Origin of the sequence: Chromobacterium phragmitis (genome assembly GCF_003325475.1) — a bacterium.
Taxonomy (GTDB): domain Bacteria; phylum Pseudomonadota; class Gammaproteobacteria; order Burkholderiales; family Chromobacteriaceae; genus Chromobacterium; species Chromobacterium phragmitis.
Map to the genome: position 1 here is coordinate 1,236,095 of NZ_CP029495.1, position 57,671 is coordinate 1,293,765.

Annotated in this window: 50 protein-coding genes, 1 tRNA gene and 1 pseudogene (2 of these 52 running past the window's edge); 23 read left to right on the plus strand and 29 right to left on the minus strand. The window is 63.4% G+C overall.

Translation table 11 applies throughout. From position 1 onward, the window contains the following. The 5 genes from DK842_RS05880 to DK842_RS05900 all read right to left on the minus strand — a co-directional run. Window positions 1-1,392: the beginning of a non-ribosomal peptide synthetase gene (locus DK842_RS05880; RefSeq protein ID WP_168194822.1), read on the minus strand. Its footprint begins 7,224 nt before the window's first position; the window shows 1,392 of its 8,616 coding nt (coding positions 1-1,392); its start codon is at window positions 1,390-1,392; the stop codon falls past the left edge of the window. 98 nt (window positions 1,393-1,490) lie between these two features. Continuing rightward, a complete protein-coding gene (locus tag DK842_RS05885; RefSeq protein WP_114060631.1) occupies window positions 1,491-5,321 on the minus strand; it encodes a beta-ketoacyl synthase N-terminal-like domain-containing protein in 3,831 nt (1,276 codons plus the stop codon). A 2-nt stretch (window positions 5,322-5,323) separates the two neighbouring features. Continuing rightward, a complete protein-coding gene (locus DK842_RS05890) occupies window positions 5,324-10,735 on the minus strand; it encodes an amino acid adenylation domain-containing protein (RefSeq protein WP_168194823.1) in 5,412 nt (1,803 codons plus the stop codon). Then, on the minus strand, window positions 10,725-12,623 hold the full coding sequence (gene fabD / locus DK842_RS05895; protein WP_114060633.1) for an ACP S-malonyltransferase: 1,899 nt from the start codon (window positions 12,621-12,623) through the stop codon (window positions 10,725-10,727). Before fabD ends, DK842_RS05890 begins: the two co-directional genes overlap by 11 nt. 106 nt (window positions 12,624-12,729) lie before the next feature. After that, window positions 12,730-12,927, minus strand: coding sequence for a hypothetical protein (locus DK842_RS05900; protein WP_145963978.1), 198 nt, complete (start codon window positions 12,925-12,927; stop codon window positions 12,730-12,732). Between the two features lie 178 nt (window positions 12,928-13,105). Between DK842_RS05900 and DK842_RS05905 the strand changes: the two are divergent. Continuing rightward, window positions 13,106-14,226 (plus strand): annotated as a pseudogene (locus DK842_RS05905) (IS3 family transposase). 231 nt (window positions 14,227-14,457) lie between these two features. Here the strand turns inward: DK842_RS05905 and DK842_RS05910 are convergent. Beyond that, window positions 14,458-15,990, minus strand: a complete 1,533-nt coding sequence (locus tag DK842_RS05910; protein WP_114060635.1) for an endonuclease NucS domain-containing protein — start codon at window positions 15,988-15,990, stop codon at window positions 14,458-14,460. A 990-nt stretch (window positions 15,991-16,980) separates the two neighbouring features. On the opposite strand from DK842_RS05910, the gene istA reads away from it, so the two are divergent. Then, window positions 16,981-18,474, plus strand: coding sequence for an IS21 family transposase (istA, locus tag DK842_RS05915; protein WP_114063596.1), 1,494 nt, complete (start codon window positions 16,981-16,983; stop codon window positions 18,472-18,474). Beyond that, window positions 18,467-19,267, plus strand: coding sequence for an IS21-like element helper ATPase IstB (gene istB / locus DK842_RS05920; protein WP_114060181.1), 801 nt, complete (start codon window positions 18,467-18,469; stop codon window positions 19,265-19,267). Before istA ends, istB begins: the two co-directional genes overlap by 8 nt. A gap of 205 nt (window positions 19,268-19,472) precedes the next feature. Here istB and glmS read toward each other — a convergent pair whose 3' ends face one another. Both glmS and DK842_RS05930 read right to left on the minus strand, forming a co-directional pair. Further along, window positions 19,473-21,302, minus strand: a complete 1,830-nt coding sequence (gene glmS / locus DK842_RS05925) for a glutamine--fructose-6-phosphate transaminase (isomerizing) (protein WP_114060636.1) — start codon at window positions 21,300-21,302, stop codon at window positions 19,473-19,475. Beyond that, entirely contained in the window at window positions 21,303-22,094 is a 792-nt protein-coding gene (locus DK842_RS05930; protein WP_114060637.1) for a DeoR/GlpR family DNA-binding transcription regulator, read from the minus strand. It abuts the gene before it with no gap. A gap of 222 nt (window positions 22,095-22,316) precedes the next feature. Here DK842_RS05930 and DK842_RS05935 point away from each other — a divergent pair, with 222 nt between their 5' ends. The 4 genes from DK842_RS05935 to DK842_RS05950 are packed head-to-tail and all read left to right on the plus strand — an operon-like array spanning window position 22,317 to window position 24,417. Next, window positions 22,317-22,658 (plus strand): hypothetical protein, encoded by a 342-nt coding sequence (locus DK842_RS05935; RefSeq protein ID WP_114060638.1) that lies wholly within the window; start codon window positions 22,317-22,319, stop codon window positions 22,656-22,658. After that, a complete protein-coding gene (locus DK842_RS05940) occupies window positions 22,642-22,977 on the plus strand; it encodes a hypothetical protein (protein WP_114060639.1) in 336 nt (111 codons plus the stop codon). The genes DK842_RS05935 and DK842_RS05940 overlap by 17 nt, the downstream gene beginning before the upstream one ends. Next, entirely contained in the window at window positions 22,974-23,633 is a 660-nt protein-coding gene (locus tag DK842_RS05945) for a CHAP domain-containing protein (RefSeq protein ID WP_114060640.1), read from the plus strand. The genes DK842_RS05940 and DK842_RS05945 overlap by 4 nt, the downstream gene beginning before the upstream one ends. After that, on the plus strand, window positions 23,626-24,417 hold the full coding sequence (locus DK842_RS05950; protein WP_114060641.1) for a hypothetical protein: 792 nt from the start codon (window positions 23,626-23,628) through the stop codon (window positions 24,415-24,417). Before DK842_RS05945 ends, DK842_RS05950 begins: the two co-directional genes overlap by 8 nt. Before the next feature lie 87 nt (window positions 24,418-24,504). Here DK842_RS05950 and glmU read toward each other — a convergent pair whose 3' ends face one another. The 14 genes from glmU to mnmG all read right to left on the minus strand — a co-directional run bounded on the left by glmU (window position 24,505) and on the right by mnmG (window position 37,164). Further along, complete coding sequence (glmU, locus tag DK842_RS05955) at window positions 24,505-25,869, minus strand: bifunctional UDP-N-acetylglucosamine diphosphorylase/glucosamine-1-phosphate N-acetyltransferase GlmU (RefSeq protein ID WP_114060642.1); 1,365 nt, start codon at window positions 25,867-25,869, stop codon at window positions 24,505-24,507. Between the two features lie 85 nt (window positions 25,870-25,954). Further along, window positions 25,955-26,377, minus strand: coding sequence for a F0F1 ATP synthase subunit epsilon (locus DK842_RS05960; RefSeq protein WP_114060643.1), 423 nt, complete (start codon window positions 26,375-26,377; stop codon window positions 25,955-25,957). Window positions 26,378-26,388: 11 nt separating this feature from the next. Next, on the minus strand, window positions 26,389-27,786 hold the full coding sequence (gene atpD / locus DK842_RS05965) for a F0F1 ATP synthase subunit beta (protein WP_046168429.1): 1,398 nt from the start codon (window positions 27,784-27,786) through the stop codon (window positions 26,389-26,391). Between the two features lie 42 nt (window positions 27,787-27,828). Beyond that, window positions 27,829-28,695: a F0F1 ATP synthase subunit gamma gene (gene atpG / locus DK842_RS05970; RefSeq protein ID WP_046158745.1), complete on the minus strand. Its 867-nt coding sequence runs from the start codon at window positions 28,693-28,695 to the stop codon at window positions 27,829-27,831. Window positions 28,696-28,734: 39 nt separating this feature from the next. After that, window positions 28,735-30,279 carry a F0F1 ATP synthase subunit alpha gene (gene atpA, locus DK842_RS05975; RefSeq protein WP_114060644.1) on the minus strand — a complete coding sequence of 515 codons (1,545 nt, stop codon included), beginning with the start codon at window positions 30,277-30,279 and terminating at the stop codon, window positions 28,735-28,737. A gap of 8 nt (window positions 30,280-30,287) precedes the next feature. Continuing rightward, on the minus strand, window positions 30,288-30,824 hold the full coding sequence (locus DK842_RS05980) for a F0F1 ATP synthase subunit delta (RefSeq protein WP_114060645.1): 537 nt from the start codon (window positions 30,822-30,824) through the stop codon (window positions 30,288-30,290). 7 nt (window positions 30,825-30,831) lie between these two features. Beyond that, window positions 30,832-31,302 (minus strand): F0F1 ATP synthase subunit B, encoded by a 471-nt coding sequence (locus DK842_RS05985; protein WP_114060646.1) that lies wholly within the window; start codon window positions 31,300-31,302, stop codon window positions 30,832-30,834. 58 nt (window positions 31,303-31,360) lie between these two features. After that, the gene (gene atpE, locus DK842_RS05990) at window positions 31,361-31,648 is read right to left on the minus strand and encodes a F0F1 ATP synthase subunit C (RefSeq protein ID WP_021474885.1); all 288 of its coding nucleotides are present in this window, start codon (window positions 31,646-31,648) and stop codon (window positions 31,361-31,363) included. A 64-nt stretch (window positions 31,649-31,712) separates the two neighbouring features. After that, entirely contained in the window at window positions 31,713-32,525 is an 813-nt protein-coding gene (atpB, locus tag DK842_RS05995) for a F0F1 ATP synthase subunit A (protein WP_046158748.1), read from the minus strand. 10 nt (window positions 32,526-32,535) lie between these two features. Next, window positions 32,536-32,898, minus strand: coding sequence for an ATP synthase subunit I (locus DK842_RS06000; RefSeq protein WP_114060647.1), 363 nt, complete (start codon window positions 32,896-32,898; stop codon window positions 32,536-32,538). Between the two features lie 91 nt (window positions 32,899-32,989). Next, a complete protein-coding gene (locus tag DK842_RS06005) occupies window positions 32,990-33,847 on the minus strand; it encodes a ParB/RepB/Spo0J family partition protein (RefSeq protein WP_114060648.1) in 858 nt (285 codons plus the stop codon). Between the two features lie 4 nt (window positions 33,848-33,851). Then, window positions 33,852-34,643, minus strand: a complete 792-nt coding sequence (locus DK842_RS06010) for a ParA family protein (protein WP_114060649.1) — start codon at window positions 34,641-34,643, stop codon at window positions 33,852-33,854. After that, a complete protein-coding gene (gene rsmG / locus DK842_RS06015) occupies window positions 34,640-35,269 on the minus strand; it encodes a 16S rRNA (guanine(527)-N(7))-methyltransferase RsmG (RefSeq protein ID WP_114060650.1) in 630 nt (209 codons plus the stop codon). The genes DK842_RS06010 and rsmG overlap by 4 nt, the downstream gene beginning before the upstream one ends. Continuing rightward, window positions 35,266-37,164, minus strand: coding sequence for a tRNA uridine-5-carboxymethylaminomethyl(34) synthesis enzyme MnmG (mnmG, locus tag DK842_RS06020; protein ID WP_114060651.1), 1,899 nt, complete (start codon window positions 37,162-37,164; stop codon window positions 35,266-35,268). The genes rsmG and mnmG overlap by 4 nt, the downstream gene beginning before the upstream one ends. Before the next feature lie 193 nt (window positions 37,165-37,357). On the opposite strand from mnmG, the gene DK842_RS06025 reads away from it, so the two are divergent. From DK842_RS06025 to DK842_RS06040, 4 genes are all read left to right on the plus strand, one after another. Continuing rightward, window positions 37,358-38,116 carry a GNAT family N-acetyltransferase gene (locus DK842_RS06025; RefSeq protein WP_114063638.1) on the plus strand — a complete coding sequence of 253 codons (759 nt, stop codon included), beginning with the start codon at window positions 37,358-37,360 and terminating at the stop codon, window positions 38,114-38,116. Between the two features lie 75 nt (window positions 38,117-38,191). Continuing rightward, on the plus strand, window positions 38,192-38,890 hold the full coding sequence (gene tsaA / locus DK842_RS06030) for a tRNA (N6-threonylcarbamoyladenosine(37)-N6)-methyltransferase TrmO (RefSeq protein WP_114060652.1): 699 nt from the start codon (window positions 38,192-38,194) through the stop codon (window positions 38,888-38,890). A 53-nt stretch (window positions 38,891-38,943) separates the two neighbouring features. Then, window positions 38,944-39,969, plus strand: coding sequence for a Tim44 domain-containing protein (locus DK842_RS06035; protein ID WP_114060653.1), 1,026 nt, complete (start codon window positions 38,944-38,946; stop codon window positions 39,967-39,969). A gap of 170 nt (window positions 39,970-40,139) precedes the next feature. Next, window positions 40,140-41,342, plus strand: coding sequence for a sensor domain-containing phosphodiesterase (locus DK842_RS06040; RefSeq protein ID WP_114060654.1), 1,203 nt, complete (start codon window positions 40,140-40,142; stop codon window positions 41,340-41,342). Window positions 41,343-41,406: 64 nt separating this feature from the next. On the opposite strand, the gene DK842_RS06045 is transcribed toward DK842_RS06040, so the two are convergent. The 4 genes from DK842_RS06045 to DK842_RS06060 are packed head-to-tail and all read right to left on the minus strand — an operon-like array spanning window position 41,407 to window position 44,093. Continuing rightward, complete coding sequence (locus tag DK842_RS06045) at window positions 41,407-41,994, minus strand: BON domain-containing protein (protein WP_114060655.1); 588 nt, start codon at window positions 41,992-41,994, stop codon at window positions 41,407-41,409. Between the two features lie 3 nt (window positions 41,995-41,997). Then, a complete protein-coding gene (locus DK842_RS06050) occupies window positions 41,998-42,588 on the minus strand; it encodes a phosphoheptose isomerase (RefSeq protein ID WP_114060656.1) in 591 nt (196 codons plus the stop codon). Between the two features lie 24 nt (window positions 42,589-42,612). Then, window positions 42,613-42,951, minus strand: coding sequence for a YraN family protein (locus DK842_RS06055; protein WP_114060657.1), 339 nt, complete (start codon window positions 42,949-42,951; stop codon window positions 42,613-42,615). Beyond that, window positions 42,948-44,093 (minus strand): penicillin-binding protein activator, encoded by a 1,146-nt coding sequence (locus DK842_RS06060; protein WP_114060658.1) that lies wholly within the window; start codon window positions 44,091-44,093, stop codon window positions 42,948-42,950. The genes DK842_RS06055 and DK842_RS06060 overlap by 4 nt, the downstream gene beginning before the upstream one ends. 60 nt (window positions 44,094-44,153) lie before the next feature. Here DK842_RS06060 and rsmI point away from each other — a divergent pair, with 60 nt between their 5' ends. The 4 genes from rsmI to DK842_RS22900 all read left to right on the plus strand — a co-directional run bounded on the left by rsmI (window position 44,154) and on the right by DK842_RS22900 (window position 46,932). Next, the gene (gene rsmI / locus DK842_RS06065) at window positions 44,154-44,984 is read left to right on the plus strand and encodes a 16S rRNA (cytidine(1402)-2'-O)-methyltransferase (RefSeq protein WP_114060659.1); all 831 of its coding nucleotides are present in this window, start codon (window positions 44,154-44,156) and stop codon (window positions 44,982-44,984) included. A 58-nt stretch (window positions 44,985-45,042) separates the two neighbouring features. Then, window positions 45,043-45,127 (plus strand) — tRNA-Leu (locus DK842_RS06070). Between the two features lie 103 nt (window positions 45,128-45,230). After that, window positions 45,231-45,353, plus strand: coding sequence for a hypothetical protein (locus tag DK842_RS24055; RefSeq protein WP_269779786.1), 123 nt, complete (start codon window positions 45,231-45,233; stop codon window positions 45,351-45,353). Between the two features lie 826 nt (window positions 45,354-46,179). Then, entirely contained in the window at window positions 46,180-46,932 is a 753-nt protein-coding gene (locus DK842_RS22900; protein ID WP_145963979.1) for a DUF6602 domain-containing protein, read from the plus strand. A gap of 315 nt (window positions 46,933-47,247) precedes the next feature. Here DK842_RS22900 and DK842_RS06080 read toward each other — a convergent pair. Then, window positions 47,248-48,050 (minus strand): IS5 family transposase gene (locus DK842_RS06080; RefSeq protein WP_114060661.1). Its coding sequence is split into 2 segments (ribosomal slippage): window positions 47,248-47,723 and window positions 47,723-48,050, totalling 804 coding nucleotides; the frame shifts between segments, so codons are not numbered across the junction. 158 nt (window positions 48,051-48,208) lie between these two features. On the opposite strand from DK842_RS06080, the gene DK842_RS24060 reads away from it, so the two are divergent. From DK842_RS24060 to DK842_RS06095, 3 genes are all read left to right on the plus strand, one after another. Beyond that, window positions 48,209-48,607, plus strand: coding sequence for a DUF1484 family protein (locus DK842_RS24060; protein ID WP_114063639.1), 399 nt, complete (start codon window positions 48,209-48,211; stop codon window positions 48,605-48,607). 330 nt (window positions 48,608-48,937) lie between these two features. Next, the gene (locus DK842_RS06090) at window positions 48,938-49,342 is read left to right on the plus strand and encodes a hypothetical protein (RefSeq protein ID WP_114060662.1); all 405 of its coding nucleotides are present in this window, start codon (window positions 48,938-48,940) and stop codon (window positions 49,340-49,342) included. Between the two features lie 786 nt (window positions 49,343-50,128). Further along, entirely contained in the window at window positions 50,129-50,488 is a 360-nt protein-coding gene (locus DK842_RS06095) for an NADH-quinone oxidoreductase subunit A (protein ID WP_114060663.1), read from the plus strand. Between the two features lie 27 nt (window positions 50,489-50,515). Here DK842_RS06095 and DK842_RS06100 read toward each other — a convergent pair whose 3' ends face one another. Both DK842_RS06100 and DK842_RS06105 read right to left on the minus strand, forming a co-directional pair. Continuing rightward, window positions 50,516-50,701 (minus strand): hypothetical protein, encoded by a 186-nt coding sequence (locus tag DK842_RS06100; RefSeq protein WP_114060664.1) that lies wholly within the window; start codon window positions 50,699-50,701, stop codon window positions 50,516-50,518. A 42-nt stretch (window positions 50,702-50,743) separates the two neighbouring features. Further along, complete coding sequence (locus DK842_RS06105) at window positions 50,744-51,388, minus strand: hypothetical protein (RefSeq protein WP_114060665.1); 645 nt, start codon at window positions 51,386-51,388, stop codon at window positions 50,744-50,746. Window positions 51,389-52,122: 734 nt separating this feature from the next. Here DK842_RS06105 and DK842_RS06110 point away from each other — a divergent pair. From DK842_RS06110 to DK842_RS06130, 5 genes are all read left to right on the plus strand, one after another. Beyond that, the gene (locus DK842_RS06110; RefSeq protein ID WP_114060666.1) at window positions 52,123-52,485 is read left to right on the plus strand and encodes an adenosine deaminase; all 363 of its coding nucleotides are present in this window, start codon (window positions 52,123-52,125) and stop codon (window positions 52,483-52,485) included. Next, window positions 52,485-54,323, plus strand: a complete 1,839-nt coding sequence (locus DK842_RS06115) for a lipoprotein N-acyltransferase Lnb domain-containing protein (RefSeq protein WP_114060667.1) — start codon at window positions 52,485-52,487, stop codon at window positions 54,321-54,323. The genes DK842_RS06110 and DK842_RS06115 overlap by 1 nt, the downstream gene beginning before the upstream one ends. A 95-nt stretch (window positions 54,324-54,418) precedes the next feature. Continuing rightward, window positions 54,419-55,336, plus strand: coding sequence for a bestrophin family protein (locus DK842_RS06120; RefSeq protein WP_114060668.1), 918 nt, complete (start codon window positions 54,419-54,421; stop codon window positions 55,334-55,336). A gap of 67 nt (window positions 55,337-55,403) precedes the next feature. Beyond that, entirely contained in the window at window positions 55,404-57,146 is a 1,743-nt protein-coding gene (locus tag DK842_RS06125) for an ABC transporter ATP-binding protein (RefSeq protein ID WP_114060669.1), read from the plus strand. Then, window positions 57,136-57,671 carry the start of an ABC transporter ATP-binding protein gene (locus DK842_RS06130; protein WP_114060670.1) on the plus strand. The gene runs 1,225 nt beyond the window's last position, so 536 of the gene's 1,761 nt are visible here — the first part of the coding sequence; it begins with the start codon at window positions 57,136-57,138; its stop codon lies beyond the right edge, outside the window. Before DK842_RS06125 ends, DK842_RS06130 begins: the two co-directional genes overlap by 11 nt.

Sequence of the window (57,671 nt, forward strand, 5' to 3'; positions counted from 1 at the left end):
CATCAGGCCGATGGAGCGCGGATCGATGCCGAAGCGGCTGAACACGCGTTGCTGAAGCTCGCGCTGCGAGGTCTGGCTGGGCGCGGTGATGCCGTTGGTCTTGCCATCCTGATTGGTGCCCCAGCCGATCACCTTGCCGTAAATGTGGTCGCCGTCGCGCAGCGCGTCGTCCAGGCGCTTGAGCGCGACCACGCCGACGCCCTCGCCCGGCACGAAGCCGTTCGCGCGCTGATCGAAGCTGTAACAGCGGCCATCCGGCGACAGCATGCCCGCCTGGCTCGCCATAATGTGGACCGACGGATCGACCAGAACGGACACGCCGCCCGCCAGCGCCAGATCGCTGTCGCCCAGCATCAAGCTGTCGCACGCCTGGGCGATCGCGACCAGCGACGCCGAGCACGCCGTGTCCAGCGTCACGCAGGGACCGCGCAGATCGAGCAGATAGGCGATGCGCGCCGCGAGGATTGACGGGCTGGCCCCAAGAAAGCCCGCCGCGCTCAGGTCCGACCCGTTCTGGCTCTGTCCGTACGCGCCGTGGCCGACGAACACGCCGCAGCGCGAGCCGGCCAGCAAGTCCGGGCGCAGGCCGGCGTCCTCCAGACAGCTCCACGCAGCCTGCAAGAACAGGCGCTGCTGCGGGTCCATCCGGCTCGCGTCAGCCGGAGAGATGCTGAAGAAGAGCGGATCGAACTGGTCGATGCCGTCCAGCTCGCCGAGCCAGTCGGAATAGGTGCGGCCCGCCTGCGGTTTGGGACTGAACACCGAGCCGATGTTCCAATACCGCCGCGACACCCGGCTCACGCAATCGCGGCCCTCGGCGATAGCCTGCCAGAACGCGGACTTGTCGCGCGCGCCCGGAAAACGGCCAGACATGCCGACGATGGCGATCGCGGCCTCTTTTCCGCCGAAACGGTCAGCGCCGGGCCGTCCGGCGGCAGCTGGATCCGCGGCCGCACCTGACGCCCCCCCCGCGCCACCGGTGATCAACAGTTTGCCGGCTGGAATCTCCCGCCGCCTGAGCTGCCCGCCGGCGGGCGATCCGTCTGCGGAAGCCTGCATGGCGGCCGCCCCGCCCTTTCTCCCGCCGCGCGCGCCGAACATGGCCGGTGCCTTGCCAGCCGCCGATCCGCCCTCCTCTTGGGCGGCCATCTCCTCGCGGATCCGTCCGGCCAGCTTTTCCAGCGTCGGATAGTTGTACGCGCGCACCGCCGGCATCGCGATGCCGAACGCCTCGTTGACGCGTCCCATCCAGATCACGCCGATACGCGAAGTGAGGCCGAGTTCGAAAAACGTCTTGCTGGCGCCGATCTCCGCCGCCGGCAAACCCAGCGCCTGGGCCAGCAAATCGCGGGTGACGCCCACTATCGATTGAACTTCCGGGAGTACTGGCATCGAAAGGAGTCCGTAAGAGTAAACAGGGAATCGGACCGTCCGCCGCGGCTCTTCCGCGGCGGACGGCATCAGTCAGAATGCTGCGAAGCCGCCGGCAACTAAGGCGTCGGCTTCACGGCGATCACGCTGGCGTGCTCAAGCCCGCCTCGGCCCGCGGCCTCGACGCCGTCGATCGCGAGCCCTTCATAGCCGGCCTCTTCAATCTCCAGCCCGGCCAGACGGCATTCGCGCGAGAGGATGTCCGGATCGACCAGATTGATCAGCCCCACCCCGCCCAGCGCGTGCGCGGCTCGCTCGCCGGAGTCCATCGCGGCGCCGGCGCCTTCATAGACCCGCTGGCGGAAATACGCCGACAGATCGGCGATATGGCCCGGCCACTCGTGCCCCTGTGCGGCGAGCCGCTCGTACTCGGCGACGCGCGCCGACCAGTGCGGGAAGTAAGGGCTATCGCAGGTCAGGAACAGCTTTCCGCCCGGCGCGAGCCAGCCCGCCATCTTGCGCAGCGATTCCCGGAACGCTTCCGGCGCCAGGAAATGCAGCACGCGCGACGCATGGATCGCGGCGAAGCGCCCTTTCGCGACGCTCATGCCGGGAAGCGCTCCGGCCTGCGTCTCCAGCCTTGCCTTCAAGGCCGGCGGCACGCGCGCGGACAGTATCTGCAGATGGCGCTCGTCGATGTCGACCGCCAACACCCGCGCACCGCGCTCAAGCGCGGCGATCGTCGCCACCCCGTAGGCGCAGCCCATGTCCATCACCTCGCCCCGCGCCGTCGCGGCGAACTCCACGAAGGCTTCCGAGCAAGCTGGCAGGCGCGTGGTCATCGCGCCCGTGCCGTTCAGCGTCGGGATCATGCCGTTGGTTTGCTCGGGCATCGCGCCCGCGCGCTCCGTCCCGCGCGCGCAGGCCACATCCCGCAGTTGCGCGAATACCCGGCCGCCGGCGTCGAACACGTCGATGTCCAGGCGCGGTTCGCCGCCGCTGGCCTGCGCCGAGGGGCGAACCCAGATCCGCGCGTCCGCGCCGGCCCGGCCGTAAACGCTGGCGGAACCGATGGTGGCGAACGCGACCGGCAGCGGCGCGCGGCCGGCAGATCCGGACACCCAGGCGGCGACCAAGGCGGCGGCGGCGATGAATTCGCTGTGGACATCGCCGTCGCGGACGCCGACCGACGCCAGCACGTCGGCGCGCTCCAATACGCCGTCAACGCCCTCCAACGCGTCGCCGTCCAACGACGGCGCCTGCTCCAGCAGCAGAAGCTCGGCATGGCCCGTCGCATGGACGCGCTCGCCCTCCCCGCTTCCGGACGTCAGCCGGTAGGACACGCCGCCGTCGGCGGCCGGGGCGAGCGTCGTGCGCACCGGCACTGGCTCGCCGTCCGCCAACAGCGGCGCCGGATGCGCGACACCGCGCACGCGAAGGAAAACAGACTCGTCGGCGGCGACTTCCGCCGCCTCGCGCAGGGCTTCGTCCACCATGTCCAGATGCGCGGGCTCGATGAAAACGCGGCCGCCGCCCGTTGCGGGGCGGAAGCAGCGCTCGCCGCCGTCAAACGCCGACGCGTAGCGTTGCGACGCGAAAGTCGACACGTTGCGGCCCAGCAGCGACGCCGAACCATGGCCGGCGGCAGCGGACGGCTCGGGCAGCCACAGCGGCTGCCGCGCGAACGGATAGGCGGGCAGCATGGTTTTTCTCGGCAACGAACGGCCGGCGTACAAGCGGGACCAGTCGACCGCCACGCCCGACGCCCAGACCCGGCCCAGGCTGCGCGCGTCGCGCCCGTCCAGCCAATGCCGCAGCGTGGACTGCATCTCCGGGCTGGCGAATAGCTGGCGGACGTCGCCGCCCGACTCCCCGTCGCGGCGCAGCCCCGTCCGCTCGTCGGCCGAACCATCCAGCAGTCGCGAGAGCTTCTCGGCGAGCGCGGGCAGAGAGTCGGCGAACACCACCATGCGGTGGGCGAAATGTTCGCGCCCGGTCTGCAGCGTGTAGGCGATGTCGTCTAGCGTGGCCTCGCCGGCCATGCCGTTCAGGAAATCGAGCAGCCGCCCGGCCGCCTGCTCCAGTTGCGGCGCCGTGCGCGCCGACAGCAACACGGCTTGCTCGCCGAAAACAGCAGCCCCGGACTGCGCCCGGCTCGCGCCGGCGCCGATGTGTTCGCCCAACACCAGATGGCCGGTCACGCCGCCGAAGCCGAAATTGTGGATGCCGATGTGGCGCGGCAAGGGCTGGCCGTCGCGCGTCGCCGGCTTCCAGACAGTGGTTTCAACGACCGGCTCGCAGGCGAATTCGCCTTCGTCGCCGGACCAATTCAGCTCATGCAGATTCGCGATCTTGGCCAGCGTGTCGGTCCGCAGCGACAGGATCGCCTTGATCAGCGAGATCACGCCCGAAGCGCCGGAGCAATGGCCAAGCTGGCCCTTGACCGTGCCCAGGCGGGGCTTGCCGGCGCGGCGCTTGCCGAACACTTCGTGGAAGGCGCTCAACTCGACATCGTCCGCGATCGGATTGGCCGTGCCCTGCGCCTCGATGTAGTCGATGTCGTCCGGCGACAGGCGCGCCTCCCGCAGCGCTTCGCTGATCGTCTCGCGATGGATTTCGGCATTGGGCGCGGTCAGGAACATGCTCCTGCCGCCATGGCGCACCGATATGCCCTTGATCACGCCGAGAATGGCGTCCTGGTCGCGCTCGGCGTCGGCCAGGCGTTTGAGCAGCACCACGCCGACGCCGTCGCTGAACACGTGGCCGTCGGCCCGCTTGTCGAATGGCCGCACCTCGCCGCTGCCGGTGAACAGGCCGAGCTTGCGGTTGTAGATGCTGATATCCGGATTCAGCAGCAGATTGACGCCACCCGCGACAGCGGCGTCGGCCCGGCCGTCGCGCAGCGCGGCCACCGCCTCGCCGATCGCCACGAAAGAGCTGGCGCATGCCGCGTCCACCGCCGACACCGGTCCGCGCCAGTCGAAATAGTGGGCGATCCGGTTGACCAGCATCGCGCTGGCGTTGCCGGTGTTCAGATGGCCGTCGATGTCGATGCCGCGCGCGCGGATCAGGTCCGCGTAGTCATGGCGCTCGACGCCGAAGAACACGCCGACCTTGCGCTGGCGCAACGACGCCGGCGCGTAGCCGGCCGCCTCCAGCGTTTCCCAGACCGCTTGCAGCGCCAGCCGGTGCTGAGGGTCGATCAGCGCCGCCTCGCTGGGCGCGATATTGAAATGCTGGGCGTCGAATCCGCGCACATCGTCGATGAACCCGCCGTGGCGGCAGTCGGTCTTGTTGGCGACGGTCGGATCGTCGAAATGCGTCCGCCAGTTCCAGCGGTCGGCGGGCACTTCGGAAATCAGCGATTCGCCCGCCACGATGCGCCGCCAGAAATCATGCAGGTCGTCGGACTTCGGCAGCCGCCCGCCCATACCGATGATGGCGATGTCGCCGTCCGCCGCCGGCCGGGCCGAAAAAGCCATGCGCGGCGCGCTGTCGTTCCGGGCCGGCTCCGCGACATGGAGGCTTGCATCCTTTTTTTCCGCGATGGCCGGACGCGCGCCCGTCATGCCAAGCGGCGCCTTCGCCGCCACCGCGCCCAGCCTGGCGGCGAGATAGCCGCTCAGGCGCACGAGCGACGGGTGTTCGAGAAATACCGCCGGACCAGGCTTCAGCGCATAGCGCGCGGTGATCCGCTTCGAGAACTCGGTCAGCGCGATCGAATTGAAGCCGTAATCGGCGAAGCTGCGCTCAGGATCGACATCGCCGGCCTCGCAGCCTATCGTTTCCCTCAGCATGCAGGACAGCGCGTCCATGACCTCCGCCGCGTTTCCAGCCTCCGGCTCTTCACTGGAATCTACCGCCCGATGCAGTTCCCGGATCCGCTTGAGCGCGGCCGATTCGGACAGCGCCTCGCCGCGCACCTGCTCGACAAAAACATTCAGATCCATGGTCACCCCACCCTCGACAGTTTTTTGAGTTCCCGCAGCAGGCCGTCGCCATCCAGCGTGCGGTCCTTGAGCCTGCGGATCAGCGTCCGGTATTCATCCTCGAGCGGATCCAGCCGCGTGCCCGTGCCGCCATCCGCTGGCGTCAGGAACTGGCTGTTCCAGTCGACGACGAGCGGATCGCCCAGATGCGCGAGCGCGCCCTCGCGCTCCGCCTCCGTGATCTCTCCCGTCTCCAGCAGGCGCCGCAAGGCATCGGCGCCCAGGCCTGCCAGCAAGCGGAATTTCAGCAGGCGGATTTCCGGGTCCTGCTCCTCGCCGTGCACGAAAGCGCGTTGGCGGCACATTTCGACGACGCCGGCCGCGTCGGCCCACGCATGCGCTCCGCGGAGCCGGTACTGCGCCGGGAAGCAGGGGCGGTTCAGCAACGCCCAGAACGCCTTGAACTCGACACTCGGATCGGGCGCGAACCCGAGCTTCATGCCTATCACCACATTGGCGAGCGGCCCCATGACGATCTGGCGCGTGTCCGCGTCGAGGGCCAGCTCCGCCTCGCTCAGCGCGTACTTTCCCGAAACGATCTGCGCGTACCAGCGCGACACCATCTCGAGGTGCGGGAAGGTGCCGATAACGCCGACTTCCTGCAGCCCGTACTGATTGACCAGCATCGGATTACGGCGGTGGAACAGGCCCATCGCGAAATCGCGCTTCGGTTCAATGCCGTCCAGGTAGTGCCACAGCGCGTCGGTCCGGTAGCCGCCGCACTCGACCACGATGTCGATGTCCTCGATGGCCTCTTCGCTGCCCTGGTGGTAGCAGGCGCCGTCCTCGAAACGGTCGACCTGGCCGAACACCGTCCGGATGCGGCCGGATGCCACCAAACCGACGACTTCGTCATTGATGTGGATGAAGGGGTGGCTCATGAACTCGTCAAGACTAGGCCGCATGCCGCTTCGCTCGAACGCGTCGTTGAATTCGGGCACGGCCAGCGCCAGCCGGTCCAAGTGCCGCTGCGCGCGCATGCGGTCGGACAACAGCAGGTTGACCGGCGACACAAAGTCGTTGGGCAGGAAGCCGACCATGCGCGGCAGGATGAATTTGCGCGAGCGGATGCTCCAATACACGGCGTCGGCTACCTTGCTCGCCTCCGTCGCGATGTCCATGCCGCTGACGCCGTTGCCGATGACCAGGACCCGCTTGCCGGCGAACGGCGCGTTGTCGTAGTACTGGCCGGCGTGCATCACTTTGCCTGGGAAGCGGTCGAGTCCGTCCACCGTCATCTTCCTGGGAATCTGGTAGCGGCCATGGCACAGCGCGACACCGTCGAAGGTCTCCGTCTTGCGGCCTTGCTCGGAAACGGTCTCCACCTGCCAGCATCCGCCGTCCTCCCGCACCGCGGTGACGGAGACGCCGCAATGAATGTGGCGCTTCAGGTCGAAACGGTCGGTGTAGGCCTCCAGATAAGCGCGCACGTCGCGGACGTTCGGGAACATGTCGTCCATGTCGCGCGGGTAGAAATCAGAGAAGAAGCTCGTGTCCTTGGAATTCTGGAATCGCGTCGTCGAATAAGTGCCGACGGTCTTGTCCCGTTCCAGATTCCAGACGCCGCCCAGCTTCCCTTGCGCCTCGTAGACGACGGGCGCGTGCCCTTCCTCCAGCAGCGACTTGGCCATGACCAAACCGCCGGGCCCGGCGCCGACCACGCAGATCCGCTTCGCGCGCGTCCTGCCTGCCGAAACGGCCTTGGGCGCGGCTTGCTCGGCCACCCGTCCCGCGCCGGCGCCGACGCGGTACTCCTCGAGCTGGAAGGGATAGCCGGGCAGCGGAAGCCGCGGCGGACCGTCGCTCAGGCTCGCCCAACGCACGTCGACGCCGGCAGCCCAGGCGCTTGCCAGCTCGGCTGGGTCCGACATCTCCGGCGACATCGCGTCTATCGCCTGCGAATGCGGCTCATCGCGCCGGGCCGCCGAATAGAACGTCCCGCCTATGGCGGCGAAATCCTCGCCTTGTACCGTTGCGCCGCGGGCCAGGACAGCTTCGGCCCGCTCGAGCCGATTGGCCAGCTCCGCGACATCTCCCGCGACGATCGCCAGACGTACGGCCAAGGCCTGCCTGCCGACCTGGAGCGTGTGCGTCACGCTCGCCAGATCGCTGCCTGGATGCGCGCTCAGGTAAGCGCGCAGCTCGCCGGCCACCGTCGCCAGTTGCCGCGGCGTGCGCGCCGACAATACCGCGACCCGCCGCGCGGCCAAGGCCTGGCCGGCAGATGCCGGCTTCTTGGCCGGCGGAAGCCGATGCGCCTCCACGATCACGTGCGCGTTGACGCCGAAGCCGTAGCTGTTGATCCCCGCGCGGCGCGGCGGCGGCTCGCCGCCGCTTTCCGGAAGCGTCCAGTCGCGGTTGCTTCCCTCTATCCGGAACATGCTGTCCGGCCAGCGCGCGCGCGCATCCTCGCCGCGCACGCCCGGCACGCCGGGCAGCACGCCGTGGCTCATCGCCTTCGCCACCTTGAACAAGGCCGCCATGCCGGACGCGATCTCGGTGTGCCCGATGCACGGCTTCAGGCCGCCAAGCGCGCAGGCGCCGCGCGCCGCGCCTTCGCCCGCCAGTTGCTCGAACGCCGATTGCAGCGCGGCGACCTCGACATCGTCGCCGGCCACCGAGCCGGTGCCGTGCGCCTCGATATAGCCTATCGTGCCCACGGCGACGCCGCTGTCGGCCACCGCGTCGCGCATCGCCGCGGCGATGCCTGCCGCGCTCGGCGTGGTCAGCGACGCCGTGTTGCCGCCGTGGTTGACGCTCGTACCCTTGACGACGGCATGGATGAAATCTCCGTCATCGAGAGCGCGCTCCAGCGGCTTCAGGATCGCGACGCCCAGCCCTTCGGAGCGGACATAGCCGTCGGCGTCCGGCTGGAAGGTCCGCGTGGCGCGGTCGGCGCTGAGCAGCCCCATCGCCTCGTAACTATCGAAATACTCGGGCGAAGTCAGCAGATTGACCCCGCCGACGATGGCCTGTTCGCACTCTCCCTGGCGGATCGCCCGCACCGCGCGATGCAGCGCGACCAGCGAGGACGAGCAGGTGGTTTCGACGCACTCGCTGGGTCCGAACAGATCGAGCGAGTGAGAAATCCGGTTCGGAATCATCGATGCCGCGTGCCCGGTGACGAGATAGCCTGCGTTGCCGGCCTGCCGCGCGGCCTCCAGCGCGTAATCATTTTGCGAAGCGGCGACGAAGACGCCGGTGCGGCGCTCCCGGAAGACCTGCGGCGCAATGCCGGCATCCTCCAGCGCCCGCCACGCGCAGATCAGCATCAGCCGCTGTTGCGGGTCCATCAACTCCGCTTCGCGCGGGGATATCCGGAAAAAAGCCGGGTCGAAATCGTACACGCCGGAAATCAGGCCGGCCCAAGCGGCCTGCCGCTCGCCGCGCAGCTCCTCCCGCGAGCCGCCGATCTCCGATACGCAGTTGCGGCCCGCCGCGACATTAGCCCAGAAGGCGTCGACCGTGTCCGCGCCCGGAAACCTGCCCGCCATGCCGACGATGGCGATGTCGTGCCGGACGCCGACCCGCGCCTTTTCAGGCTGCCCGTCCGCTTGCTCCGCCACGCCCGCCTGCCCGCCCATCCCGGCGACGACGCGCGCGATGTCCGCCGGGCTCTGGCAATCCTGCAATGCGGTCAGCGTCAGCTTGAGGCCGAACGCTTTGTTGATATTGGAAATGAAGAGATTCGCCGCGACCGAATTGCCGCCGATGTCGCGGAAGCGGGTGTCGGCGCCGATATCGGCCACGCCCAACAAGCCCTGCCAGTCGTCGATGATGAAGCGCAACACGGCATCGGCCTCAATGGCCGAAGCCGCGGCGCGAACAGCGGCGACCGGACGCTCGGCCAACGCCTTGCGGTCGGTCTTGCCGCTCGGCGTCAGCGGAATCTCGTCGATCTCGACGATGAACGCCGGCACCATGTAGCCGGGCAGGCGCTGGGCGAGATAATCGCGCAACGCGTCCGGAGACAGCTTGCTCCCGGCTTCCGCGACGCAGTAGGCCGCCAATTGCCCGCCGCCCGGGTGCTGCCTGGCGACGACCACGGACTGGACCATGCCAGGATGGCTGTCGAGGTGGGCCTCGATGGCGCCGATTTCGATCCGGTGGCCGCGAATCTTGACCTGGTTGTCGATGCGGCCCAGATGCATGATGGAACCGTCGGGCTGCCAGTGGGCGAGATCGCCGGTGCGGTAAAGCCTGCCGGACGATTCATATGGATTGGCGGCGAACTTGCCGGCCGTCAGCTCCGGCTTGTTCAGATAGCCCTGCGCCAGGCCGAGCCCGGCGATGCACAGCTCCCCGGCCTCCCCGACGTCGCAGAGCCGCCCATCCTCCCGCGCGATGTAGACACGCGTATTGGCGATCGGCCGGCCGATCGACACCGGCTTGCCGGCTTCAAGCCTCTCCACGGTGGACCAGATCGTCGTCTCGGTCGGCCCGTACATATTCCAGGCGTCGGCGCAGGTCCGGTCGAAGAAATGCTTCAAGGCGTCCGGCAGCGGCTCGCCCCCGCAGAGCACCTTCATCCGCCGCTCATTCGTCCAGCCGGCGTGCGACAGCATCGTCCAGGTGGCGGGCGTCGCCTGCATGATCGTCGGCTTGACGCGCTCCATCAGCGCGAGCAGCCGGTGGGCATCCGCCGCCGCGTCGGCCGGACACAGCCAGCACAGGCCGCCCGCGATCAACGGCAGCAGCAGCTCCAGCCCCGAGATGTCGAAACTGTGCGTGGTCACCGCCAGCATGACTTCGCCGGCCGCCATGCCGGGCGTCTCCGCCATCGACTGCAGGAAATTCGTCAGCGCCACATGGCCTACCATCACGCCCTTGGGCTGGCCGGTGCTGCCCGACGTGTAGATCACGTAGGCCAGTTGCCCGTCCTCAAGCGCTGACGCGACCGGGTGCGGTGCGCTAGCGGCGATTCTCGGCCAATTCGCGTCCAGCGCCACCGACTCGCAGCGCGCGCCGGCCAGCGCGTCCGCCCGGGGCTGCAACGCGCGGTGGGTGAGAATCAGCGTGGTGCCGCTGTCCTCCACCATGTCGTGCAGCCGCCGCTCCGGGTAAGCAGGATCGAGCGGAATATAGGCCGCGCCGGTCTTGGCGATGGCCAGCATCGCGACCACCAGGTCGATCGAACGGTCCATGAAGATGGACACTTTCGCGCCAGGTCCGGCGCCGCGGGCCGCCAGATAGGCCGCCAGCCGGGAGCTGTCGTCGCTCAATTGCGCGTAGCTGAGCGCGCGCTCGCCGTCGCCGACGGCCGGCGCATCCGGACGGACCCGCGCCATCGATTCGAAAAGATGGTGGAAACCCAGGCGCGAATCGAAGGCGCGCTCGGTGCGGTTCGACGCCGCCGAAACATGATCATGCGACATAGTCGTGCTCCTCGAGGCGTCCGAAGGCTTGCTTGAACGCGGAGAGGCTGGCCGCATCTTTGCCGAACTGGTTGATCAGGTGGTGATGCCGGACGCCGTCCAGCGACATGTATTTGATGAAGTTGGAGAGCGATCCGGTCGCGCTCAGGTCGACAAACACGCGCGACGGGGCTTCGGCGTGAAGCGCGCGGATCAGGCGATGAAAACCCACCTGCTTGCGGACCACGTTCCATATGTACCGCCCGGGATCCGCCAGATCGCTCGCCTCTATCTGCCGCCCGTATGCCGGCGAGTAATACGGGATGCGCGGCGGACGCGGCGCGATGCCGCCGGCCAACGCCATGATTTCCTCTCGCATCTCATCGACGCGGCTGGAATGGAAGGGATAGCGGACCGGCAACTCGAGCGACAGGATGCCGGCCTCGTTCAGTTTCGCCTTCGCGCGGTCAAGAGCGGCGCGGGGGCCGGACACGCAAAAGTTCTCGCCGAAATTCACGCCCGCCAGCTCGACGCCGGCATAAATATCGGGACGATCGTCGAAGTGCCCGACCGGCGTCAGCACGCTGAGCATCCCGCCCTCTGGGCAAGCCCGCTCGATCGCGCGGGCCTGGCGTATCGCCAATCGCAGGCCGTCCTCCCAGGACACGCAGCCGGCCACAGCCAAAGCCACGTACTCGCCCAGGCTGTAGCCAAGCACGGCCTCGGGCTCCACGCTCTCCTCACGCATCGCCGCCGTCAGCGAGTAGCCGATGCTGAACAGCGCCGGATGCGTATGGAGAACTGAACTGAACGGTTCGTATACCTGGCGCGCGTCGTCATAAACGATTCGGACCAGCGACTGCCCCGACTCCGCCTCCGCAAGCGCGCTGCACGCGTCGAACTGGCGGCGGAATGCCGAATGCTCCTCGTACAGCTGCCGCCCCATCTGAAAATACTGGGTGCCCTGGCCGCCATACATGAACAGCGCCCGTTTGGCAGGCCGCCTTCTGGACATCGACGGCGCATCGGGCGCGGGATCCGCCGGGATCGCCACCGGCGCGGCCTTGATTGCATCGGTGAGCTTGGTCAGCACCGCGCCTGGGCCAAGCTGCTCAATCCGCTCGCAACCGCGGGAAAGTAGCCACGAAATCGTTTCGTGCCACTTGACCGGGCTGGAAATCTGCTTGCTCAGCAGTTCCGCATAATCGTCACGGGGGTACGGCCTGGCTGTCACGTTGGCGATGACATTGGTGCGCAGCGGCCGCAGTTCGAAGCCTTCGAGATAATCGCGAAACTCGCGCTCGACCCCGTACATGTAGCGGGAATGAAACGCCGCGCTGACATTCAAGGGCACGAACGTGGCGCCGGCCTGCTGAAACAGCGCCGCCGTTCCGGCCGCATGAATGTCGTCGTAGAGGCCGGACAGAATGATCTGCTGAGCGGAGTTGATGTTGGCGAGATCGATCGCCCCCAGCCCGGCCCCGCGCAGGCAGTCGCGAACCGCCTCCATGCTCATGCCGATGACGGCCGCCATCGCGCCCTTCGGCGCCCGGCTCATCAGTTCGCCCCGTCGTTTGACCAGTCTCAGTCCGGTCGCGAAGTCGAACGCTCCGGCGGCGAAAAGCGCGCAATACTCGCCCAGGGAGTGGCCGGCGAAATAGTCAATCTCCCCGACGGAACCGCGCCGCATCCGGTCGAGATAGGTCAATGCGCCAATCGTGTACAAGGCAGGCTGCGTGTATTCGGTCTGCCCCAATACGCCTTGCGGGTCGCCAAGACACAACGACTTGATCGAATAGCCGAGAATCTCGTCCGCCTCTCTTACATGATCCGGAAACGCATCGAGAACTTCGGCTCCCATCCCCTTGAACTGGGAACCCTGGCCAGGAAAAACGTAGGCAATAGTCATTCCGTAATCGCACCTTGAAAGATTCGTATCGAGCAGCGAAACATTGCATCCCAGGCGCAGATTCCCCTCCCGATTTCCCCTTCATCGGGATTCGGCGGACAGGCTGTCAATTTTCCTTACCGGGTGAATTCAATTGAAAAATAGCCGGTGAGAAATATACGACTGAGGTGATGGTTAACGCTGGCTTCTGCATGAATTCGATAGCCTCGGCAAACTCAACATCCGCCATGAGCGAATCTCTCGCCGTAAGCCGTAGATCCACTTCACCCGCAAGCATCATAAGCGCCGCTTGGATGCCTCTCATTTGGGATCGTATTGAGTCGACCATCCTATATCCCATAAAGTTCTCATGAAACTGAACTAAACGACACGAGCTGCGGAGGGGCGCTGTTGCACAAATCCTCCCCCGTCGCAGCGACGTCCCCCCGGTATTGAGTAGCACGTGACTTTAGAGTCCAATCAACCACACACGGAGATTGGACATGAAGAAACGATTCACCGAAGAACAGATCATCGGCTTCCTGCGCGAAGCAGAGGCAGGCATGCCTGTTGCCGAGCGGTGCCGCAAGCACGCTTTCTCGGAAGCCAGCTATTACCTCTGGCGCAGCAAATTTGGCGGGATGAATGTGTTGGAAGCCAAGCGCCTCAAGGCGCTGGAGACAGAGAATGCGCGCCTTAAGAAACTCCTGGCCGAGACCATGCTCGAAAACGAGATCGCCAAAGAGGCCCTGCGAAAAAAGTGGTGAGCGCACCGTCACGGCGGGAATGAGTGCGCCATCTCATGGGCAAAGGGCTCAGTGAGCGTCGGTCGCTGCGTCTGGTCGGCATGAGCCCCTGTTCATTCCGCTACCAGCCCGCCACGGATCGCAATGCCGCCTTGAAAGCGAAGATCATCGCGCTTGCGCAACGTCACCGACGCTACTGCGCCAGCATGATCTATTTGAAGCTGCGACAGAGCGGCATGGAGGTCAATCACAAGCGGGTAGACCGGCTCTATGCCGAGGCGGGTCTGCAAATTCGCCGGCGCAAGCGCAAGAAAATTCCAGTGGCAAACCGTCACCCGCTGGCACACCCCTTGGCCGCCAATCAGGTCTGGTCGATGGACTTCGTGTTCGATCGGACCGCAGATGGGCGTGTCATCAAGAATCTGACTGTGGTCGATGATGCCACGCACGAGGCCGTTGCGATTGTGCCGGAGCGAGCGATGAGCGGCATGTATCTGACGCGCATTCTCGATCAGTTGGCGACAACACGCGGCTTACCCAAAGCGATCAGAACCGACAACGGCAAGGAGTTCTGCAGTTGCGCCATGCTCACCTGGGCACATGCTCGTGGTGTTCAGCTCTTCCTCATCGAGCCCGGCAAGCCCAATCAGAACGCCTACATCGAATCGTTTAACGGGCGCTTCCGGGATGAGTGCCTGAACGAACACTGGTTCACCAGCCTGCGTCATGCTCAAGTCGTCATCGAAGCCTGGCGCAGGGAATACAACAACAAAAGGCCCAAGAAAGCGCTGGGTGGTGTGACGCCGGCTGCCTATGCGGAATCACTTGCAGAGAAATCAGGCAAATTAAGCCCGGACTCTAAAGCTCTCTGCTACTGAAAACGAGGGGACGTCGCAACGACACAACTCCCCGCGTCTCCCAAACACAAATCTCCCCGCACAAGGAGGATGCCCAAGGAGGGCTGGCGACTGGTTCTCGGCCTTAGCTGACGATCGAGCGACCGATGAAAAATGGCCGCTTTCCTATTGGAAGCGGCCGCAAATGTATCTAGCAAACGAGGGGTGATTCAGAGAACATTCAAGGTCGGCTAACATTAAGAGCTCTCGATATCACACGAATCCAAATGCAAAGGACCTGAGTGTTCTTACTAGGCTCTTGTTAAACAGCTCGTTCTCTGCAATGAATTGCTCAAAAGGCAGTGTTGGCTGGTGATCTGCATTCCGTACCTGCCGCCTTAGCAGCCTCGCACTTTCTGTTGGCGCCCCAGGATTTAACACTTCTACAACTATACTTTCTAAACCGAGTGCAGAGCACGCCGCGTCATACCGCGTGTACAGTTCGCCGAAGTTCATCGTCAAGAAGTAACCTTCAGTTCCGTCAAAGTACCTTGAAAGGAATTCGTCACCAAGGAAGTTCGGGGTAGAGCCGGTCCACGCGAGGAACCCTAAATAGGTACATACTCGGGTTGGTGAACTCTCAATTAGCTGAAAGCTCGGAAGGAAGCGATAGTCTCGATGCGCAGAGGCCTTAGCTATTGTGAGAACAATGTCTGTTGGGTTGTACATGTAGATGGACACCGTCGCATCAGGACGTTTGGTCTCAATTGCCTGCAAGATCCCTGCGATGACTTGTTCCCATGCGGAGCAGCCTGATACAACCCTAGATAAATCATTCTTGAAGATGCCCCAGCCAGACTTAAATCGTGGCGAGCATGTGCGGTACAGATAAAGTCCGGCTCCGCCTTCAATTTGCCTAGCTTGTGCGAGCAGTATTGCTTCCGTCAGGAGTCCTGCATTGTCTGTATATCGCCCTCCTCGATGAGCAATTTGAGCGCTCCATCCGCCTGACATCATCGAATTCAATTTTTCTGGAAAGCCTATCTCCATCGAGTCATACTCGATTGACAAGCGATCTCCAAGCCAGCACAGAAAATTCTCACCGGGTTCTTCCAAATCCTCCCAGTCTATCTCTGTTGCATCTATGAATTCCTGCAAACTGTCCGGATTCTCGTAGTCTACAGGTGCTGAGAACACAAAGTACGCTGCATGAGGATGAATTACTTGTGGACTCTCTCCGCCGTAGTCCATTGCAAAGATAAAGAAATCAAGTATGGATGCTTCGTTAGCGGCAGATACAATCCCTTTGAGAGCACTGTCGCGATCGTCAGCATCTCTGAAAAAATAAATGTTTTGGACTCGTTCGACCTTCAATGGTGTTGCGAGCGTCAAAGGGATGAAGGGCCTGATCTCTTGGACAACGCCTTCTTGATTGGCATCAATCCAGAAGCCATGTGTTGCGACCTCAACACTTTTCAAATACTCAGAGAAGGGAACAGCTAGCTCATGCCATTCTGTCGAAAGCAGCAACACCCGAATCTTTTCGGTTTGAATTCCCAGAGATGACTGCAGGAGGGCTATATATTTTGTAAGCTCATGAAGCGCAGCTCGTGCCGCTTGGTTACTTCGCTTGATTTCAATTATGACAAAGTGGCCGTAGAAGTCCCTTGCCAGTATATCGATTGATCCGCCCGCACCGTTCTCACTCTGGATCTTGTATTCCTTTTGAACGAGCAGCATGCCAGACTCGATCAACTCGAGATGTTGGCATAAGTAGTCTCTGATACGAGATTCGTGCTGATTCATAGCTACCCTGATGACGTAGAGCTAACTGGTCTACGCAGGTCAGGCTGAGCGTAGGCTAGCGCTTATAACCAATTGATTTGTGAGAAATTAACTCTCTCTGCGCCGGTCTGTTCATATCAACCGGTATCAGCAGGCCAATGCTACCCTATTTGCATTTTTATGCATAGACGCTAGGGATCTTGGTCGCAGAGATGTCTACTTTGCGTTCCAAACCAGCCGTTTTGATCGCAGGAGCCGAACAACTGCTATGGCCGAAAAGCGGACATCTGAAGAATTGATACGACATCACTAAATACGATATCACTAAGAGTCGCTAACAAAACCTCAGGCGGTCGCTTGTAAATCGCTGATTTGCCATGTACGCCACTGCGCAGAATATAGGTTTTGTTAGCGGGTCTAAAGAAGAAGGGGCCAGCGGCCCCTTCTCTCTTGTCAGACTCCGACGAACTTTATTCGGATCCGACGGACTTTATTCGCTCTAGTCAACTGTGACTACGCGGAATAAAGTCCGTCAAAAACACCCAATCTAAACTATTGATTCTGAAACCTACACAGCATGCCTCAAAGTTAGTCGGAAGAGGAGGAGAAACTTCCGGTGTAAATGGCTCATTAAATAAAGTTCGTCGAATCCCATTGTCTTGCTGCGTGGAGGTTGTGCTATCGAGTAAGACAAGAGCCGATGAGTGATTGAAATGGTTGAAGAATACCGGCCGGCCCGACCACCATGGCGCGGCCTCTTTCTCTATCTATTGAAACCAGCTCGCGGTAGTCGTGGGCCACAGCTGTCGCCAAGATAGCGAAACAAGCCATCGTCAACAATGAAAGGGGCTCGCTGAACACCTGCAACAGGATTGATCGGCCCCGTGCAGATCCTACCTGTGCGTACGCATAGAAAATTACCCAGTTTTCAGGAGCTAGTGCGCGTTCAAAACTACCCAGGGTGTTCAATCCCCCTGCTGAATTTTTCAGCAGGAGAATGGAGTGATCACCATGAAAGAACTGGGCATTGTTCGCAGGTTGTTCTACCGAGATGGCCTATCGCTATCTGAAATTGAGCGGCGAACTGGGCTGACCCGCAAAACGATCCGTCACTGGCTCAAGGCGGCGGAAGGCACGGCGCCGAAGTACCAGCGGAAACCCGCTGAAACCAAGATCGCACCGTATGCGGTGCAGCTCACCAAAATGCTGGAGACGGACTTACACCGTCCCAAGCGCGAGCGCCGCAGCGCGCTCAAGCTCTTTGCCGAGCTCAAGGCAGCAGGGTTCTCCGGCGACTACAGCCGAGTGACGGCCTTCATCCGACAGTGGCGGGCTGGTGGTGGCACGAGCCAAACCAAGGCGTACGTGCCACTGCGCTTTGAGCTGGGTGAGGCTTTCCAATTCGACTGGAGCGAGGAGCGTCTGGTGATCGGCGGCATCTGGCGCAAGATCATGGCGGCGCACCTCAAGCTATGCGCCAGCCGCGCCTTCGTTGTGCAGGCCTATCCCACCCAAAGCCACGAGATGCTGTTTGATGCCCACACCCGCGCATTCACGGCACTCGGCGGCATTCCGCGCCGCGGCATCTACGACAACATGAAGACTGCCGTCGACAAGGTCAAACGTGGCAAGGCACGAGCGGTCAACACCCGCTTCGCCGCGATGGCATCGCACTACCTGTTCGATCCGGACTTCTGCAACGTCGCTTCCGGCTGGGAGAAAGGCGTCGTCGAGAAAAATGTGCAGGACAGTCGCCCGCGCATCTGGCAAGAGGCCGCCAAGCAACGGTTCAGTAGCTTTGCAGAACTGAACGTCTGGTTGCTTAGTCGTTGCCGCACGCTATGGCAGGAGCTGCGCCATGGTGAGTTCGATGGCCTCACCATCGCCGAGATGCTGGAACATGAGCAGCCACAGCTGATGCCGATGGTCACGCCATTCGACGGCTACGTGGAGACGCTGGGCAAGGTCAACAGCATCTGCCTGGTGCACTACGACCGCAATCGTTACTCAGCACCCTGTGAGTTGGTCGGCCAGATGGTGAGCATTCATGTTTACCCTGAGCGGATCGACCTGGTGGCCAACGACGCTATCGTGGCCACCCACGCGCGCCGGTTCGGCAGCCACCACACGAGTTACGACTGGCAGCACTACCTCCCGCTGATCGAGCGTAAGCCCGGCGCTCTGCGTAACGGTGCGCCATTCGCCGACCTGCCAGATCCGTTACAGCGGCTGCGACGGCTATTACTCAAGCGCGAAGGCGGTGACCGCGTCATGGCCAAACTGCTGGCGGCGGTGCCACGCTCGGGGCTGGAGGTCGTGCTGGTTGCCGTCGAGCTGGTACTGGAGTCGGGTAACCCGAGCGTCGAGCACATCGAGAACGTACTAAACCGGCTCAAGCAGTCGCCGATGCCGGAGCAGGCGGAAACGCAGCTCGCCGTCCAGGAAGCGCCGCTGGCTGATCCAGAACGCTACGACAGCCTGCGCACGGGAGCCCGCCATGGATGAGATCGCGAGCAAGCTAAAGGCATTGCGGCTTTACGGCATGGCCGGCGCCTGGGATGAGATCGTCACGCAAGATGCCCAAAGCGCTATCGAGTCATCGCGCTGGCTGATTGAACACCTGCTGGCCGCAGAGGAAACCGACCGCGCCATGCGGTCAATCAGCTACCAGATGCACGCCGCCAGGTTTCCTGCGCATCGCGACCTGGCGGGGTTCGACTTCAGTCAGACTAAGGTGGATCAGCATTTGATCGCCGAGCTGGCAGACCTGTCGTTCAGCGAGAGTGCACATAACGTCGTGTTCATTGGTGGCACGGGTACCGGCAAAACACACCTTGCCACCGCATTGGGCGTGTCTGGCATTACGCGCCACGGCAAACGGGTACGCTTCTTCTCCACCGTGGATCTAGTCAACTTGCTGGAGCAGGAGAAAGCGGCGGGTAAGGCGGGCAAGCTGGCGTTCGCGTTGATGCGGGTTGACCTGGTGATTCTGGACGAGCTGGGTTACTTGCCATTCAGCCAGGCAGGTGGGGCCTTGCTGTTCCACCTGCTGTCGAAGCTGTACGAGCACACCAGTGTGATGATTACCACCAACCTGACCTTCGGCGAATGGGCCAGCGTGTTTGGCGATGCCAAGCTGACGACAGCCTTGCTCGACCGATTGACGCACCACTGCCATATCGTCGAGACGGGTAACGAGTCCTATCGGTTCCGTCATAGCAGCGATACGGCGAAATCGAGAATCAAGGCCAGGGAGAAAACGCGGCTAGGAGGGGCTGACGAAGCAGAGCCATTCTAGGTACTGATCTACCGGGGGTGAGGGTCACAGCACCAAGCCCTCGGTATTGGTGACATCGAACTGAATCAGGCTACTGGAATGTATTAGACTTATCCACAGCCACCCCTAGACGGAAGTGGCTTTCCTCCCTGGGTAAAATTCAACGCGCAGAGTTGGGTAATATCGGACGCGCAGCGGACACTCTAGTCAACTGGCTCTAGCTGCCTCACTCAACTGTGACGGATTTTGCGAGGTTCCGCGGCTTGTCCACGTCGGTGCCGCGCGACAGCGCGACATGGTAGGCCAGCATCTGCACCGGGATGGTGTGGACGATGGGGCTGAGGATGCCGACGTGGCGCGGGGTGCGGATCACGTGCACGCCGTCGGATTCGCTGAAGTGGCTGTCGGCGTCGGCGAATACGAACAGTTCGCCGCCGCGGGCGCGCACTTCCTGCATGTTCGACTTCACCTTCTCCAGCAGCGCGTCGTTGGGGGCGATCACCACCACCGGCATGTTTTCGTCCACCAGCGCCAGCGGGCCGTGCTTGAGTTCGCCGGCCGGGTAGGCTTCGGCGTGGATGTAGGAGATTTCCTTCAGTTTCAGCGCGCCTTCCAGGGCGATGGGGTAATGCAGGCCGCGGCCGAGGAATAGCGCGTCGTCCTTGGCGGCGAAGCGTTCGGACCAGGCCTTGATCTGCGGCTCCAGGTTCAGCGCGTGCTGCACGCTGCCCGGCAGGTGACGCAGTTCGTCCAGATATTTCGCTTCCATCTCGGCCGATACGCGGCCGCGGGTCTTGCCCAGGGTCACGGCCAACGCGAACAGGCCCACCAGCTGGGTGGTGAAAGCCTTGGTGGAGGCCACGCCGATTTCGGCGCCGGCGCGGGTGTAGAACACCAGGTCGCTGGCGCGCGGGATGGCGGATTCGCGCACATTGCAGATGGACAGCGCGTACTGGTGGCCCAGCTCCTTGGCGTACTTCAGCGCCTCCATGGTGTCCAGCGTTTCGCCGGACTGGGAGATGGTGACGATCAGGTGCTTGGGGTTGGCGAAGGCGTCGCGATAGCGGTATTCGCTGGCGATTTCCACGTCGCAGGCGATGCCGGCGATGCTTTCGATCCAGTACTTAGCGGTCATGCCGGCGTAGTAGCTGGTGCCGCAGGCCAGGATTTTCACGCCTTCCAGCTGCGGCAGGATGGCCGCGGCGGCCGCGCCGAACAGTTCCGGATGGAAGCCGGCGTCTTGCACCGCTTCGATAGTGTCGGCCAGCGCTTTCGGCTGCTCGTGGATTTCCTTCTGCATGAAGTGGCTGTACGGGCCCAGCTCCAAGGACGCCAGCGACACGTCGGACAGATGCACCGGGCGCTCGATGGGCTGGTCGTGCTTGTCGATCAGCTTGACGCCGTCGCGGGTGAGGTGGCCGATGTCGCCCTCTTCCAGGAAGATCACACGGCGGGTGGCGGACAGGATGGCGGAGACGTCGGAGGCGATGAAGTTTTCGCCCTCGCCCAGGCCCACCAGCAGCGGGCAACCCATGCGGGCGCACACCAGTTCGTCCGGGCGGTCCACGGCGATCACGCCGATGGCGTAAGCGCCGGTCAGCTCGCGGGTGGCTTGTTTGACCGCGTCAAACAGGCTGCTGCCGGCCTGATAGTAGTGATGCACCAAGTGGGCGATCACTTCGGTGTCGGTTTGCGATTCAAAGGCATAGCCCAGGCCTTTCAGGCGCTGGCGCTGTTGTTCGTGGTTTTCGATGATGCCGTTGTGCACGACGGCGATTTTGCCGAAGGAGATGTGCGGGTGGGCGTTGTATTCGGTCACGCCGCCGTGGGTGGCCCAGCGGGTGTGGCCGATGCCGAGGAAGCCCTGCAGGTTTTCTTCGGCGGCGGCGCCTTCCATTTCGGCCACGCGGCCGACGCGGCGCACGCGGCGGATTTCGTCGCCGGCCAGCACGGCCACGCCGGCGGAGTCATAGCCGCGGTATTCCAGCCGCTTGAGGCCGTCTACCAGGATGGGAACGATATTGCGCTGCGCGATGGCGCCGACGATGCCGCACATTTACTTTCTCCTTGCCGTGTCTTGAATGGCGGGCGCGCATATCAGCGTCACGCCCTTCGCTTGAATCTTGTCTCTGGCGTCTTGCGCCAGGCCGTCGTCAGTCACCAAGGTATGGATCTTGCCCCAGGGCAGCTCCAGGTTGGGGATGCGGCGGCCTATCTTTTCCGACTCCACCATCACGATCACCTCGCGCGCCACGTCCGCCATCACGCGGGACAGCCCCACCAGTTCGTTGAAGGTGGTGGTGCCGCGTTCCAGGTCTATGCCGTCGGCGCCGATGAATAATTGGTCGAAATCATAGGAACGCAGCGCCTGCTCGGCGATCTGGCCCTGAAACGACTCGGAATGAGGATCCCAGGTGCCGCCGGTCATCAGCAGGGTGGGTTCGTTCTCCAGCTCGCGCAGCGCGCCTGCCACGTTCAGCGAATTGGTCATCACCACCAGGCCGCGCTTGTTGCCCAACAGCGGAATCATCGCGCTGGTGGTGGTGCCGCTGTCTATGATCACGCGGTTGTGGTCGCGCAGCCTTTCCGCCGCCGCTCGGGCGATGGCATGCTTTCGCTTCGAAACTTTATCCGCGTCCGGCTCCGCCACCATCTCGCTGGGCAGCGACACCGCTCCGCCGTAACGCCGCAGCAGCAAGCCGCCGGTTTCCAGCAGGGCCAGGTCCTTGCGGATGGTGACTTCCGACGTGGCGAAACGCTGGGTCAGCTCTTCCACGCTGACCTCGCCCTTTTCCTGCACCAGCGCGGCAATGGCATGCCGGCGCTGCTGGGTGTTTCGTTTTGTCATTTTAAGTTTCGTTTCGAAAGTTTTGTGATGATAGCAGCCTCAAATCCGCCAGGCAAGCCGGGACAGCTCCGCCGACGCATCCGCGCGCGCCTGCTGAGAATCAGGCATGCGCCCCGCCCAAGGCGAAATATTTGTCTCAAGGCTGACTGTTTGGCATAGTTCGCCATTCAATGCGATGCCTGGATCGTATCCCTGCCCGGCTCCCAGAAAAGGAATGGCAAAATGAATGCATGGCGCGCGGCCGCTGGCCTGCTGCTGACGCTGGCGGCGAATGCCCAGGCGGAAATGACCGACCTGTTCACCGGCACCCTGGAAAAACAAAAAGAGGAATGGGTGCTGGTCCGCTGCGATCTGGCCAAGCAACGTTATCTGCTGCGCGACGCCGATGGCGCGAGCGCCGGGGTTGACGCGCTGTTGCCGCCGGAGGCGAAAGTCCCCGGCGCCGTATTCACGGTTTCGCTGGCGGCCAGCCACCTGGCGCTCGATGGCCGCCATGCCCTGCGGGTGCTTCGCTTGCAGGGCGCGAAACGCGGCAGCTGCCATCTCGATGCCTTGTTCGAATAAGCCGGCGCGGCTGCTGCAGGCCTGGAGCGCCTGGAACGGCCCGCCCAGGCGCGATATCGCCTGCGGCCTGCAACTGCGCGGCGCCTGCCTGTGGCTGATGCCGGCGCTGAGCGCCTTCAACGCTGCCGCCCATATCCATGCCCAGCCGTCCCGCGCCAGGCTGGCGGCCGCGGTCTGCATGCTGGCCGGGTTCGCCCATGGGTCCAACCTGCTGTCCATCATGCCGTTGCGCGCGGCGCTGACGCAGGGTTCAGGCGGAATCGCGCTGGCCGCGCCCGAGGCCATCGCTTATTGGAAAATACGGAAGCAAAAACGATGACGAGCCAAACCAAGAAACTGCGCGCGGCATTGGCCATTCCGCTCCTCGCGTTGGCCGGGTATTGGGGCGCGACGCATTGGAACAGCAACCGTTCGCGCTCGATCGGGGAAGTCGTCGACAGCCTGAACGGCGTGCCGGTGCACTACAACGGCGGCGTTCAGCACGTGGACGGCCGTAATCTAGCGCCGGACGGCTACAACCTGGGGCTGCGCTTCCAGTGCGTAGAGTTCGTCAAGCGCTACTACTACCAGCGCTTCGGGCACAAGATGCCCTACGACAAAGGCCATGCCCGCGACTTCTTCCTGCCCGCGCTGCCGGACGGCGCCCTGAATCCGCAACGCGGCCTGCTCCAGTTCCGCAACGGCGGCGCCAGCGCGCCTCAGGCCGACGATCTGGCGGTATTCTCGCCATGGATTTTCAACCGCTACGGCCATGTCGCCATCGTCAGCGCAGTGGGAGCGGACTACGTGGAGATCATCCAGCAGAACCCAGGCCCCTTCGGCTCCTCGCGAGAGCGCATGCCGCTGCAGACGGAACACGGCATGTTCAAGGTTGGGCATCCGCGGCTGCAGGGCTGGCTGCGCCTGCCGCCGCCCGCCGAGGACGAGCCCGCGCCAGCAGCATCCCCAAGCCAGGAAAGCCAAACTCATGATTAGAACCGTTCTGCTCTGCCTGATGGGCTTGTCCTGTCTGGGCATGGCTCAGGCCGCCCCCCAGCTCCGGCAAACCGTCGCCGCGCATATCGTCAGCTTGTCGCCCGACGGCGGCAGCCTGCTGCTGGCGCGCGAGGAGCAGTTGCTGGGAGATGACAGCCAACTGGCCAAGGCGCTGGAAAAGATACTGTTGATCGGCACCCGCCATCAAAGCAGCCTGCCTGGGCTGAACTGGACGCGCGGCGAACAGCATCAGGCGCTGGATGGCTACGACTCTATCCTGCCGGCCTATCTGCGCTGGTCCGATGACGGCATGACGCTGGCGCTTTCCGCCGGCAAGCGGGACGACCTCCGCGCCGTGCTCTGGCGGCGCGGCTCGCCGCCATTGGAGGTGGGCCCGGAGGACTCCGCGCTGGCCGGCGTATTGGATCTCTCCCGCGATGGTCGCTCGGTGCTGGGTTGGTTCGTATCGAAGCAAAGCGGCAAGCCTCGGGGTTTTCTCTGGCGCGAAGGCCAAGGCGCGGCGGCCTTGCCCGCCGATTTCGTTCCCCTGCGCCTGCAGCGCGCGGGCAAGGGAGTGTTCGGCTTTCTGGCCGGCGCCGACGGCGAATGGGGGGAAAGCGCCTGGCTGAGCTTTGGCGACGGCATCGCCCGACCGCTGCGCTGCCCCGCTGACGGCAAAGCCAACCCTGCGTCTGAATGGCTGGAGTCGGCGGATGGCGGCGTGGTGGCGATCACCGATAAAAGCCGCCCCCCGCAACCAGGCTGCGTTTACCGCCTGGAGTGAAACGCCTTGCGCGCCCTTCCCGCACGGCGCCCATGAAAAAGCCCGGCGCCCAAACAGGCTGCCGGGCCTCGCGGCGGCGCCGCTCGCTCAACTCTTTTTCTGCGGCCGCTTCCAGCCCGGCACCGAGGTCTGGCGCGCGCGAGCTACGGTCAGCTGTCCGGCCGGCGCGGTCTTGTTGACCACCGAGCCTGCCGCGATGGTGGCGCCGTCCTCCAGCGTCACCGGCGCCACCATCAGCGTGCCGGAGCCGACGAAGACGTCGTCGCCGATCACCGTCTTGAATTTGTTCACGCCGTCGTAGTTGCAGGTGACGGAGCCGGCGCCGACATTGACCTTGCGGCCGATTTCGGCGTCGCCGATATAGGTCAGGTGATTGACCTTGGACCCCTCTCCCACCTTGCTCTTTTTCACTTCGACGAAATTGCCGATATGCACGCGGGCGGCGAGCTCCGCGCCGGGTCGCAGGCGGGCGTAGGGGCCGATCTTGCAGGCTTCGCCCACCACCGCGTCCTCCAGGTGCGAATACGGCGCGATCTTGGTCCCGGCCGCGATCTTCACGTTCTTCAGCACGCAGTAGGCGCCGATCTCCACCTGGTCGCCCAGCGCCACCGCGCCTTCGAACACGCAGCCCACGTCGATGGATACGTCCATGCCGTGCGTCACTTCGCCGCGGATGTCGATGCGCGCCGGGTCGGCCAGCGTCACGCCGGCTTCCAGCAAGGCGCGCGCCTGATTGGCCTGCAGGATGCGCTCCAGCTCGGCCAGTTGCAGCTTGTTGTTGACGCCGGCGGCTTCCCAGCTGGCGTCCACGCTGGCGCTTTCCACCGCCACGCCGTCCTTCACCGCCAGTTCCAGCACGTCGGTCAGATAGTATTCGCCCTGGGCGTTGCCGTTTTTCAACGCGTTCAGCCAGCCTGCCAGCCGCGCATTCGGCAGCGCCATCATGCCGGTGTTGATTTCGCGGATGGCCAACTGTTCCGGCGTGCAATCCTTGTGTTCGACGATGGCCTTGAGCTTGCCGTCCGCGCCGCGCACCATGCGGCCGTAGCCGCTGGCGTCGTCCAGCACGTCGGTCAGCACCGCCATGCCGCTGCCGGCGGCGTCGATCAGACGCTGCAGCGTGCCGGTCTTGGTCAGCGGCACATCGCCGTACAGCACCAGGGTCTTGCCGTCCGCCGGCAGGTGCGGCAGCGCCATCTTCAGCGCGTGGCCGGTGCCCAGCTGTTCGGCCTGCTCGGCCCAGACGATGTCGCCGTCGCCGATGCGCTCGCGCACCTGGTCGCCGCCGTGGCCGTACACTACCACCAACCGGGAAGGATTCAGGCCGCGCGCGGTGCGGATCACCCGCGCCAGCATCGGTTCGCCGCCGATGGGATGCAGTACTTTGGGCATGCTGGAATACATGCGCTTGCCCTTGCCGGCGGCAAGGATGACGATACTCAGACTATCCATGATATGTATTTGCCAAAGCCAAAAACGGAAAAAGGCCGCCACTTGCGTGGCAGCCTTGCACTATACACGATTGCGCATCGCGTAATCAGTGAGCGCGCTTCTTGAGGTAATCCAGCGTCTTGAGTTCGGCAATCGCCACCGCCAGTGCGGCGTGGGCTTTGGCCGTGCTCATGTCGTCGGTCGCGTGCTTGAGGGCATCCTCGGCAGCGCGTTTCGCCTCATTGGCGCGGGCCTCATCGAGATCCTCGCCGCGGATCGCCGTATCGGCGAGCACGGTGATCAGGCTCGGCTGCACTTCCATCATGCCGCCGGACACCGCCACCAGTACTTCTTCCTTGGAGCCCGGCACCTTCAGACGAAGCACGCCGGGCTTGATACGGGTCAGGAGCGGCACGTGTTGCGGATAGATACCGATCTCACCTTCGGTAGCCGGCGCCACGACAAACTCGGCCTCACCGGAATAGATGAGTTGTTCGGTGCTAACCACTTCCACATGCATCTTGGACATTAGCCCTCTCCTTAGTTAAGCGTCTTGGCTTTCTCGACGGCTTCTTCGATGCCACCAACCATGTAGAACGCTTGTTCCGGCAGGTGGTCGTATTCGCCAGCAATGATCGCCTTGAAGCCCTTGATGGTTTCGCGCAGCGAAACGTATTTGCCCGGCGAACCGGTAAATACTTCGGCCACGTGGAACGGCTGGGACAGGAAGCGCTGGATCTTACGGGCGCGAGCCACGACCAGCTTGTCTTCCTCGGACAGTTCGTCCATACCCAGAATCGCGATGATGTCGCGCAGTTCCTTGTAGCGCTGCAGCGTGGACTGCACGCCGCGGGCGACCGAGTAATGCTCTTCGCCGACGACCAGCGGATCCAGCTGGCGCGAGGTGGAGTCGAGCGGGTCCACGGCCGGGTAGATACCCAGCGATGCGATGTCGCGCGACAGAACCACGGTTGCGTCCAAGTGGGCGAAGGTGGTCGCCGGGGACGGGTCGGTCAAGTCATCGGCAGGGACGTATACGGCCTGGATGGAGGTAATGGAACCATCCTTGGTCGAGGTAATACGCTCTTGCAGACGGCCCATTTCCTCGGCCAGCGTCGGCTGGTAGCCCACCGCGGACGGCATACGGCCCAGCAGGGCGGACACTTCGGTACCGGCCAGGGTGTAACGGTAGATGTTGTCCACGAACAGCAGCACGTCGCGGCCTTTGCCGCTTTCGTCCTTCTCGTCGCGGAAGTGCTCGGCCATGGTCAGGCCGGTCAGCGCCACGCGCAGACGGTTGCCCGGCGGCTCGTTCATCTGGCCGTAAACCATCGCCACCTTATCCAGAACGTTGGAGTCCTTCATCTCGTGATAGAAGTCGTTGCCTTCACGAGTGCGCTCACCAACGCCGGCAAACACGGACAGACCCGAGTGCGCCTTGGCGATGTTGTTGATCAGCTCCATCATGTTCACGGTCTTGCCCACGCCGGCGCCGCCGAACAGGCCCACTTTGCCGCCCTTGGCGAACGGACACAGCAGGTCGATCACCTTGATGCCGGTTTCCAGCAGGTCGGTGGCGGCGGACAGCTCGTCGAACTTCGGAGCGGTCTGGTGGATGGCGCGACGCTTGTCGGTAGCCACCGGACCAGCTTCGTCCACCGGGTTACCCAACACGTCCATGATGCGGCCGAGGGTGGCGGTGCCCACCGGCACCGAGATCGGTGCGCCGGTGCTGGCAACAGCCATGCCACGCTTCAGACCGTCGGAGCTGCCCATCGCAATGGTGCGGACCACGCCGTCGCCCAGCTGTTGCTGAACTTCAAGCGTCAGATCGACGTCAACCAGCTTCAGGGCATCATAAATCTTCGGCATGGCATCGCGCGGAAACTCCACGTCGATCACCGCGCCAATGATTTGTACGATTTTGCCTTGGCTCATTATCGCTTCCTAAAATAAACTTTTCACAGTTCCGTAAACGGCTTACACCGCTGCGGCGCCCGCCACGATTTCCGACAACTCGGTGGTAATCGCCGCCTGACGCGCCTTGTTGTATACCAGGCGCAGCTGCTTGATGGTGTTGCCCGCGTTGTCGGTGGCGGCTTTCATCGCCACCATCCGCGCGGCCTGCTCGGAAGCCATGTTCTCGGCCAGAGCCTGATACACCACCGATTCCAGATAACGACGCACCAAGAATTCCATCAGCGTCGGCGCATCCGGCTCGTACAGGTAATCCCACGAGTGCGAATGCTCCACCACCATATGGTGCGGAGTCAGCGGAAGCAGCTGTTCCAGTGCCGGCTCCTGCTTCATGGTATTCACGAAGCCGGAGTAGACGATGTAAACCGCATCCAGTTCACCTTCAGCGTACTGGCTGAACAGAACGGTAAGCGGGCCAATCAGTTTTTCCATCTTCGGCACGTCGCCGAGATGGACCGCGCTAGCCACCACGTTGAGACGGGCGCGCTGGGCTGCCGCCAGGCCTTTCTGGCCCAGGCAGCAAACGTCGATTTCGACGTTCTGATCCCGCAATTCCTTGACCTTGGCAAAGAAGCGCTTGAACGAGTTCACGTTCAGGCCGCCGCAAAGACCCTTGTCGGAGGAAACCAGGATGATGCCGGCGCGCTTGACCACGTCACGACGGGCAAGCAGCGGGTGACCAAGTTCCGCGTTCGCCTGAGCGAGGTGCGCCATAACCGTGCGCACCTTCTCGGCGTAAGGACGGGCAGCGCGCATACGCTCTTGCGTTTTGCGCATCTTCGAGGTCGACACCATCTGCATAGCGCGGGTGATCTTCTGCGTGTTCTGCACGCTTCGGATCTTGGTGAGAATCTCTTTACCGACTGCCATATCCTGAACCTTTCTCTAGCTACGACGTGAGTCGAAGGCTCAGTTGAAGCTGTAGCCGGCCTTGAACGATTCCATCGCCTTGGCCAGTACCTTCTCGTTGTCGGCAGACAGATCACCGGAGGCGTTCACGGCCTGCAGCACTTCGGCGTGGTTGGCACGCACGTTGGCCAGGAACTCGGCTTCGAAAGCCAGGGCTTTCTTCACCGGAACGTCTTCGTAGCTGCCCTTGTTCACCGCCCACAGGGTCAGCGCCATTTCCGCGGTGGACAGGGTGGAGAACTGTTTCTGCTTCATCAGTTCGGTCACCACTTCACCGTGGGACAGCTGCTTGCGGGTGGCTTCGTCCAGATCCGAGGCGAACTGCGCGAACGCAGCCAACTCGCGGTACTGGGCCAGCGCCAGACGGATACCGCCGCCGAGCTTCTTGATCACCTTGGTCTGAGCGGCGCCGCCCACGCGCGATACCGAGATACCGGCGTTGATGGCCGGACGGATGCCCGCGTTGAACAGGTCGGTTTCCAGGAAGATCTGGCCGTCGGTAATCGAAATCACGTTGGTCGGTACGAACGCGGATACGTCGCCGGCCTGGGTTTCGATGATCGGCAGAGCGGTCAGCGAACCGGTTTTGCCCTTCACGGCGCCGCCAGTCAGCTTTTCCACTTCGTCTTCGTTGATGCGCGCGGCGCGCTCCAGCAGACGGGAGTGGAGATAGAACACGTCGCCCGGGTAGGCTTCGCGGCCCGGCGGACGGCGCAGCAGCAGCGAGATCTGACGGTAGGCGACGGCTTGCTTGGACAGGTCGTCGTACACGATCAGCGCGTCTTCGCCGATGTCGCGGAAGTATTCGCCCATCGCGCAGCCGGAGTACGGAGCGATGAACTGCAGGGCGGCGGCTTCGGAAGCGGTGGCGGCCACGATGATGGTGTGACCCATCGCGCCGTGCTCTTCCAGCTTGCGAACCACGTTGGCGATGGAGGAAGCCTTCTGACCCACGGCTACGTAGATGCAGATGACGCCATTGCCCTTCTGGTTGATGATGGCGTCCAGCGCCACGGCGGTCTTGCCGGTCTGACGGTCGCCAATGATCAGCTCACGCTGGCCGCGGCCAACCGGAACCATGGAGTCGATGGACTTCAGGCCGGTCTGCATCGGCTGCGATACCGATTGACGCGCGATCACGCCCGGAGCGATCTTTTCGATCGGGGACGATTTCTGCGCGTTGATCGGGCCTTTGCCGTCGATCGGCTGACCCAGGGCGTTGACCACGCGGCCAATCAGCTCCGGACCCACCGGCACTTCCAGAATGCGACCGGTGCACTTGACTTCGTCGCCTTCGGAGATGTGCTCGTACTCGCCCAGCACCACGGCGCCGACAGAGTCGCGCTCCAGGTTCATGGCGAGGCCAAAGGTGTTGCCCGGGAATTCGAGCATTTCGCCCTGCATCACATCGGCAAGGCCGTGGATGCGGACGATACCGTCGGTCACGGAGATAACCGTGCCCTTGGTGCGAACTTCAGCGCCTTCAGCCAGATTCTGGATCTTGGCCTTGATCAGATCGCTGATTTCAGAGGGGTTCAACTGCATGATCTCTCCTAATTCTTGAGGCTTGCTGCCATTGCCTGCAGTTTGCCGCGCACGGAAGCGTCGATGACATCGTCGCCCACCGACACGCGAACGCCGCCGATCAGGTCGGCGTTCTCACGCACGTCAAGACGCACGGCTTTGCCGTATTTCTTGGAAAGCGTGTTGGTCAGTTCGGCTTTCTGTTCATCGGACAAAGCAAAAGCGGACTCCACCAGGGCGTCCACGATGTTTTCCGATTGCGCCTTGAGCAATTCAAACTGCGCGGCGATTTCAGGCAGCAGCGTCAAACGGGCGTTCTCGATCAGCGCGGCGATGAAGCGTTTCACCTCATCGTTGCCGCGCGAGCCGAGCACATCCAGCATCAGCGCCTCAACCTCTTGTGCGGTATGTTTCGGATTGGTGACGACTTGGGCCAGATCCGGGTTATTCACCATGGCAGCCAGCCACGACAGGGCGTCCGACCATTGGTCGAGCTTGCCCTGTTCCGTGGCGAGGCTGTATACCGCTTCGGCGTAGGGCCTTGCGACGGTAATGAGTTCTGCCATGAGTTAGTTAAAACTCCGCTTTGATGGAGGCAAGCAGGTCGGCGTGCTTGGCGGCGTCGATCTCCTTGCGCAGGATCTTCTCGGCGCCGGCAACGGCCAGATCGGCGACATGCGCGCGCAGGGATTCCTTGGCGCGCAGCACTTCCTGGTCGGTTTCCGCCTTGGCGTCGGCCACGATGCGGGCACCTTCGGTGCGCGCCGCTTCCTTGGCTTCGTCCACGATCTGGTTCGCGCGCTTTTCGGCGGCAACCACGATCTCGGTCGCCTGCTGCTTGGCCTTGCGGATTTCGTCCGCAACGCGCTTTTCAGCGGCTTCCAGATCCTGCTTGCCGCGTTCCGCGGCGGCCAAGCCATCAGCGATACGCTTGGCCCGCTCATCCATCATGTTGGTAAGCGGAGGCCAAACAAACTTCATGGTGAACCATACCAGGATGGCGAACGTGATCGCCTGGCCCAGTAGTGTTACGTTGAATTCCACGCTTGTTTTCCTCCAGAGTATGACTACAACAACCGTCTACGTATCCGTCGGAAACGGATTAGTGAGCCGCCTTAACGATAGCCAGGGCAGCGGACAGGAACGGGTTGTTGAAGGTGAACAGCATGGCGACACCAACACCGATCATGGAGATCGCGTCCAACAGACCGGCGATGATGAACAGCTTGGTTTGCAGAACCGGGATCATTTCCGGCTGGCGAGCGGAGGACTCGAGGAACTTGCCACCCAGAATGGCGAAACCGATAGCGGTGCCCAGAGCGCCGAGGCCAATGATCAGAGCGGCAGCGATAGCGGTCATCGACTGAATCTGAGAAACGAGTGCTTCCATTGTGTATCTCCTAAGACTTAAAGCAAGGATGGTTGGGTAAAAAGAAGGATGAATCTACGGTAAATCAGTGCGCTTCCACCGCCAGGCTCAGGTACACGATGGTCAGCATCATGAACACGAAGGCCTGCAGGGTGATGATCAGGATGTGGAAGATCGCCCACGGCGCGCCCAGCACCCACTGCAGGCCCCAGGGCAGCAGCGCGATCAGGATGAAGATCAGTTCGCCGGCGTACAGGTTGCCGAACAAACGAAGAGAGAGCGAAATCGGCTTGGCGGCCAGTTCGACCAGCTGGAACGCGAAGTTCAGCGGAGCCAGGATGATGGCGCCGACCGGGTGGGAGCTGTGGAACGGAGCGGTCAGCAGTTCCTTGCCCCAGCCGCCGAGGCCCTTGGCCTTGATCGAGAAGCCGACGATCAGGATCAGCACCGACAGCGACATGGCGAAAGTGGAGTTCACGTCGGCGGACGGCACGACGCGGAAGTACACGTGGTGCGGCTCCAGGCCGAAGAAGGCGTAGCCGATCCACTGCGCGGCCATCGGGAACAGGTCTACCGGGAACAAGTCCATGAAGTTCATCAGGAACACCCAGCAGAAGATGGTCAGCGCCAGCGGGGCGATCATCTTGCTCTTGCCGTGGAACACTTCGCGAACCTGGGTCTGCACCATCTCGACGATCATCTCGACGAACAGCTGCAGGCGGCCAGGCGCTTCGATGCTGGCGCGGCGCGCCACCACCGCGAACACGGCGGCGAACAGGAAGCCGAGAACCAGCGAAATGGAGAAGGTGTCTACGTGCAGGCTCCAGAAGCCGGCGGAAGGATCCGAATTCCAGAAGGTGAGATGGTGCTTGATGTAATCGGTTGCGTTGCTTGCCATCGCTCTTTTCTCAATTTTTGATTAGAAGCCCGAAGCCGTAGCCGGAGGTGGCGGCAAAGAACCCACCCAAAAATCCGACTACGGACAAATCCTTGAAACTGGCCAAAACCGCACCACTTAACAGTACGGTCAGGCAAAACTTTACCGCTTCGGCCAGAAAATGCGCCTTGATCAGCACCGCGGGAGCGACATGGCGCTTGGCATAGGCGATCCTGGCGTAAACCAGGGCCGGTCCCAACACCACCAGTCCGCCCAGCAAAGCGGATATGGCGACGGTCACGTTGCCTGCGCTGGCGAGTAGCGCGACGACTACGGCCAGGCCGACCAGGCTGGCCTGCAGGCGCAGCACGCGCTTCACTTCCGAATAGATCATGATCGCCAGTGCAAAAAAACCGCTGGATTATAGGCTTCGCCCTTGAGTTGCGTCAACTTTGCTCCAGCAGACTTTTTGCGCTGCAACAAACTCATTTTTTAGGTTTTTTTTGCAGCAGCGCCAGCAGTGAATCCAGTTCGTCCAGGCTCGCATAATCTATGACCAGCTTGCCATTTCCATTGGACGCGTGGCGGATGCTGACGCGGGCGCCAATAGCCTCTGACACCTGCTCCTCCAGCCGGGCCACGTCGGGATCGACGCGTTTTTGCTGCGCCGCAACTGTGGTTTTTTGCGCAGCATGCTGTTGTACTCGCCGCTCCACCTCGCGCACGGACATGCCCCTGCGCACCACTTCGTTCGCCAGCTCCAGCTGGGACACCGTCGGCAGGCTCAGCAAGGCGCGCGCGTGGCCCATCTCCAGCTGGCCCTCGTGCATCATCTGCTGCAAGGGCTGCGGCAACACCAGCAGGCGCAGCAGATTGGACACCGCGCTGCGCGAGCGGCCCACCGCGTCGGCAGCGGACTCGTGGGTGAGGCCGAATTCATCGATCAGGCGTTTGATGCCTTGCGCTTCCTCGATCGGGTCCAGCTCCTGGCGCTGGATGTTCTCGATCAGCGCCATCGCCAGCGCCGCCTCGTCGGGCACGCTCTTGATCACCACCGGCACCTCGGCGAGGCCGGCCTTGCGCGACGCGCGCCAGCGGCGCTCGCCGGCGATCAGCTCGTAGTCGCCCAGGCCCAGTTCGCGCACGATCAAGGGCTGGATGATGCCCTGGGCGCGGATGGAGGCGGCCAGCTCGTCCAGCGCGGCCTCGTTCATGAAACTGCGCGGCTGGTACTTGCCGGGGCGGATGCTGTCGATCGGAAGGGTGGAAAGTCTGTCGTCCACCGCGTCAACGGTGGACAGGAGCGCGTCGAGTCCGCGCCCCAATCCTTTGAGTTTGGCCATATTGTCAGACGGTGGGAGTTGCGGTTGCGGGTTCGAGGCGTTCGACCAGCTCTTGCGCCAGCGCGAGGTAAGCCTGGGCGCCGCGCGAGCTGCGGTCGTAGACCAGGCCCGGCAGGCCGTGGCTGGGCGCCTCGGCCAGGCGCACGTTGCGCGGAATCACGGTCTGGAATACTTTCTCGCCGAAGTGGCGCGCCAGCTGTTCCGACACCTGTTGCGACAGGTTGTTGCGGGCGTCGAACATGGTGCGCAGCAAGCCCATGATCTCGATCTTGGGATTGACCGCCATCCGCACCTTGCGCAGCGTGGCCACCAGGTCGGACAGGCCCTCCAGCGCGTAGTACTCGCACACCATCGGAATCAGCACGCTGTCTGCGGCCACCAGGCCGTTCAGCGTCAACAGGTTCAGCGACGGCGGGCTGTCGATCAGCACGTAGTCGTAGTCGCCGGCCACCTCGGCCAGCGCGTTCTTCAGCCGCGCCTCGCGCGCCAGCTCGTTGACCAGCTCCAGCTCGGCGCCGCCCAGATCGCGGTTGGCCGGCAGCACGTGGTAGCCGCCGGCCTTGGCGTCCTGGCGCGCCTCCTCGACCGTGGCCTCGCCCAACAGCACGTCGTAGCCGGACTTCTCCAGCGACTGCTTGGCGATGCCGCTGCCCATGGTGGCGTTGCCCTGCGGGTCCAGATCGACGATCAGCACCCGCTTGCCCAGTTCAGCCAAACCGGCCGCCAGATTGACGACGGTGGTGGTCTTGCCCACCCCGCCCTTCTGGTTGGCCACCGCGATCACGCGTGGATTCATTGCAGCACCATCCTCACCAGATGGCGTTCGGCGTCCAGCCCCGGCACCGTTACCGGCAGCACCTCCGAAACCGCCACGCCTTGCGGCAGCAAGGCGATTTCCTCATACGGATACACGCCCTTCATCGCCACGTACTGGCCGTCGTCGGCCATCAGATGGCGGGTCAGCTTGACGAACTCGGACAGCTCCGAGAACGCGCGGCTGGTGATGCGATCGAACTTCTGCTCCGGCTGGTAAGCCTCGACCCGGTCAGTGACCACCTGGACGTTGGGCAGGCCCAGCTCCAGCACCACCTGGCGCAGGAAGGTGGTTTTCTTGTGGTTGGAGTCCAACAGCGCCACCTGCAGGTCCGGCCGCGCGATGGCGGTCGGGATGCCGGGCATGCCGCCGCCGGAACCCACGTCCAGCATGCGCGCGCCGCCCGCCAGGTGAGGCACCAGGCTCAGGCTGTCCAGCAAATGATAGCTGACCATGCGCTCTTCCTGGCGGATGGCCGTCAGGTTGTAGGTCTGGTTCCACTTCACCAGCAGCGCCAGATAGCGCTCCAGCAGCTCCAGTTGCGGTTCGGAAAGATCCAGCGCCAGTTGCGCCAGCCCCTGTTTCAATTCGGCGGTATGTAGTGTCATGCGGTCTTCGCGTCGGTGAAGCCGCGCTTCAGGTGCACCATCAGCAGGGCGACGGCGGCCGGGGTGATGCCCTGGATGCGCGAAGCCTGTCCCAGCGTCTCTGGACGCTGCTGGTTCAGTTTCTGCTGCACTTCCTTGGACAGGCCCTTGACCAGGCTGTAGTCGATGTCGCCCGGCAGACGGATGTCTTCCAGATTGTCGCGGCGAGCCAGCTCTTCGTTCTGGCGATTGATGTATCCCTGGTATTTGACCTGAATTTCCACCTGCTCGGCAACCTCGTCGGCCAGTTCCGGCGCGCCGGCGGCGGCTTCCGGCACCGCCATCAGTTCGCGGTAGGCCACGTTGGGGCGCTTGAGCAGGTCGATCAGCGTGTATTCGCGCTCGATGGGCTTGCCCAGCACGCGCGCCAGCGCGTCCGGGTCCTGCAGCTTGGACGGATGCAGCCAGGTGGCTTGCAGGCGGGCTTTTTCCGCCTCGACGGCGTCGCGCTTGCGGCAGAAGGCGTCCCACTGCTCGTCGCCCACCACGCCCAGCTTGCGGCCCATCTCGGTCAGGCGCAGGTCGGCGTTGTCTTCTCTCAACTGGAGACGGAATTCGGCGCGGCTGGTGAACATCCGGTACGGCTCGGACACGCCCTTGGTGATCAGGTCGTCGACCAGCACGCCCAGATAAGCCTCGTCGCGGCGCGGACACCAGGCATCCTGCTCGCGGGCGAACAGGCCGGCGTTGAGGCCGGCCAGCAGGCCCTGGGCGGCGGCTTCTTCATAGCCGGTGGTGCCATTGATCTGGCCGGCGAAGAACAGGCCCAGGATGGCCTTGGTTTCCAACGAGGCCTTCAGGCCGCGCGGGTCGAAGTAATCGTATTCGATGGCGTAGCCGGGGCGCAGGATGTGGGCGTTCTCCATGCCGCGGATCGAGCGCACGGCGGCCAGCTGGATGTCGAACGGCAGGCTGGTGGAGATGCCGTTCGGATAGAATTCGTGCGTCGTCAAGCCTTCCGGCTCCAGGAACACCTGATGGCTGTCCTTGTCTGCGAAACGGTTGATCTTGTCTTCGATCGACGGGCAGTAACGCGGGCCGACGCCTTCGATCACGCCGGTGAACATCGGGCTGCGGTCGAAGCCGCTGCGGATGATGTCGTGGGTGCGCTCGTTGGTGTGGGTGATCCAGCACGGCAGCTGCTTGGGATGCATTTCGCGCTTGCCGCGGTAGGAGAACACCGGCTCCGGCGTGTCGCCCGGCTGTTCTTCCATCACTGAGAAGTCGACGCTGCGGCCGTCGATGCGCGGCGGCGTGCCGGTCTTCAACCGGCCCACCGGCAGGCTCAACTCGCGCAGGCGTTCGCCCAGCGTGCTCGCCGCCTGGTCGCCGGCGCGGCCGCCGGTGTAATTCTCCATGCCGACGTGGATCTTGCCGGACAGAAAGGTGCCGGCGGTCAGCACCACGGTCTTGGCGCGGAAGGTGATGCCGATGGCGGTGATGGCGCCGGCGACGCGGTCGCCCTCGATCAGCAAATCGTCCACCGGCTGCTGGAACAGCGTCAGATTGGGCTGGTTCTCCAGCATCTCGCGGATGGCCGCCTTGTACTGGATGCGGTCGGCCTGGGCGCGGGTGGCGCGCACCGCCGGGCCCTTGGACGCGTTCAGCGTGCGGAACTGGATGCCGCCGATGTCGGTGGCCAGCGCCATCGCGCCGCCCAGCGCGTCCACCTCTTTCACCAGATGGCCTTTGCCGATGCCGCCGATCGACGGATTGCACGACATCTGGCCCAGGGTTTCGATGTTGTGCGTCAGGAGGAGCGTGGCGCAGCCCATGCGCGCGGCGGCCAGCGCGGCCTCGGTGCCGGCGTGACCGCCGCCCACCACTATCACGTCGAAGCTTGTCGGATAAATCATGGCTGAAAGAGCAAACCGAACGGAAAAACGGTCTATTTTACGCCAAAACGGTTTAACTGATAAGTCCTTGATTTCAATAACCCCGCCGCCGTCATAGAAACGTCAAGCCCCCTTCACTGCATGGTCATGATATGGACATCGCGACGTCAAACAGCCCGCCTAGCATGTGCTGAACCACCACGAGGGGCAAAACATGCTGCTAAATGAACAGCTTGCACACCGAAGCAAACCGCGCCTAGCCGTGCGCCTGGCCCAGGGAGCGGACGATATCCGCCGCGCGCAGAAGCTGCGCTTCGATGTTTTCGCCGGCGAAATGGGCGCCGAACTGGCATCCGCCGAACTGGGCATCGACCGCGACGAATACGACGAGCTGTGCGACCACCTGATCGTCGAAGACCACAATACAGGCATGGTGGTGGGCACTTACCGCATGCTGCCCCCGGCAGCCGCCCGCCGCGCGCCCAGCCTGTACTCCGAACACGAGTTCGATCTCTCCCGCCTCTCCCACCTGCGCGACAATCTGATCGAAGTGGGCCGCTCCTGCGTCCACCGCGACTTCCGCTCCGGCGCGGTGATCGCGCTGCTGTGGTCCGGCCTGGCCGACTACGTGCAACAGCAAGGCGGCGCCTATCTCGCCGGCTGCGCCAGCGTGTCGCTGACCGATGGCGGCCACCAGGCGGTCAGCCTGTATCGCCAATTGGAAGGCCAATACCTGTCGCCGGCCGAATGGCGGGTGTTTCCCCACCTGCCGTTGCCGCTGGACCGGGTGATAGACGACACTGCGCCGGTGCCGCTGCCGCCGCTGATCAAGGGCTACCTGCGCGCCGGCGCCCATGTCTGCGGCGAGCCCGCCTGGGACCCGGACTTCAACTGCGCCGACTTCTTCATGCTGCTGCCGATGAGCAGGCTCAACGCGCGCTACAACAAGCACTTCATTGGCGTCGCCGCCTGATGGCCAGAGACAGCCATCCCTCCAAACCGGATGGCTGCCTGATTCCGCACACCGCCCCGGTGCTACAATTCCGGGATGAACTACAGCTTCGAACCGATAGGCGTCATCCGCTCGCCCTATCGCGAAAAATTCGGCATTCCGCGCCAGCCCTCGCTGGTCAGCGCCGCCCGCATGCGGCTGGAGCTGCTGCCGCCGTATGCCCAGCCCGACTGCGTGCGCGGCCTGGAGGCCTTTTCCCACGTCTGGATCCACTTCGTGTTCCACCAAACCATGGACCGCGGCTGGCAGCCGCTGGTGCGCCCGCCGCGCCTGGGCGGCAACGCCAAGGTGGGCGTGTTCGCCAGCCGCTCCACCCACCGGCCCAATCCGCTGGGGCTGTCGCTGGTGGAGCTGGTTTCGGTGAGCTGCGACAATGGCGTGGCGCTGGAGCTGGCCGGCGCCGACCTGCTGGACGGCACGCCGGTGCTGGACATCAAGCCTTATATTCCCTTTGTCGAAGCGCGGCCGGACGCGGTCGGCGGCTTTGTCGACGGCCCTCCTCCGCTATTGCGGGTGGAGTGGAGCGAGACGGCGCGCAGCCACCTGGCCGAGCTCTCGCCGCCTAAGGATTTCATCCTGCTGGTGGAGCAAGTGCTGGCCCAGGATCCGCGCCCAGCCTACCAGGACGATCCGGAACGGATTTACGGCGTGTCGCTGTATCGCTACAACGTTCGCTTCGGCATCGCCGGCGGCATCGCCCGCGTGCTTGAAATTCTGCCGGCGGCACAAAACTAATTCCCATCGGCCCGGTCATACCCGGGCAATTCAAACCTACCAGGAAAAAGAACATGACCACTCGCGCGAAGACGATCGTACTCGCCTTCACCATGGTTTCCGTGTTGGCCACCCCGTTTGCCGAAGCCGCGCGCATCGGCAAGGGCAAGAGCGCAGGCATGCAGCGCTCCGCCCCCACCCGCAGCTATCAGCCGGCCGCTCCGGCGCAGCAGCCGATGGCCGCTCCGCAAGCGCGCGGCGGCGCGGCCGCGCCGGCTCAGGCGCCCGCCAAGAGCGGCGTAGGCACCGCGCTGGCCGCAGGCGCGGCCGGCGCGGTGGCCGGCGCCGCCATCGGCTACATGGCGGGATCGTCCGGCAACGACAAGGCCGCGCAGCAGCCCGGCCAGCAACAGAACGCCATGCCGGCGGACCAGCAGCCTCAGGCGGCCCATCAGGCCGCGCCGCAGCAACAGCCTGAAAAAGGCGGCATGCCTTGGGGCATGCTGGCCCTGCTGGGCCTGGCGCTGGTCGGCGGCATGATGTTCTTCCGCCGCAAGGCCGGCAATCCGGCCGCCAACGCGCCGCAACCGGCCGGCATGCCGCGCGGCATGGCCGATCAAACGCCGCAATCCAGCTTCGACGCCATCCCCAAGATCGGCTCCGGCCTGAACGGCGGCGCGGCGCCGGCCGGCAACGGACTGGGCGGCGGCTTCAACGCCGCGCCCGCAGCGGCGCGCCTGCCCGACGGCACCGAAACGCCGCACTTCCTGCGCCAAGCCAAGGCCACCTTCCTGCATCTGCAGAACCTGAACTCCGCCGACAGCCTGGAAGAAGTGCGCAAGTACATGACGCCGGACCTGTTCAACGCGTTGCGCGAGGACATCGCCGGCAACAGCGGCGTGGCCGACTTCCCGCAACTGGACTGCCAACTGTCCGACGCCAGCATCGAAAACGGCGCCTACATCGCCAGCGTGACGTTCAGCGGCAATGTCAGCGAAGAAGTGGGCGCGCCGGCCGTGCCGTTCACCGAAACCTGGCACTACGTGAAAGACGGCACCACCGGCGGCAAGTGGCTGGTGGCCGGCATCCAGCAAGGCTGACGATAAGACGCGCCGCTGTTGTTTTCCGCGCGCGCTTAACAATCGTTGACGACGGGCCCTCGGGCCCGTTTTTTATTTGAACGCGCATGCACTAAACTGGAATGCCGATTGCTTCAGCAGCGGACAAGGGTCGACAGAGCCCGAATTTTGGACACGGAGGCAGTATCGCGATGACAGCATTCGAGCACGCCGGCCTGAAAATCGGCAGCCACTTCCAGCCCGTCTACAGCCTGGCGCATCGGCGCAGCATAGGCGTGGAGGCGTTGCTGCGCGCCGAACAGGACCAGACCGCGCTCTCCCCGGCCGAGGCTTTCTACACCGCCGCGTCGCCGGAGCAGCGCCACCATCTCGACCTGGCCGTCTGCCGCGCCCACATCCAACGCTTCCTGCAGCTCAAGTCCGAGCATCCGCGCTGGCTGTTCCTCAATGTCGACGCCGCCTCGCTGTCGCGGCCGGACCGCGCGATGGCGCTGGTCAACCACATCCGCCAGGCGGGCCTGGAGCCGCACCAAGTGGTGCTGGAGGTGCTGGAGCACGTGCTGGAAGTGGACGAGGCGCTGATCGAAGGCGTCCACATCCTGAAAAACAACGGTTTCATGATCGCGATCGACGACTTCGGCGTCGGCCACTCCAATCTGGAGCGGGTATGCCAGCTGGAGCCCAGCCTGGTGAAGTTCGACCGCCAGCTGCTGCGCAACGCCATCACCCAGCCCCGCAGCCGCAGCCTGTTGTCCAGACTGGTGCGGCTGATGCACGAAATCGGTGCGCTGGTAGTGGTGGAGGGCATAGAAACCGAGCGCGACGTGCTGATCGCGATGGACTCCGGCTGCGACCTGATCCAGGGCTTCTTCATCGCTCGTCCGGCCGATCTGCCCGAAGGCGACGACATCATCACCCCCAAGCTGGACGAACGCTGGGACGAGCTGATGGCGCACGCGCTGCTCAAGCGCAAGCTCACCCGCCGCCAGATCGAGCTGGCGCGGCAAAGCTTCGTGCAAAGCGCGATCTCGCTGATGCAGGGCACGCCGTTCGACCTGGCCGCCAAGCCCATGCTGGCGCTGCCGGACGTGATCCGTTGCTTCCTGCTGGACAGCGAAGGCCGCCAGATCGGCCGCAATCTCAACAACCGCCAGTCGCCGGCCAGCCTGGACCCCCGCTACAGCCCGCTGGCCGACACCACCGGCGCGGTGTGGTCGCGGCGCAGCTACTTTCAGCACGCGGTGGACCAGCCCGGCGTGCTGTACATGAGCGAGCCCTATCTGTCGATGACCGATCCGCGCTCCTGCGTGACCATGTCGATGGCCATCGAGATCGACGAATGCCTGCATGTGCTGTGCGCCGACCTGCTGGTGCCGCAGACCGATACCGCATAGCCATCCAGATGGCGGACAAAACAAAAGCGGCCCGAAAGGGCCGCTTGTCCGTGATGCGCCGCGCTTACTGCGCCGGCGCCACCTCCTTGATGTATTCGAACAGCGTCACCACCTTCTGCACGCCGGCGGTCTCGCTGACCACACGCGCGGCTTCCGCCCCCTCCGCCTGGGTCACCAAGCCCAGCATGTAGACCACGCCGCGCTCGGTCACCACCTTGATGTTGTTCGGATTCACGCCCTTGCCGTCCAACAGGCGCGCGCGCACCTTGCTGGTGACCCAGGTGTCGTTGCTGCGCTCGGAGAAGCCGGACACCGGCCCCACCGTGGTGTAGTTGTACACGCGGCGCACATTCGGCAGGCCGCGCGCAATCAGTTCCGCCTGCTGGCGCGCCGCGTCGCTGGGCACCTCGCCGGTCAACAGCACCGCGCGGTTGAAGCTGGTGCGGTTGACGTGGGCCGACGGCAGCCGGCTGGCGATCTGCTCGCCGGACTTCAGCTCGATGGCCTGATCGTCGACATAGGCGCCGCTGGTGCGGCGGTCAGACGCCACCAGCGCGCCGCCGGCGGCGCCCGCGGCCACCAGGCCGACGCAACCGCTCAGGGCGCTGGCGACGCCCGCCGCCAGCAACAACGCGAATACGCTACGCTTCATTTCTTACTCCCCTCCCAACAGCATGCAATCAATGGCGTCGCACAGCGCGTGGATCAGCAGGATATGCACTTCCTGAATCCGGCAGGTGCGCAGCGACGGCACGTTCAGATGAATATCTTCCGGCGACAATATTTCAGTGATTTTTCCGCCGTCGCTGCCGGTGAGCGCGATCACGCCCATGCCGCGCTCGTGGGCGGCGTAGATCGCTTCGATCACATTGGCGGAATTGCCGGATGTGGAGATCGCCAGCAAGAGGTCGTTGGTATGGCCCAGCGCCCGCACCTGCTTGGAGAACACCATGTCGAAATCGTAGTCGTTGCCGATGGCGGTCAGCGCCGAAGTGTCGGTGGCCAGCGAGATCGCCGCCAGACCTGGCCGTTCCTTCTCGAAGCGCCCCACCATTTCGGCGGCGAAATGCTGGGCATCGGCGGCGGAGCCGCCATTGCCGCAGGCCAGAATCTTGCCCTCGTTCATCAGGCAAGCCACCATGCGCTCGGCCGCCACCGCCACGCCGGGCGACAGCAGCTCCATCGCCTCCTGCTTGGCGGCGATGCTTTCCAGGAAATGGCCGTTGACCCGGTCAATCAGATCCATTGGGGAATCCCCTTTTCTCAACAGTTACTGCGTAATCACATTCTTCAGCCACTGCGGCGCGTCGCCGCCCACGCTGACCACCGCGTCGAAGCGGCAGGGCGAGTCGATATGGTGGCTGCTTAGGTAGACCTCTGCCGCGAGCAGCAGTTTCCTTTGCTTGCTCGCCGTGATGCTGTCGGCGGCGCCGCCGTAGCGGCTGCCGCCCCGGTGGCGCACCTCGACGAACACCAGCGCGTCGCCGTCGCGCATGATCAGATCGATCTCGCCGCCGCGGCAGTGCCAGTTGCGCGCCACCAGCTTCAGGCCGCGCGCTTCCAGCAGCGCCAGCGCGCGATCCTCGGCGTCGCGTCCGGTTTGGTTCATTGCAGCGCGCTGCCGCCCATCACGCCGGCGGGCAGCTGGCGCTCGAACGCGCGGTCGCGGCCCAGCCTCAGGTCCCCGGTGACGCCGTCCAGCCTCACCGCCGCCCCAGGGCGGCTGCCGGCCAGCAGCACCGCCAGCCGGTAGGCGTCGATGCCCAGCGCGTACAGGCGCTCGGTTTGCCTCGTCAACGGCGCCGACGGACGCGGATAGCGCTGCACCGCCGGATGCGCGGGCATCAGGAACCAGGGCATGTCGATGAAACGCACGCCGGCCAGCTCAGGCTGCGCGCCGCCGACATTCAGCTGCGAAGTGCCGTATACCGGCACGTCTGGCGTCAACGCCGACTTCAGCCTGGCCGCCTGCGCCACATCCAGCGCCAGCGCCACGCCGTCGGATTGGCCGGCTGCCTCCAGCAACGGCGTCATGTCGTTGGCGTCGAAAACCATCTGTCTGACCGGCTTGCCCGCCGCCGCGCGCCACTCGTCGGCGAAGGCCTTGCCCAGCCGCTGCGACAGCGCGTCGCCGCCCACCACCAGCAACGGATTGGCGCGGCCGTCGTCGCGCATCAGCCTCGCCAACTGGCGCGCCTCGCCCTCGACGATCAGCGACAGCGAATACAGCTTGGGATTGGCCGCCGCCTGCCGGTCAACCGAATTGAGCGCGATGGTGGGCACCGTCACCGACGGCGCGAGCCGGGCGATTGACTCGCGCGACAAGGGCCCGATCACCACGCTGACGCCGTCCGCCACCGCCGCGCGGTAGCGGTCCACCACATTGTCCCCGGTGGCGTCCACGCTGTAGAGCTCGGCATTCTGATCCACCTGGGCCGCCGCCTCCACCCCGCTGCGCACCACGGCGGCCGCTTCGCCCAGCGCCGATGATTCCGACGGCAGAATCACGCCGATGCGGATCTTGCCCTTCCCCACGGGCATAGCCGGCGAAACGCTTCCCGCCGCGGCCGGCTGGGGCACGGGAGAAAGCGGCGCGGCCGGCGCCAGCCTGGGCGTCTGGCCCGGCGGCTGCGACAGCGCGCGCATCGGCGCGGCGTTGCTTTGGATGATATAGTCGGGGGTTTGCGCCACAACCGGCGTCAGCCACGTCAACCAGACGCCAACCAACAACAGCGGAGTTAGTCTTTGCATACCTCGTTCGCCCACCTTATCGATGCCGCCAGGGATAGTTTCTGTAGCGGGACATTATATGTGGTGGCCACGCCCATTGGAAATCTGGCCGACATCAGCGCGCGCGCGCTGGCGTCGTTCGAAGCGGCTGACGTGGTCTGCGCCGAGGATACCCGCGTCACCGGCCAGCTGCTGTCCGCCTACGGCATCCGCGCCAAACGGCTGGTCAGCCTGCGCGAGCACAACGAGCGCGGCATGGCGGAACAGGTGGTGCGCTGGCTGTCCGAAGGCCAGATCGTGGTGCAGGTATCCGACGCCGGCACCCCGGCGGTGTCCGACCCCGGCGCCCGGCTGGTGGAAGCGGTGCGCGCCGCCGGCCACCCGGTGCGCCCGCTGCCCGGCGCCAGCGCCGTGATCGCCGCGCTGTCCGCCAGCGGCTTCACCGCGCCCACATTCCAGTTCCACGGTTTTCTGCCGCCCAAAAGCGGCGAGCGCCGCAGGACGCTGCAGCAATGGCTGTCCGCGCCCCACCTCACCGTCTGCTACGAAGCGCCGCATCGCATCGTCGACGCGCTGGAAGACATCGTGGCCGAACTGGGCGGCGAGCGCAGGGTGATGATCGCGCGCGAGCTGACCAAAACCTTCGAAACCTTCCACGCCCTGCCGGCCGCGGAACTGCTGGAATGGGTCAAGGCCGACAGCAACCAGCAGCGCGGCGAGATCGCGCTGATCATCGACGCCGCCCCCGCCGCGGAAGCTGCAGCCGACGCGCCGCCGGCCGAGGCGCTGCGGGTGCTGGAAATCCTGGCCGCCGAGCTTCCCACCAAGCAGGCCGCCACGCTGGCGGCCCAAATCAGCGGCGCCAACCGCAAGCAGCTGTACGATCACGCGCTGAAACTGAAGAAAGACTGAGCGCCAACTATTTACAAGCGCTTGCCGCAAGGTTAAGATTCGTTCTCTCGCAGATGTCGCCCGGATGGCGAAATTGGTAGACGCAGGGGATTCAAAATCCCCCGCCGCAAGGCGTGTCGGTTCGAGTCCGACTCTGGGCACCACAAGACATCAAGCGAAGCAAACAACCGCACGGCTCAAGCCCTGCGGTTTTTTGTTGTCTATTGCGCCCACCTCATTTTCAAGAATCAGCCGCTGCAAAGCCCCGTGGTGCTGGCCGACGGCGTCGAGAAAACCATCCACGGCCGCCGCCAGGGCCATCTGACCGCCATCAGCCTGGCGCAGCTGGAAAAGCTGGGCCTGTACGCCGCGCCCGACGTCCAGCCCTAAGCCCAAACCTGCCCGCCCCCTGCCCTCGACAGCCTGCCTTGTGTGGGCTGTCACGCTTTGCCCCGTTCAAACTGCGCAACAGCAAACCCTCCCCTACATGAAATATGACATTGACACGCATAAAGCAGCGAGAACGGCCGCCAATCGCCGGTTTCCGCGCCATTGGGTGTGGGAGGATGTGAAAAAATTCCGTGGATTGCCCCCTCCTCACCACCTAAGTCATTGATTGTTGAGAACAACCCATCCACGGTTTGCCCTCAGAAATCCACGGTTTCACCTCCCACTTCCACGGTTTGCCCCGATTCTTCCACATCGTAGTTTTACGACTTCTCTTCACTTCTTCTCTTCTTCTTTTATAAAAAAACAAATAGATAGAGAAGGAAAGCAGTGAAAAGGGAAGCTAGGGGCCATCCACGGTTTCGGAGCGCTGCTTAAAAATTAATCCACGGGTTTGTCGGCCGATGTGGTGGAAATGGTGGATTCGCCCTTCCCTTCATGGCATTGATTTTATTGAGGTTTCTGGCGTATCCACGGAATCGGGGGGAGCGGTGGTGGACAAACCGTGGATGAAAATCTATTACAAGACAATGACTTAGGGGCCAATCCACGGTTTCGAAGGGATTTTAGGTGCTTGTGTCTGGCTGGGCGGCGGGAAAACCGGGATTTACAATCGGCAGCTAACGGCCAAATGCGGACATTGGCTGTGCATTAATTGGCTATCTTTTTTTGCTGTCTTGTCGTAACAAGTGTATGACGTATAAAAATCAAAATCTGTACCGCCGACGCAGCAGTAAACTCTAACTACATCGTCAATTGGGGAGTTCGAATGGATTGGGAAGCTTTGTTTCGTGCATCAACTTCAAGGCTCCAAGCCTCATTAGACGAAGCTCGTGCTGCCGTTGAACATCGGACTATCAAGGGCCACCTTAATGAGGTCGCGGTAGCCAACTGGATCAAGCCGCTGCTTCCTGGCTCTGTTGGTGTTACAACCGGCGAAGTAATCGATAGTGAGGGTGGCAGATCCAGACAGGTGGACGTCTTGCTCTACGACATCGCTACGACATCCCGATTTCTGTCTCGAGGAGATGCGGACGTCTTGCCTATCGAGTCTGTTTATGGTGCGATCGAAGTTAAGACCTATCTAAACAAAGCAGAGATCGAGAATGCCTTCGAAAACATGAAGGCCATCAAGGCTCTGAAGAAGATCGCATACCATCCCAATTTCGTATCCACTACAAAGTACCTATATGGTCGGGAATCAATGTATTGGCCACAGCAATTCTTTGTTTTCGCGTATGAATCTGACGGCCTAGATACGGTGCTGGGACATGTTGAACGGCTCAACAATACTCAACCGATAGACCAGCGCATTGATTTGGTCTGCATTCTTGATAAAGGCTTGATCATCAATCACGCGCCCGAAGGCCTGCAACCAATTCCTATGCCGAACACGAAATTGATCGCAAAACCTAGCTCAAAGGCATTGCTGACTTTCTATTCTGTGCTCGGACACTTAATGGGACAAGCGGTCAGCGAACCAATTGCGATGCATGCATATTTGAAACACCTTCAGCACTGACAAATAAAATGTGCTCGGTTCGATCGCGTGCTGGAAAATCTGGAGTGCGAGCGGTGTGATTGCCCTCATTGCTGTTCACTCCGGAACGGGCGCTTTGGAGAATTATAACGGGCTGCTTTGGGTCGAAAGCTGTCATTTCAGAGTGTGTATATTTTTGCGTATAGACTTATTTTTCACATCATTAAAAACAAAAAAATAACAATGACTTAGCAAGCCTTTTCGATAGAGACTCTGGCAAAACGCAAACACGTTTGCGATGTGCCCCAATCCCTTCAAGCCTGCCGCCGGGTGGCAGGCCCGAGGTTTTAAGACCCGCTAACAAAACCTGTCGACAAATCGCAGACATATCAATGAGAAAGCCAGCTTGAGCAAGGCGTAATGCGTATCCAGCCGCCGTTCGAAGCGGATGCGCAACTTGCCGAAGCCAGCTAGCCAAGAATGGGTACGTTCTACCACCCAGCGGTGGCGACCTAGTCTCTCGCTGCTTTCCACCCCGCGCCGAGCAATTCGCACCAAGATTCCGCGTCGGCTCAGGTGTGCACGACAACGGCGGTAGTCATAGCCTTTGTCAGCATGCAGCTTGTAAGGCTTTTGTCTGGGCCGTCCTGGCAAGCCAGGAACGGCAGGAATCGCATCGACCAAAGTTTCGAAGACCATGGAGTCGTGCCGATTGGCGCCGGTAATGCTCAGCGCCAATGGCAAACCTCGGCGATCTACGATGATGTGCCGTTTGCTGCCGCATTTACCTCGATCGGTGGGGTTGGGGCCGGTCTCTTGGCCCCCCGGGGGCTGGCAACGCTAGCCCCATCAATGCTGGCCCGGCTCCAATCAATTTGATCGTGTTGGCGCAGTTGTATCAGCAGAGCCAGGTGTAGGCGGTCCCAAATGCCTTGCGCTTGCCAATCCCGCAGCCTTCGCCAGCAGGTCATCCCGCTGCCAAAACCGAGTTCCTGCGGGAGGTCCTCCCAAGGAATGCCGGTAGTGAGAACAAACAAGATGCCGTTGAGGGCAGCAAAATCATCCAGCCGCGGCCTCCCACCCCGGCGGGAACGCGGCGGCGGAGAGAGTAGCGGCTGCAATGACTTCCAGAGCTTCTGGCTGATGACTTTTCGTTGCATCTTCGCCAGGTGAGGGCATACGCATCTGGCATCAAGAGGTTTTGTTAGCGGCTCTAAGCGGCTGCCTGTTTGAGTCCCGCGACGGTAGCGCGGGACGAGTTCAGCCGCGCCTCGGGCCTGACGGGACCCGGCGGGAAGCCGAAGGCCAGGCTTGCAGGGTGGCTTTTAGGGGTGGAGGGGATATTTGGCCAAGCAAATATCCCCTCCCTGCTCGCCGGGCAGCCCCGGCAATCCAAACCCTCATCCGCGCAGCGGATTCTACGACCCGGCTGCACGAAGCCTTTGCCGCCTTGCAGGAGCAGTTGGCCAATAAGGACCAGTCCAAAGTCAGAGAGCCGGCCGCGCGCGTCGCGCATTTATGCCAGGACATCGAGCAGGCGGTGGTGGAATCCATCTGCCACTTGGCCCATGGCCAGTTGGGTTTGCAATCCGTGATCGATCTATTGGCTTGCCTGGGCGACGACGTGCGCCTGCCGTCCAGCCGCATCAAGGAATTGCTGGAGCCGCTGGATAAACGGATGAACCAGTCCCTCACCCTGCTCACCCGCGTGCTGTAAGCCCTGCTCCATAAATGCCAACAGCCAGCTGCTTCACTACGGCTGGCTGTTTTGGACTCTTCGATGCGTCGGGCGGTGCAATGCCCGGCGGAAGGTGACTGTATCGGCAGGTTTCTGGCCGGGTATTGCACCCTACACACTGGCCGTTTTGGATTTGCTGTTACGCCAAAGCGGCGCAATGCCCGGCGGCAAGGCGCGGCATCGACTGGTTTCTGGCCGGGTATCGCACCCTGCGCGCTACATTTACGACACGCCTACCGCCCCGCCGCCCATGGCCCGTCGGCCTGTTTATCGTCATAATCCGCCGTTTCAAACCAAGCGACGCCGCCCATGAAACCACTCATCGCCACCCTGCTGCTGTGCTGCGGCTTCGCCCAGGCTCAGGACTTTCCGGCCGGCGTATACGGCCACGAATACACCGCGCAAGCCGGCGAACCGGTCTGGAACTTGCGCCAGGATGGCGATGGACTCGCGTTGAGCGGCAATGACGGCGCCGCGCCCGTATTGCTGCACAATTTATCGGCAGAGGAACGGGCCGCTTTCTGGCAAAAGATGGATTGGCCGGCAGCAAGCAGCGCGGCGGCGCAGTGCGCCGGCAATGGCGACGATCTGTTTTGCCAGGTACCCAAGCGCGTTCGCGCCGACATTCCCTGGCTGAAAGACAATGGGTCGGACTTTTTCTATTACAACGAGATGGCCGGCGTGATGGAAATCAGCCGGCTCCCGCCGCGCTGATTTCCCGCCGCTACCTCCTTGTTTACTCGCCGCGTCAGCGCCCCATCTGGCGCAAGGCGGCCGCCCTAGCCTCAAACTGGGCGCAGCGCTGCTCCAGCCGCTGTTGCTGCCGCTGTTGCTGCCGCGCCTTGTCCGCCGGGCTGAGGCCGGCGGCACCATGCCCAGCACCAGCCTCACATCGGGAAAGCGCTGCTTAGCGACAGTTGCAGGCAGGCCAAAGCCTGTATCGATTTCACATCCGCTCCCATGCGCATTGCGACAACGACATAACCGTAACAGCGACGAAGGGAAGCCGGAAGGATGCGGTGTGGCCGCATGGCCAGCTGGACAAGGGCCAGCGGCCCAGACAAGAAGCGTACCAGCCGTAACAAAAAATAAAAAAAACAGCTATTTAGGATAGCTATAAAAGACCGATATAAAGCACAAGAAGTCCCGATCATTTCACCATGGAGCGACGCATACCGGCAAACTCAGGCGAACCTTCCGATCCCGCACTCTGATTGGTTGCGCCGCGCCACACCGCCATCCGCAGCACCCACCAGACCGCTATTCCGGCCAGGACTCCGGCAACGGTCACACTGCGAGACGACAGGCGGCAGCGACGCCAGATTGCCAGCGCTCTGCGCGACAACGCCAACTCAGGCCATCCCCAGCAGGATGGCCTTTGTTATGACAGGCCGGACCATGCCGTGCGGCTTTTACCAAACTTTTACCGTTTGCCGCGGCACTCGGCGGCCTGTGGCGGTCTATTCCTGTTTCCCCACCCGCGCAGGAACCCGCTGAACCATGCTGCAGAATTACTTCCCCATCCTTCTGTTCATCCTGGTAGGCCTATTGGTCGGCGTATTGCCGCTGATGCTGGGCAAGCTGCTCGGCCCCAACCGGCCGGATCCGGAAAAGCTGTCGCCGTACGAGTGCGGCTTCAATGCCTTCGGCGACGCGCGAAAGCGCTTCGACGTCCGCTACTACCTGGTAGCCATCCTGTTCATCCTGTTCGATCTGGAAGTGGCGTTCATGATCCCGTGGGCGGTGACGCTCAAGGATGAGCTGGGCCTGTTCGGCCTGGGGGCGATGGCGGTGTTCCTCGGCATCCTCACCATAGGTTTTGTCTACGAATGGAAAAAGGGCGCGCTGCAGTGGGATTGAGCGCGTCCGGAAACTGACCCCATCCCGCTAGGCCTGCGCGCAGGCTCGCCGCCTCTCGGCCATCCCGCGCGATTCGCCGGGCACGTGGTGCTCATCCAGCCAGGCGGCCTGCAGCACTTCGGCGATCATTTCCTCATAGTGCTCGCGCACCAGCCGGCGCACCGCCTCGTCGCGATAAATGCGGGCGCAGGCCTGGCAATGGTGGGCGTACATGCCTTCCCAGCGGATGCTTGGGTCGCGCGCGGCGGCCCGAATTCAGACCTTGAGCAGGCCGGCGGCCTGCATCTGCTTGGCCTGGTCGACCAGTTGGCCGATCACCGTGCGCAGCAGCGCGGCGTCGGCCACGCCGCCGAAACCGAAGGGCAAGCCGGAAGCGAAGCCGTTGAAGTTCTGGCTGGAACGCAAGGTCTGGTCCGAAGTGGACGGCGTCGCCGGCGGCGTGGCCACGCTCTTTTCCGGGCCGATCAGCAACTGTTCGGCGGAATTGCCGAAACCCGGCAGGCCGAAGCCATCGCTGGCCAGCTTGAACATCGCGCGGATCAGATCGGCGTCGGCGTACTTCAGCACCGCCGCGGCGAAGTCCTTGCTGAACTGCTCCTCGCTGACCGGCTTGCCCGCCGGACTGGCGGGATAGTCGTCCATCCACTGGCGGAAACCGTCGTTGGCCAACATGGAAAACAGCAGGCGGTTGACGTCGGACAATTGCTGGGCAGGCAACTGGCGCTGGCTGACCTTGGCCGTCAGCACGCCGACAGGGTTGCGGATGAATTCGGCGCGCGCGGCCGGATTCTTGTCCAACTGGGCGAACAGCGTCTGGGCATTGCTGCGCAACTGCGCGGCCGGCAGAACCAGCGGCGCGCTCTGCGCCGGCTGGATCGATGGGATGGTGGTGGTCTTCATGATGCCTCCCGTCAGGGAACACGGAACTTCCGCGGCGGTGGCGTGAAAACGGCGGAGCCGCCGTCCGCATCGCCGCGGCACATCGCGCGCCCAGAACTGGCCGCGCGGACATCCCCTTTGCGCAATTCGTTCATGATAGAACCATCATCATCGGAACAAACTGTTCTTTATGACAGTCACGCCACGCCTTCGCCCTGCAACGGATGGCGTCGCTCGTCCCCCGGCGCGCCGCCGCGGCCAGAATGCGCCGGCCTCCCATGCCATTGGCCATGGCTGCTTAAACAGCAGGCACCGCGCGCAGAGCGCTTCGCCGCCATTAGAGCAAAAACCCCATTGAACTCTTGCGCCGGCATAAAAACCCAAGTGAAACAAAAATGCATGGCGGAATTAATTAAAAGCGCTTCCGACCAATAAGAAGCATAAAAACGAAACATAATAAAGAGTAATTACTTCAATTTAAAAATTAAAATATATACTCTACTTTAAAAGAAACGCGATCATCAAGGCATCGCCAGAACTCGCCTGGCGTACTTGAAACAATTCAAATATTCAGAAAAATTCACATGCGCGAAATGTGATTTACCTGCAGCAGTAAGAAATCAGATTCGCAACAATATGGTTGGTAAATAATTCAAGTTGCGCCCCATTATTTTTTCAATTAGCATCAACGCCCTTTACGGGGGACATCCTCGTAAAACCAGGCATTCCCGCCTTAATTTCCGTGAAAAAATAAAATGAAACTCTTGCTGCTGCCCGCCGCCCTGTTGGCCCTCGGCCTGACCGGTTGCGCCTCGATTCTGAACGACCAGACCCAACAAGTTAACGTGTCCAGCTCCACCGGCACTGAAATCAAGGGCACCATCGATGGCCAAGCATTCAAAGCGCCCGGCATCGTCAACCTGAAGCGTGAAAACAAAAACAAGATCATCATGACCGAAACCGAAGGTTGCGCTCAGCAAACCGTCGCGGAAAAAACGGTCGATCCGAAATTCTTCATCAACATCCTGAGCGGCGGCGCGTTCGGCTCCACCACCGACTACTCCACCGAAAAGATGTGGAAGTACTCGGACAACATCGTTGTTTCCTGCCGGAAATAATGAAACTACGCGATATCATCGCCAAGGGCGGCAGCATTGCCGCCCTTTTTTGCTTGCTCGCGGCACACTGCGCCCAGGCCGAAGACAACCTGCCCGAGCAGTTGATCGCCACGGCGCGCTCCGCGCATCTGGCCGAAACCATCGAGTGGCAATCTCTGCTGCATAGCCAGAATGGCGAGCCCCTGGTCACCGATCCGGATTTTCTCCTCTCCGGCCAGCCCTTCTCCGCAGCCCGGGAACTCGACGCGACGCTGCGCCTGTTGTACGGCGGCGCTCGGGACGCGGTCTGCCGCTTCCCTGCCCGCTACTGGTGGCTGCGAAAAACGCTCAACGCGCCGGAACTGCCGCTGGACCAGTGCCAGGAAGTGGCGGACTTCCGCGCGCGCGCGCCGATGGGCCGCATCAGCCTGGTATTCGCCAGCGAAAACCAGGCCTTGCCCGCCAGCATGCTGGGACATGCTTTCCTGAAGATTGCCGGCGCGCGGCCGGACGGGAGCCCCCTGGAGCACGCGATCTCCTTCTACACCGACGCCGATACCTGGAACCTGCCCAAGCTGCTGGTGGACAGCCTGCTCATCGGCAAAACCGGCTATTTCGCGCTGTCGCCTTATCACGAGCAATTGCGGCGCTACGTCGATCAGGAGCAGCGCAGCGTCTGGGAATACGATTTGGCGTTCGACGCCTGGCATCGCGAGCTGATCCGGCTGCACCTGCTGGAATTGAAGCGGGCGCGGCTGACCTATTTTTTCCAGAAATACAATTGCGCGACCGTCATCCACTTCATCATGGGATTGAGCGGCAAGCCGCTGCCGGCCAAGCGCTGGCTGGCGCCGATGGAGCTGGTGCGCGAAGCGAGCGACGCCGGCCTGGTCCAGGCCAGCAGGATGATCGCGCCCAGCCGCTGGCTGGTGCGGACCCTGGATGAAACGCTGCCCGCCGCCCGCCGCCGGGAAAACCAGCGCGCGCTGGCGGCGGGCGAGATGCCCGCCGGCCTGGCGCAGCCGCCCAGCCCCGAGGGCTTCCTGCAATTGGAGCACGCGCAGGCGCTCAACCAGCACCTGTACCTGGAACAACAGCTGGCCCGCGAACGCTGGCTGTCCAACGCCGCGCGGCTCGAGGCCCTGGAGCGGGAGCGCTACCCCGGGATGTCTCTGGACATGAGCAAGGGCTTTGGTCCGATGTCCACGCCGCCCTCCTCCCAGGCCAGCCTGTCCTGGCTGCGGCGCGACGGCGAAGACAATCTGGAAATCAGCCTGGTGCCCGCTTCCCATCGCCTGGACGACGACAACCGCGGCTACAACCAGGAAAACGAGCTGCAAATCCTGGCCCCGACGTTCCGGATGCCGCTGCGCGGCGGAGCGCCGAGACTGCAACAATTCGTGCTGTACGGCATGCAAACCCTGCTGCCGCGCGACCCGATCGCCGGCGGTCTGGCGGGACGGCTGAACATCGCCTACCAGCAGCAACTGGATCAAAATTTGCAGGAGCGGTCCGTCGCGCAAATCAACGGCGCGCTCGGCCTGGCCCGGCGCGTCCAGCGCGACGCGGACTTCTACGCGCTGGCGGGCGGCGGGCTCGCGACCACCGGCAGGCAAGGCTACGCCTTCGGGGAACTGGAGGGCGGCGTAATGGTGCGCGAACTATGGGACATGAAAACCTGGCTGTCGGTCAGCCGGCATTTCAATCAGGCGGACAGCGGCAGCGCATTCAACCGCGTCAGCCTGCGGCAGATCCGCTACCTGAACCGGAATCAAAGCGTGTCCGCCAGCTGGAAACAGGAGCAGTCTGGCGCCCGCGTCCGCCGCGAATGGCAGCTGGGTTACAAGCAGCTGTTCTGAAAACGGGCGGGCGAAGCGGAAATATTCCCGACACGTAACAACCTGGCAGGGATTATTGTGTACCATTTTAACGTACCCATCCCGCCTGTTCCGCCATGATAGTCCGCAACATTCCATCCTGGTTCCGTCTGCTGTTCGTCTGGCACGGCTCGGTGCTGCCGCGCATCCTGCCGCGGCTGCTGCTGGTGCTGGCGGCGGCACTCTTGGCGGCGTCCCTGCGCCACTGGTGGCTGCAAAGCCTGGGAGATTCCGCGCTCAGCATTCCCACTTTCACGCTGCTGGGCGTGTCGCTGGCCATCTTCTTGGGTTTTCGCAACACCGTCAGCTACGACCGCTTCTGGGAAGCGCGCAAGCTATGGGGCAGCCTGACCATCACCAGCCGCTCGCTGGCCCGGCAGATGCTGGCGGCGCTGGGCGACGACGCGGACAGCCGCCGCTTCGTGGATGGCGTGTGCGCCTTCGCCTACGCGCTGAAGGCCCAGCTGCGCGACGACGACGCGGAAACCCACCTGCGCCGGCTGCTGCCCGCGTCCGAACAAGCGCGGGTGCTGGCCGGGCGCTTCCAGCCGGCGCTGACGCTAGCCTGGCTGGGGCGCGAGGCGCAACGGCTGCAGCGCGAGGGACGCTTGTCCGAGCTGCAATGGCATGCGCTGGACCGCAACCTGAATACCCTGTCGGAAATCCTGGGCGGCTGCGAACGCATCGCCGGCACGCCGATGCCCTTCACTTACCGCGTGCTGCTCAACCGCACGGTGACGCTGTACTGCCTGCTGCTGCCGGCCGGCCTGGTCAGCAGCATAGGCTGGCTGACGCCGGCCATCGCCGTTTTCATCGCCTACACCTATTTCGCGCTGGAGCAAATCGCCGAAGAGCTGGAGGAGCCCTTCGGCACCGAAGGCAACGACCTGCCGCTGTCCACGCTGTGCCACACCATCGAGGCCTCGCTGCGCGAGATGCAAGGGCTGCCGCTGGAGACGCCGCCGCCGCCCAAGCGCGGCATATACCTGCATTGAGCGACGGGTGGAAATGGATTTGCGCTTTGCATAGAATGGACGGCTCCGTACCATTCCCGGGCGCTCCATGTCCCTGACCAGACTGCTGCTCAGCTTCGTCTCCCGCCACTGGCGCTCCTACATCCTGGCCGCGCTGATGCTGGCCGCGGTGGCGGTGCTGACCGTGATGATTCCGCGCCAGGTGGGCCATATCGTCGACGCGCTGGTGGCGCGGCGGCTGTCCGGCGACGCGCTGCTGATGGCGCTCGGCCAACTGCTGGGCATGGGCCTGGCCATCTACGCGCTGCGCGTGGGCTGGCGGCTGCAATTATTCACCGCCTCTTACCGGCTGGGCGTGGAGCTGCGCACCCGGCTTTATCGCAGGCTGGCGGAACAGGGCCCGGCCTTCTTCCAGCGCCAACGCACCGGCGACCTGATGGCGCGCGCCACCAACGACATCGACTCGGTGGAAATGGCGGCGGGAGAAGCGATGCTGGCCGGTTTCGACGGGCTGCTGACCCTGGTGCTGGTGCTGGCGATGATGACGCTGGGCGTGGATTGGAGGCTGGCGCTGGCGGCGCTGCTGCCCTTCCCCTTCATGGCCTGGGCCTTCTCCCGCATCTCCAACCACATCCACCGCGAGTGGGGCGAGGCGCTGGCCCGTTTCGGCAAACTCAACGACCATGTGCAGGAAACCCTGAGCGGCGTGCGCACGCTGCGCGCGCTGGGGCTGGAGGCGCGCAACGACGCCGAGCTGTCGCGGCTGGCCGCGGCGGCTTCGGACAGCAGCTTCCAGGCCCAGCGCTGGGAAGCCGCGTTCGAGCCGGCGGTGGGCGTGTCGCTGGTCAGCGCCACCGCCATCGCGCTGGCGGTCGGCGGCTATCAGGTGTGGCACGGCCAGCTGACCATAGGCGCGCTCACTAGCTTCAGCATGTACCTGGTGCAGTTGATCTGGCCGATGTTCGCCGCCGGCTGGGTGTTGTCGCTGTTGCAACGCGGCGCGGCCGCCTGGCAGCGGCTGCGGCCGGTGCTGGACGCCGAGCCCGACGTCGCCGACAACGGCGGCCGGGCCGAGCTCTCGCCCGGCGCGCTGGTTTTCGACGACCTCACCTTCCATTATTCCGACGATGCCGCCGCCGCGCTGCGCCAGGTGTCCATCGACCTGCCGCCGGGCCGCACGCTGGGCGTGGTGGGCCCCACCGGCAGCGGCAAATCCACGCTGCTGAAGCTGCTGATGCGGCAATACCCGCTGCAGCAGGGCGCCATCCGCTGGAGCGGCGCCGACATCGCCGACTACCGGCTGCAAACCTTGCGCGGCGCCATCAGCTGGGTGCCACAGGAAGCCTTCTTGTTCTCCGCCAGCATCGCCGAAAACATCGCGCTGGCGCGGCCGGACGCCAGTCAGGCCGACATCGAGCGCGTGGCCAGGCTGGCCGCGGTGCACGAGGACATCCTGCGCCTGCCTCAGGGCTACGACACACCCGTGGGCGAGAAGGGCGTGGCCCTGTCCGGCGGCCAACGCCAGCGCGTCGCCATCGCCCGCGCGCTATTGGCCGACGCGCCGCTGTTGCTGCTGGACGACGCGCTGTCGGCGGTGGACACCCAAACCGAAAGCCAGATCCTGCGCCATCTGCGCGAAGCGCGGCGCGGCCGCAGCGTGATCATCGTCAGCCACCGGCTGTCGGCAGTGGCCGACGCCGACCATATCGTGGCGCTGCACCACGGCCGCATCGCCGAACAAGGCAGCCACGACGCGCTGCTGCGGCTGGACGGCTGGTACGCCGGCCAATGGCGCTATCAACAACTGGAGGCCAGCCTCGATGAAATCTGACGCCAGCCGTCTGCAAACCCGCGAAGCCGTCGCCCTGCTCGCCGACGCCGCCCGCCCCGACCGCCGCCACCTGTGGCTGGGCGGTTTCTGGCTGCTGATCGCCGCCCTGCTGGAAGCCGGCGCGCCGCTGCTGGGCAAGGTATTCATCGACAGCTACCTGCTGCCGCACCGGCTGGAGTGGAGCGCCATCGCCGGCCTGCTGGCCGGCAGCCTGCTGCTGGGCCTGGCCGCCGCCGCGCTGCGCTACCGGCAGCTGGTGCGGCTGGCCGGCGTAGCGATGCGCGCGGTGCTGCGGCTGCGCGAGCGCGTGTACGGCCACGTGATGCGGCTGCCGATGGCCTTTTTCGACCAGGCCATCACCGGCCAGCTGGTCAGCCGCGTCACCAACGACACCGAATCCGTCAAAGCGCTGTACGTGCAAGCGCTGTTCGTCATCCTCAACAGCAGCATCGTGGTGCTGGGCGCGCTGGCGGCGATGGCCTGGCTGGACTGGCGGTTGATGCTGGTTTCCCTGCTGCTGTTCCC

Bases quoted from the DNA above. Each gene is read 5' to 3' on its own strand.
- DK842_RS05885 (WP_114060631.1), bottom strand. From the start codon at position 5,321: ATGGATCTGAATGTTTTTGTCGAGCAGGTGCGCGGCGAGGCGCTGTCC.
- DK842_RS05890 (WP_168194823.1), bottom strand. From the start codon at position 10,735: ATGTCGCATGATCATGTTTCGGCGGCGTCGAACCGCACCGAGCGCGCC.
- fabD (WP_114060633.1), bottom strand. From the start codon at position 12,623: ATGACTATTGCCTACGTTTTTCCTGGCCAGGGTTCCCAGTTCAAGGGG.
- DK842_RS05900 (WP_145963978.1), bottom strand. From the start codon at position 12,927: ATGAGAGGCATCCAAGCGGCGCTTATGATGCTTGCGGGTGAAGTGGAT.
- DK842_RS05910 (WP_114060635.1), bottom strand. From the start codon at position 15,990: ATGAATCAGCACGAATCTCGTATCAGAGACTACTTATGCCAACATCTC.
- istA (WP_114063596.1), top strand. From the start codon at position 16,981: ATGAAAGAACTGGGCATTGTTCGCAGGTTGTTCTACCGAGATGGCCTA.
- istB (WP_114060181.1), top strand. From the start codon at position 18,467: ATGGATGAGATCGCGAGCAAGCTAAAGGCATTGCGGCTTTACGGCATG.
- glmS (WP_114060636.1), bottom strand. From the start codon at position 21,302: ATGTGCGGCATCGTCGGCGCCATCGCGCAGCGCAATATCGTTCCCATC.
- DK842_RS05930 (WP_114060637.1), bottom strand. From the start codon at position 22,094: ATGACAAAACGAAACACCCAGCAGCGCCGGCATGCCATTGCCGCGCTG.
- DK842_RS05935 (WP_114060638.1), top strand. From the start codon at position 22,317: ATGAATGCATGGCGCGCGGCCGCTGGCCTGCTGCTGACGCTGGCGGCG.
- DK842_RS05940 (WP_114060639.1), top strand. From the start codon at position 22,642: ATGCCTTGTTCGAATAAGCCGGCGCGGCTGCTGCAGGCCTGGAGCGCC.
- DK842_RS05945 (WP_114060640.1), top strand. From the start codon at position 22,974: ATGACGAGCCAAACCAAGAAACTGCGCGCGGCATTGGCCATTCCGCTC.
- DK842_RS05950 (WP_114060641.1), top strand. From the start codon at position 23,626: ATGATTAGAACCGTTCTGCTCTGCCTGATGGGCTTGTCCTGTCTGGGC.
- glmU (WP_114060642.1), bottom strand. From the start codon at position 25,869: ATGGATAGTCTGAGTATCGTCATCCTTGCCGCCGGCAAGGGCAAGCGC.
- DK842_RS05960 (WP_114060643.1), bottom strand. From the start codon at position 26,377: ATGTCCAAGATGCATGTGGAAGTGGTTAGCACCGAACAACTCATCTAT.
- atpD (WP_046168429.1), bottom strand. From the start codon at position 27,786: ATGAGCCAAGGCAAAATCGTACAAATCATTGGCGCGGTGATCGACGTG.
- atpG (WP_046158745.1), bottom strand. From the start codon at position 28,695: ATGGCAGTCGGTAAAGAGATTCTCACCAAGATCCGAAGCGTGCAGAAC.
- atpA (WP_114060644.1), bottom strand. From the start codon at position 30,279: ATGCAGTTGAACCCCTCTGAAATCAGCGATCTGATCAAGGCCAAGATC.
- DK842_RS05980 (WP_114060645.1), bottom strand. From the start codon at position 30,824: ATGGCAGAACTCATTACCGTCGCAAGGCCCTACGCCGAAGCGGTATAC.
- atpE (WP_021474885.1), bottom strand. From the start codon at position 31,648: ATGGAAGCACTCGTTTCTCAGATTCAGTCGATGACCGCTATCGCTGCC.
- atpB (WP_046158748.1), bottom strand. From the start codon at position 32,525: ATGGCAAGCAACGCAACCGATTACATCAAGCACCATCTCACCTTCTGG.
- DK842_RS06000 (WP_114060647.1), bottom strand. From the start codon at position 32,898: ATGATCTATTCGGAAGTGAAGCGCGTGCTGCGCCTGCAGGCCAGCCTG.
- DK842_RS06005 (WP_114060648.1), bottom strand. From the start codon at position 33,847: ATGGCCAAACTCAAAGGATTGGGGCGCGGACTCGACGCGCTCCTGTCC.
- DK842_RS06010 (WP_114060649.1), bottom strand. From the start codon at position 34,643: ATGAATCCACGCGTGATCGCGGTGGCCAACCAGAAGGGCGGGGTGGGC.
- rsmG (WP_114060650.1), bottom strand. From the start codon at position 35,269: ATGACACTACATACCGCCGAATTGAAACAGGGGCTGGCGCAACTGGCG.
- mnmG (WP_114060651.1), bottom strand. From the start codon at position 37,164: ATGATTTATCCGACAAGCTTCGACGTGATAGTGGTGGGCGGCGGTCAC.
- DK842_RS06025 (WP_114063638.1), top strand. From the start codon at position 37,358: ATGCTGCTAAATGAACAGCTTGCACACCGAAGCAAACCGCGCCTAGCC.
- tsaA (WP_114060652.1), top strand. From the start codon at position 38,192: ATGAACTACAGCTTCGAACCGATAGGCGTCATCCGCTCGCCCTATCGC.
- DK842_RS06035 (WP_114060653.1), top strand. From the start codon at position 38,944: ATGACCACTCGCGCGAAGACGATCGTACTCGCCTTCACCATGGTTTCC.
- DK842_RS06040 (WP_114060654.1), top strand. From the start codon at position 40,140: ATGACAGCATTCGAGCACGCCGGCCTGAAAATCGGCAGCCACTTCCAG.
- DK842_RS06045 (WP_114060655.1), bottom strand. From the start codon at position 41,994: ATGAAGCGTAGCGTATTCGCGTTGTTGCTGGCGGCGGGCGTCGCCAGC.
- DK842_RS06050 (WP_114060656.1), bottom strand. From the start codon at position 42,588: ATGGATCTGATTGACCGGGTCAACGGCCATTTCCTGGAAAGCATCGCC.
- DK842_RS06055 (WP_114060657.1), bottom strand. From the start codon at position 42,951: ATGAACCAAACCGGACGCGACGCCGAGGATCGCGCGCTGGCGCTGCTG.
- DK842_RS06060 (WP_114060658.1), bottom strand. From the start codon at position 44,093: ATGCAAAGACTAACTCCGCTGTTGTTGGTTGGCGTCTGGTTGACGTGG.
- DK842_RS22900 (WP_145963979.1), top strand. From the start codon at position 46,180: ATGGATTGGGAAGCTTTGTTTCGTGCATCAACTTCAAGGCTCCAAGCC.
- DK842_RS06090 (WP_114060662.1), top strand. From the start codon at position 48,938: ATGAAACCACTCATCGCCACCCTGCTGCTGTGCTGCGGCTTCGCCCAG.
- DK842_RS06095 (WP_114060663.1), top strand. From the start codon at position 50,129: ATGCTGCAGAATTACTTCCCCATCCTTCTGTTCATCCTGGTAGGCCTA.
- DK842_RS06100 (WP_114060664.1), bottom strand. From the start codon at position 50,701: ATGTACGCCCACCATTGCCAGGCCTGCGCCCGCATTTATCGCGACGAG.
- DK842_RS06105 (WP_114060665.1), bottom strand. From the start codon at position 51,388: ATGAAGACCACCACCATCCCATCGATCCAGCCGGCGCAGAGCGCGCCG.
- DK842_RS06110 (WP_114060666.1), top strand. From the start codon at position 52,123: ATGAAACTCTTGCTGCTGCCCGCCGCCCTGTTGGCCCTCGGCCTGACC.
- DK842_RS06115 (WP_114060667.1), top strand. From the start codon at position 52,485: ATGAAACTACGCGATATCATCGCCAAGGGCGGCAGCATTGCCGCCCTT.
- DK842_RS06120 (WP_114060668.1), top strand. From the start codon at position 54,419: ATGATAGTCCGCAACATTCCATCCTGGTTCCGTCTGCTGTTCGTCTGG.
- DK842_RS06125 (WP_114060669.1), top strand. From the start codon at position 55,404: ATGTCCCTGACCAGACTGCTGCTCAGCTTCGTCTCCCGCCACTGGCGC.